Annotated in this window: 53 protein-coding genes, 2 tRNA genes and 1 other RNA gene (2 of these 56 cut by a window edge); 14 read left to right on the top strand and 42 right to left on the bottom strand. The window is 56.4% G+C overall.

Features of this window, described 5'->3' with window-relative positions:
• The 15 genes from pnp to rlmE form a co-directional block, all read right to left on the bottom strand.
• Positions 1–1,061 carry the beginning of a polyribonucleotide nucleotidyltransferase gene (pnp, locus tag R0J87_RS07675; RefSeq protein WP_188639954.1) on the bottom strand. Its footprint begins 1,102 nt before the window's first position, so the window shows 1,061 of its 2,163 coding nt (coding positions 1–1,061); it begins with the start codon at positions 1,059–1,061; its stop codon lies beyond the left edge, outside the window.
• Positions 1,062–1,199: 138 nt separating this feature from the next.
• Complete coding sequence (gene rpsO, locus R0J87_RS07670; protein ID WP_009723734.1) at positions 1,200–1,469, bottom strand: 30S ribosomal protein S15; 270 nt, start codon at positions 1,467–1,469, stop codon at positions 1,200–1,202.
• 106 nt (positions 1,470–1,575) lie between these two features.
• Positions 1,576–2,496: a tRNA pseudouridine(55) synthase TruB gene (gene truB / locus R0J87_RS07665; RefSeq protein ID WP_498885371.1), complete on the bottom strand. Its 921-nt coding sequence runs from the start codon at positions 2,494–2,496 to the stop codon at positions 1,576–1,578.
• Positions 2,496–2,909 carry a 30S ribosome-binding factor RbfA gene (gene rbfA, locus R0J87_RS07660; RefSeq protein ID WP_083023355.1) on the bottom strand — a complete coding sequence of 138 codons (414 nt, stop codon included), beginning with the start codon at positions 2,907–2,909 and terminating at the stop codon, positions 2,496–2,498. Before rbfA ends, truB begins: the two co-directional genes overlap by 1 nt.
• A 17-nt stretch (positions 2,910–2,926) precedes the next feature.
• Positions 2,927–5,512, bottom strand: a complete 2,586-nt coding sequence (gene infB, locus R0J87_RS07655; protein ID WP_498885369.1) for a translation initiation factor IF-2 — start codon at positions 5,510–5,512, stop codon at positions 2,927–2,929.
• Positions 5,513–5,539: 27 nt separating this feature from the next.
• The gene (nusA, locus tag R0J87_RS07650; protein WP_188639957.1) at positions 5,540–7,054 is read right to left on the bottom strand and encodes a transcription termination factor NusA; all 1,515 of its coding nucleotides are present in this window, start codon (positions 7,052–7,054) and stop codon (positions 5,540–5,542) included.
• A 70-nt stretch (positions 7,055–7,124) separates the two neighbouring features.
• The gene (gene rimP / locus R0J87_RS07645; protein WP_404344623.1) at positions 7,125–7,586 is read right to left on the bottom strand and encodes a ribosome maturation factor RimP; all 462 of its coding nucleotides are present in this window, start codon (positions 7,584–7,586) and stop codon (positions 7,125–7,127) included.
• Between the two features lie 347 nt (positions 7,587–7,933).
• Positions 7,934–8,010: transfer RNA gene (locus R0J87_RS07640), tRNA-Met, on the bottom strand.
• Between the two features lie 160 nt (positions 8,011–8,170).
• A tRNA-Leu gene (locus tag R0J87_RS07635) sits at positions 8,171–8,257 on the bottom strand.
• Between the two features lie 33 nt (positions 8,258–8,290).
• Positions 8,291–8,650: a preprotein translocase subunit SecG gene (secG, locus tag R0J87_RS07630; protein ID WP_139527971.1), complete on the bottom strand. Its 360-nt coding sequence runs from the start codon at positions 8,648–8,650 to the stop codon at positions 8,291–8,293.
• 4 nt (positions 8,651–8,654) lie between these two features.
• Positions 8,655–9,404, bottom strand: coding sequence for a triose-phosphate isomerase (tpiA, locus tag R0J87_RS07625; RefSeq protein WP_498885366.1), 750 nt, complete (start codon positions 9,402–9,404; stop codon positions 8,655–8,657).
• Between the two features lie 129 nt (positions 9,405–9,533).
• Complete coding sequence (gene glmM, locus R0J87_RS07620; RefSeq protein WP_404464912.1) at positions 9,534–10,883, bottom strand: phosphoglucosamine mutase; 1,350 nt, start codon at positions 10,881–10,883, stop codon at positions 9,534–9,536.
• A complete protein-coding gene (gene folP / locus R0J87_RS07615; protein WP_498885364.1) occupies positions 10,880–11,797 on the bottom strand; it encodes a dihydropteroate synthase in 918 nt (305 codons plus the stop codon). The genes glmM and folP overlap by 4 nt, the downstream gene beginning before the upstream one ends.
• Positions 11,798–11,901: 104 nt before the next feature.
• Entirely contained in the window at positions 11,902–13,899 is a 1,998-nt protein-coding gene (gene ftsH / locus R0J87_RS07610; RefSeq protein ID WP_404344619.1) for an ATP-dependent zinc metalloprotease FtsH, read from the bottom strand.
• Positions 13,900–14,137: 238 nt separating this feature from the next.
• The gene (gene rlmE / locus R0J87_RS07605; RefSeq protein WP_404344618.1) at positions 14,138–14,785 is read right to left on the bottom strand and encodes a 23S rRNA (uridine(2552)-2'-O)-methyltransferase RlmE; all 648 of its coding nucleotides are present in this window, start codon (positions 14,783–14,785) and stop codon (positions 14,138–14,140) included.
• 114 nt (positions 14,786–14,899) lie between these two features.
• Here rlmE and yhbY point away from each other — a divergent pair, with 114 nt between their 5' ends.
• Complete coding sequence (gene yhbY, locus R0J87_RS07600; protein ID WP_498885361.1) at positions 14,900–15,226, top strand: ribosome assembly RNA-binding protein YhbY; 327 nt, start codon at positions 14,900–14,902, stop codon at positions 15,224–15,226.
• A 102-nt stretch (positions 15,227–15,328) separates the two neighbouring features.
• Here yhbY and greA read toward each other — a convergent pair whose 3' ends face one another.
• From greA to R0J87_RS07570, 6 genes are all read right to left on the bottom strand, one after another.
• Positions 15,329–15,805, bottom strand: coding sequence for a transcription elongation factor GreA (gene greA / locus R0J87_RS07595; protein WP_188639965.1), 477 nt, complete (start codon positions 15,803–15,805; stop codon positions 15,329–15,331).
• A complete protein-coding gene (gene carB / locus R0J87_RS07590; protein ID WP_498885359.1) occupies positions 15,802–19,032 on the bottom strand; it encodes a carbamoyl-phosphate synthase large subunit in 3,231 nt (1,076 codons plus the stop codon). The genes greA and carB overlap by 4 nt, the downstream gene beginning before the upstream one ends.
• Positions 19,033–19,107: 75 nt before the next feature.
• Positions 19,108–20,253: a glutamine-hydrolyzing carbamoyl-phosphate synthase small subunit gene (gene carA, locus R0J87_RS07585; protein WP_498885410.1), complete on the bottom strand. Its 1,146-nt coding sequence runs from the start codon at positions 20,251–20,253 to the stop codon at positions 19,108–19,110.
• Between the two features lie 56 nt (positions 20,254–20,309).
• On the bottom strand, positions 20,310–20,441 hold the full coding sequence (locus R0J87_RS07580) for a hypothetical protein (protein ID WP_498885357.1): 132 nt from the start codon (positions 20,439–20,441) through the stop codon (positions 20,310–20,312).
• A 195-nt stretch (positions 20,442–20,636) separates the two neighbouring features.
• Positions 20,637–21,443, bottom strand: a complete 807-nt coding sequence (dapB, locus tag R0J87_RS07575; RefSeq protein WP_188639967.1) for a 4-hydroxy-tetrahydrodipicolinate reductase — start codon at positions 21,441–21,443, stop codon at positions 20,637–20,639.
• 113 nt (positions 21,444–21,556) lie between these two features.
• On the bottom strand, positions 21,557–21,838 hold the full coding sequence (locus tag R0J87_RS07570) for a DUF2218 domain-containing protein (RefSeq protein ID WP_188639968.1): 282 nt from the start codon (positions 21,836–21,838) through the stop codon (positions 21,557–21,559).
• A 310-nt stretch (positions 21,839–22,148) separates the two neighbouring features.
• Here R0J87_RS07570 and R0J87_RS07565 point away from each other — a divergent pair, with 310 nt between their 5' ends.
• The gene (locus R0J87_RS07565) at positions 22,149–22,955 is read left to right on the top strand and encodes an HNH endonuclease (RefSeq protein ID WP_498885354.1); all 807 of its coding nucleotides are present in this window, start codon (positions 22,149–22,151) and stop codon (positions 22,953–22,955) included.
• A gap of 67 nt (positions 22,956–23,022) precedes the next feature.
• On the opposite strand, the gene dnaJ is transcribed toward R0J87_RS07565, so the two are convergent.
• The 3 genes from dnaJ to grpE form a co-directional block, all read right to left on the bottom strand.
• Entirely contained in the window at positions 23,023–24,177 is a 1,155-nt protein-coding gene (gene dnaJ, locus R0J87_RS07560) for a molecular chaperone DnaJ (RefSeq protein ID WP_498885352.1), read from the bottom strand.
• A gap of 109 nt (positions 24,178–24,286) precedes the next feature.
• Entirely contained in the window at positions 24,287–26,218 is a 1,932-nt protein-coding gene (gene dnaK, locus R0J87_RS07555; RefSeq protein ID WP_188639975.1) for a molecular chaperone DnaK, read from the bottom strand.
• A 152-nt stretch (positions 26,219–26,370) separates the two neighbouring features.
• The gene (gene grpE / locus R0J87_RS07550; protein WP_498885350.1) at positions 26,371–27,000 is read right to left on the bottom strand and encodes a nucleotide exchange factor GrpE; all 630 of its coding nucleotides are present in this window, start codon (positions 26,998–27,000) and stop codon (positions 26,371–26,373) included.
• A 199-nt stretch (positions 27,001–27,199) separates the two neighbouring features.
• Here grpE and recN point away from each other — a divergent pair, with 199 nt between their 5' ends.
• Positions 27,200–28,873, top strand: coding sequence for a DNA repair protein RecN (gene recN / locus R0J87_RS07545; protein WP_498885349.1), 1,674 nt, complete (start codon positions 27,200–27,202; stop codon positions 28,871–28,873).
• A 139-nt stretch (positions 28,874–29,012) separates the two neighbouring features.
• On the opposite strand, the gene fur is transcribed toward recN, so the two are convergent.
• Positions 29,013–29,465 (bottom strand): ferric iron uptake transcriptional regulator, encoded by a 453-nt coding sequence (gene fur / locus R0J87_RS07540; protein WP_188639978.1) that lies wholly within the window; start codon positions 29,463–29,465, stop codon positions 29,013–29,015.
• A gap of 72 nt (positions 29,466–29,537) precedes the next feature.
• Here fur and R0J87_RS07535 point away from each other — a divergent pair, with 72 nt between their 5' ends.
• Positions 29,538–29,996: an outer membrane protein assembly factor BamE gene (locus R0J87_RS07535; RefSeq protein WP_498885348.1), complete on the top strand. Its 459-nt coding sequence runs from the start codon at positions 29,538–29,540 to the stop codon at positions 29,994–29,996.
• 11 nt (positions 29,997–30,007) lie between these two features.
• Here the strand turns inward: R0J87_RS07535 and R0J87_RS07530 are convergent, their stop codons facing one another.
• Positions 30,008–30,319 (bottom strand): RnfH family protein, encoded by a 312-nt coding sequence (locus tag R0J87_RS07530; protein ID WP_498885346.1) that lies wholly within the window; start codon positions 30,317–30,319, stop codon positions 30,008–30,010.
• Positions 30,309–30,743: a type II toxin-antitoxin system RatA family toxin gene (locus tag R0J87_RS07525; protein ID WP_498885344.1), complete on the bottom strand. Its 435-nt coding sequence runs from the start codon at positions 30,741–30,743 to the stop codon at positions 30,309–30,311. The genes R0J87_RS07530 and R0J87_RS07525 overlap by 11 nt, the downstream gene beginning before the upstream one ends.
• 127 nt (positions 30,744–30,870) lie before the next feature.
• Here R0J87_RS07525 and smpB point away from each other — a divergent pair, with 127 nt between their 5' ends.
• The 3 genes from smpB to R0J87_RS07510 all read left to right on the top strand — a co-directional run bounded on the left by smpB (position 30,871) and on the right by R0J87_RS07510 (position 32,979).
• A complete protein-coding gene (smpB, locus tag R0J87_RS07520; protein ID WP_188639982.1) occupies positions 30,871–31,362 on the top strand; it encodes an SsrA-binding protein SmpB in 492 nt (163 codons plus the stop codon).
• 45 nt (positions 31,363–31,407) lie between these two features.
• Positions 31,408–31,787: a transfer-messenger RNA gene (ssrA, locus tag R0J87_RS07515) on the top strand.
• A gap of 235 nt (positions 31,788–32,022) precedes the next feature.
• A complete protein-coding gene (locus R0J87_RS07510) occupies positions 32,023–32,979 on the top strand; it encodes a calcium/sodium antiporter (protein WP_404464895.1) in 957 nt (318 codons plus the stop codon).
• Between the two features lie 4 nt (positions 32,980–32,983).
• Here R0J87_RS07510 and R0J87_RS07505 read toward each other — a convergent pair whose 3' ends face one another.
• On the bottom strand, positions 32,984–33,970 hold the full coding sequence (locus tag R0J87_RS07505) for a TAXI family TRAP transporter solute-binding subunit (protein ID WP_498885342.1): 987 nt from the start codon (positions 33,968–33,970) through the stop codon (positions 32,984–32,986).
• Between the two features lie 389 nt (positions 33,971–34,359).
• Between R0J87_RS07505 and R0J87_RS07500 the strand changes: the two genes are divergently transcribed.
• The 6 genes from R0J87_RS07500 (at position 34,360) to nhaD (ending at position 41,967) form a co-directional block, all read left to right on the top strand.
• Complete coding sequence (locus R0J87_RS07500; RefSeq protein WP_498885340.1) at positions 34,360–35,130, top strand: HAD family hydrolase; 771 nt, start codon at positions 34,360–34,362, stop codon at positions 35,128–35,130.
• Between the two features lie 15 nt (positions 35,131–35,145).
• Positions 35,146–36,774, top strand: coding sequence for an ABC transporter substrate-binding protein (locus R0J87_RS07495; RefSeq protein WP_498885338.1), 1,629 nt, complete (start codon positions 35,146–35,148; stop codon positions 36,772–36,774).
• A 15-nt stretch (positions 36,775–36,789) separates the two neighbouring features.
• Positions 36,790–37,749 carry an ABC transporter permease gene (locus R0J87_RS07490; protein WP_311065803.1) on the top strand — a complete coding sequence of 320 codons (960 nt, stop codon included), beginning with the start codon at positions 36,790–36,792 and terminating at the stop codon, positions 37,747–37,749.
• A 43-nt stretch (positions 37,750–37,792) separates the two neighbouring features.
• Positions 37,793–38,632, top strand: coding sequence for an ABC transporter permease (locus tag R0J87_RS07485; protein ID WP_498885336.1), 840 nt, complete (start codon positions 37,793–37,795; stop codon positions 38,630–38,632).
• A complete protein-coding gene (locus tag R0J87_RS07480) occupies positions 38,625–40,244 on the top strand; it encodes an ABC transporter ATP-binding protein (RefSeq protein ID WP_498885335.1) in 1,620 nt (539 codons plus the stop codon). Before R0J87_RS07485 ends, R0J87_RS07480 begins: the two co-directional genes overlap by 8 nt.
• 244 nt (positions 40,245–40,488) lie before the next feature.
• Positions 40,489–41,967, top strand: a complete 1,479-nt coding sequence (gene nhaD / locus R0J87_RS07475) for a sodium:proton antiporter NhaD (protein WP_498885333.1) — start codon at positions 40,489–40,491, stop codon at positions 41,965–41,967.
• A gap of 78 nt (positions 41,968–42,045) precedes the next feature.
• On the opposite strand, the gene R0J87_RS07470 is transcribed toward nhaD, so the two are convergent.
• The 5 genes from R0J87_RS07470 to R0J87_RS07450 form a co-directional block, all read right to left on the bottom strand.
• Complete coding sequence (locus R0J87_RS07470) at positions 42,046–44,649, bottom strand: EAL domain-containing protein (RefSeq protein WP_498885332.1); 2,604 nt, start codon at positions 44,647–44,649, stop codon at positions 42,046–42,048.
• 8 nt (positions 44,650–44,657) lie between these two features.
• Positions 44,658–45,329, bottom strand: a complete 672-nt coding sequence (locus R0J87_RS07465) for a glutathione S-transferase (protein WP_498885330.1) — start codon at positions 45,327–45,329, stop codon at positions 44,658–44,660.
• A 237-nt stretch (positions 45,330–45,566) separates the two neighbouring features.
• The gene (locus R0J87_RS07460; RefSeq protein WP_498885328.1) at positions 45,567–46,145 is read right to left on the bottom strand and encodes an antibiotic biosynthesis monooxygenase; all 579 of its coding nucleotides are present in this window, start codon (positions 46,143–46,145) and stop codon (positions 45,567–45,569) included.
• Between the two features lie 115 nt (positions 46,146–46,260).
• A complete protein-coding gene (locus R0J87_RS07455; protein ID WP_404464886.1) occupies positions 46,261–46,644 on the bottom strand; it encodes a hypothetical protein in 384 nt (127 codons plus the stop codon).
• A gap of 8 nt (positions 46,645–46,652) precedes the next feature.
• On the bottom strand, positions 46,653–46,880 hold the full coding sequence (locus R0J87_RS07450) for a DUF2835 family protein (protein WP_404464885.1): 228 nt from the start codon (positions 46,878–46,880) through the stop codon (positions 46,653–46,655).
• Between the two features lie 73 nt (positions 46,881–46,953).
• Between R0J87_RS07450 and R0J87_RS07445 the strand changes: the two genes are divergently transcribed.
• On the top strand, positions 46,954–47,589 hold the full coding sequence (locus R0J87_RS07445; protein WP_498885326.1) for a putative metalloprotease CJM1_0395 family protein: 636 nt from the start codon (positions 46,954–46,956) through the stop codon (positions 47,587–47,589).
• Positions 47,590–47,620: 31 nt separating this feature from the next.
• On the opposite strand, the gene R0J87_RS07440 is transcribed toward R0J87_RS07445, so the two are convergent.
• From R0J87_RS07440 to R0J87_RS07400, 9 genes are all read right to left on the bottom strand, one after another.
• Positions 47,621–49,336, bottom strand: a complete 1,716-nt coding sequence (locus R0J87_RS07440; RefSeq protein WP_498885408.1) for a putative bifunctional diguanylate cyclase/phosphodiesterase — start codon at positions 49,334–49,336, stop codon at positions 47,621–47,623.
• A 202-nt stretch (positions 49,337–49,538) separates the two neighbouring features.
• The gene (locus R0J87_RS07435; RefSeq protein WP_404464883.1) at positions 49,539–50,018 is read right to left on the bottom strand and encodes a C40 family peptidase; all 480 of its coding nucleotides are present in this window, start codon (positions 50,016–50,018) and stop codon (positions 49,539–49,541) included.
• 74 nt (positions 50,019–50,092) lie between these two features.
• Complete coding sequence (locus R0J87_RS07430) at positions 50,093–50,722, bottom strand: histidine phosphatase family protein (protein ID WP_159340718.1); 630 nt, start codon at positions 50,720–50,722, stop codon at positions 50,093–50,095.
• Between the two features lie 25 nt (positions 50,723–50,747).
• On the bottom strand, positions 50,748–51,563 hold the full coding sequence (gene phnE / locus R0J87_RS07425) for a phosphonate ABC transporter, permease protein PhnE (protein WP_399843931.1): 816 nt from the start codon (positions 51,561–51,563) through the stop codon (positions 50,748–50,750).
• 62 nt (positions 51,564–51,625) lie between these two features.
• Positions 51,626–52,453: a phosphonate ABC transporter, permease protein PhnE gene (gene phnE / locus R0J87_RS07420; RefSeq protein WP_498885323.1), complete on the bottom strand. Its 828-nt coding sequence runs from the start codon at positions 52,451–52,453 to the stop codon at positions 51,626–51,628.
• Complete coding sequence (gene phnC, locus R0J87_RS07415; protein WP_498885322.1) at positions 52,450–53,325, bottom strand: phosphonate ABC transporter ATP-binding protein; 876 nt, start codon at positions 53,323–53,325, stop codon at positions 52,450–52,452. The genes phnE (R0J87_RS07420) and phnC overlap by 4 nt, the downstream gene beginning before the upstream one ends.
• 123 nt (positions 53,326–53,448) lie before the next feature.
• Entirely contained in the window at positions 53,449–54,414 is a 966-nt protein-coding gene (gene phnD / locus R0J87_RS07410) for a phosphate/phosphite/phosphonate ABC transporter substrate-binding protein (RefSeq protein ID WP_404344586.1), read from the bottom strand.
• 102 nt (positions 54,415–54,516) lie between these two features.
• Positions 54,517–56,271, bottom strand: coding sequence for a bifunctional diguanylate cyclase/phosphodiesterase (locus R0J87_RS07405; RefSeq protein ID WP_498885320.1), 1,755 nt, complete (start codon positions 56,269–56,271; stop codon positions 54,517–54,519).
• Between the two features lie 119 nt (positions 56,272–56,390).
• On the bottom strand, positions 56,391–57,483 hold the 3' portion of the coding sequence (locus tag R0J87_RS07400; RefSeq protein ID WP_498885319.1) for an alkaline phosphatase D family protein. The gene runs 830 nt beyond the window's last position; the window shows 1,093 of its 1,923 coding nt (coding positions 831–1,923); the start codon falls outside the window, past its right edge; it ends in the stop codon at positions 56,391–56,393.

The raw sequence follows: 57,483 nt of genomic DNA, 5'->3' as shown, positions 1-57,483 counted from the left end.
AAGATGGCAGAGCCGTGGGTTTTCGGCAGCACGCCAACTTCAATGGCCAGCGGGCGCACGGTGACGTTATCGCGGCCATCGATACGCGGCTCACCTTTGACGACGCGTGAACGCACGACGCGCTTCTCAAGCGCTGCGAACGCGCCCTTCACGTCATCTTTGCTGAACTTGCCTTCTGCTTCTTCGCCTTCAGCGGCCACTAACTGCTCAACGGCTTCGTCTTTCAGGGCCGCTAGCGCGTCCTGGCGAGCCATTTTGTCGGTGATGCGATACGCTTCACCCACTTTGGCTTCAAAGGCGTCGGCCATGGCGGTTTTCAGCGCCACGTTCTCAGCCGGAGCCTGCCACTCCCAGCGCGGCTTACCGGCTTCAGCGACCAGCTCTTTAATCGCGTTGACCGCGACCTGCATCTCCTGGTGGCCAAACAGTACCGCCCCCAGCATTTCATCTTCGAGCAGCTCTTGCGCTTCTGATTCAACCATCAGTACGGCGTTTTCCGTACCGGCAACCACCATGTCCAGCTCAGACGTGGTCAGCTCTTCAACCGTGGGGTTCAGGAAGTAGCCCTGCTCTTCGTTGAAGCCAACGCGAGCAGCGCCAATCGGGCCGTTAAACGGTACGCCAGAAATGCTCAGCGCCGCCGAGGTGCCCAGCATGGCCGCGATATCCGGGTCATGATTACGGTCAGTCGACAGAACGGTACAGATAACCTGTACTTCGTTCATAAACCCTTTGGGAAACAGCGGACGGATCGGACGATCGATCAAACGCGAGGTCAGGGTCTCTTTCTCAGTCGGGCGGCCTTCACGCTTAAAGAAGCCACCGGGGATTTTGCCGACTGCGTAGGTCTTCTCTTGGTAGTGTACCGAGAGCGGGAAAAAGGGCTGGCCTGGGTTCACATCTTTCTTCGCCACCACCGTACACAGTACGACGGTCTCGTCCATGGTGACCATCACGGCACCTGTGGCTTGGCGAGCGATACGCCCAGTTTCTAGAGTGACGGTGCTACGACCGTATTGAAACGTTTTTTTGACCGGATTCACGGCTACTTCCTTTAACATTAATAGCTACTTGTCTTTTCGCTTGGGTCGTTTTGACTCGCCACCATTCTAGGCGTTGATGCGCCTTACGGCTACCACAAACAAAAAAACGGGCAGCTCGCAAGGAGCTGCCCGTTTCGAATCATTGCCGTTAAAAACTTAGCGGCGCAGACCCAGACGCTGAATCAGAGACTGATAGCGTTCGAAATCTTTACGCTTCAGGTAGTCCAGCAGCTTACGACGCTGGTTTACCATGCGGATCAGACCACGACGAGAGTGGTGATCCTGCTTGTTGGTTTTGAAGTGGTCCTGCAGGCCGTTGATGTTAGCGCTCAGCAGTGCAACCTGAACTTCAGGGGAACCGGTGTCGTTGTCGCCGCGGCCGTATTCGTTGACGATCTCGGCCTTTTTCTCAGCGGTTAATGCCATCTGTCTCTCCAGTAAGCAATATGCCTAAAAATGAATGGGTGAGACCACGCATATTTGCAGTCTCAAGCTACTATTTTCCCGCAAATCGCCGCTTCCTTGCAACGTTTTACGAAATGGCGACTGTACTTAACAGCCGCTTGGGCGCTACTTCCTCAGGCCCTTTTACAACGCCAAGGCCGATAAACGTCTCAGCGTAATAAAGTCGTGTTAGCGCATCCGGTGATAACTCACCCGCGGCTAAATAGGCAGACTGCCCATGGGCAAGACGCCCATAAGAGGCTTCGTCGACACTCAGCGAAGGTAGATGATCAACCAGCACATCCGCAGGCATTAATTCTGCCTCACGGCTGGCTTGGTCTACCAAGGCTTCCAACGCTTCTAGTGTCCACATGGCGTCGCCGTTAAACGGCCCCGTTTTAAGCCTGCGCAGCTGGCTAATGTGGGCACCACAGCCTAGAGCATGACCAATATCTTCAGCCAACGTGCGGATGTAAGTGCCTTTACTGCAGCTTACTTCCAGCTCGAACGCGGTGCCCTCAAAGGCAAGCAGGCGCGAATCATACACGCTAACCCGCCGCGCTGCACGCTCTACGTGCTTGCCCTCACGGGCCAACTCGTAGAGCTTTTTGCCTTGATGTTTGAGGGCCGAATACATCGGCGGCACTTGCTCAATCTCACCGCGAAACTGCGTTAAGACCGACTCCACCGCCTCAGCCGTGAGTGATGGAACCTCACGCTGCTCAATGATCGTGCCTTCTGCGTCGCCGGTATCGGTGATCACACCCAGCTCGACGCGGGTGCGATACATCTTGTCGGCTTCCAGCAGATGTGCGGAGAACTTGGTGGCTTCCCCCAGGCAAATAGGCAGCAAGCCTGTCGCCATAGGGTCGAGCGTGCCGGTGTGCCCGGCTTTTTGCGCCTCAAACAGACGACGCACACGCTGCAGCGCGTGGTTGCTGGAGATGCCTTTCGGCTTATCCAGCAGCAGCACGCCATTCACCGGTAATCCACGACGGCGACGAGCCATTAACGCGTCTCCTCACCTTGCTCTTCACTGCCGCCCTCGTCATCCGCTTGACGGGCACGGTCAGTGGAGACCGCTTCGTCAATCAAAGATGAGAGGTGCTGGCCGCGCACCACGCTTTCATCAAAATGAAAGCGCAGCTCCGGCACGTGGCGCAGCTTAATACGCTTGGCAATTTGGCTTCTTAGAAACCCTGAGGCGCGCTTAAGCACCTGCAGGTTCTCCTTGATACGCTCAGGCTCCTGCTCACCCAGCAGGGTGACATAGATATCGGCGTAGCCAAGATCACGGCTAACGGTCGCACCGCTGACCGTGACCGTGCCCAAGCGCGGGTCTTTCACTTCGCGTTGGATCAGTACCGCCAGCTCCTTATGGAGCTGGTCGGCTACTCGGTCGGTACGCTTAAATTCGCGCATGCTTGCTCCTCGCGGCCTTACAGGCTGCGCTCGACCTTCACTTGGTCAAAGACTTCGATCTTGTCGCCGACCTGGACATCGTTGTAGTTCTTCACGCCGATGCCACACTCCATACCGTTACGTACTTCTTGTACGTCGTCTTTGAAGCGGCGCAGCGATTCGAGTTCGCCTTCGTAGATCACCACGTTGTCGCGCAGAACGCGGATGCGCTTGCTGCGTGACACCGTGCCTTCGACGACCATACAGCCGGCAACGGCACCAATCTTCGGAGCGCGGAATACGTCGCGAACTTCGGCCACACCGACGATCTCTTCTTTCCACTCGGGCGCGAGCATACCGCTCATCGCCTGCTTCACTTCGTCGATCAGCTGGTAGATAACGCTGTAGTAGCGCAGATCCAGGCCTTCACGCTCGATGATCTCACGGGCAGCCGCGTCAGCACGTACGTTGAAACCAACCACAATCGCTTCAGAAGCCAGTGCCAGGTTAGCGTCGGTACCGGTGATACCGCCCACGCCTGAAGACACAACGGCCACTTCCACTTCATCCGTGGACAGCTCTTCCAACGCACCTTTGATCGCTTCCAGCGAGCCTTGAACGTCAGCTTTCAGGACGATATTGACCTTGGCCACTTCGTCTTGGCCCATCTGGCTGAACATGTTCTCCAGCTTGGCTTTCTGCTGACGCGCCAGACGCACTTCACGATATTTGCCCTGACGGAAGTTAGCCACTTCACGGGCTTTCTTCTCATCGGCCACGACCATGAAGTCGTCACCCGCATCCGGCGTGCCGTCTAGGCCTTGGATCTCTACCGGCATGGCGGGGCCAGCGGTATCGACCTGTTGACCCAGCTCGTTGGTCAGCGCACGTACGCGACCGTAGTGCAGGCCTGCCAGTACGATGTCACCCTTCTTCAGCGTACCGTTCTGAACCAGCACGGTAGCGACCGGGCCGCGGCCTTTGTCCAAGCGAGACTCGACAACAACACCTTTACCAGGTGCTGACGGAACGGCTGTCAGCTCAAGTACTTCGGAGGCCAGCTGGATCGCTTCCAGCAGGTCTTCCATACCTTCACCGGTTTTGGCAGACACGTGAACAAACTGCGTGTCACCGCCCCACTCTTCAGAGATAACGCCGTGCTGCGACAGTTCGTTACGAATGCGGTCAAAATCAGCACCCGCTTTATCGATCTTGTTCACCGCAACGACCAGAGGGACTTCAGCGGCTTTCGAGTGCTCAATCGCCTCGACGGTCTGAGGCATCACGCCGTCGTCAGCTGCGACCACCAGGATAACCACGTCGGTGGCTTTTGCACCGCGGGCACGCATGGCGGTGAACGCCGCGTGGCCAGGGGTATCCAGGAAGGTGACGCCGCCGTGGTCATCTTCCACGTGGTAAGCACCGATGTGCTGGGTAATACCGCCCGCTTCGCCAGTGGCGACTTTGGCACGACGGATGTAGTCCAGCAGCGAGGTTTTACCGTGGTCAACGTGACCCATAACGGTCACAACGGGTGAACGGGTAATTTCTTCGCCTTCATAGGAAATGCCTTCCAGCATTTCCGTTTCCAGCGCGTCATCTTTTACCAGTTTGACCTTGTGGCCCATCTCTTCCACGACGATGGCCGCTGTATCCTGGTCAATCGTCTGGTTGATGGTCACCGCCGCACCCATGGTGAACATAGCCTTGATGACTTCGTTCGCCTTGATCGACATTTTGTCGGCCAGCTCAGCAACGCTGATAGACTCAGGAATCGAGACTTCACGCACGATCGGCTGAGTCGGCTTCTGGAAGCCGTGCTTGCCGTTGCCGCTTTGGCTTGCGCCACCGCGACGTCCGCCACGGCGTTCGGCACGCTTCACTTTCTTGCCACCGCCACGCTTACGCTCTTCGCGGTCGCCACGGTCTTCGTCATCGTCACGACCTTTCTTCTTCGCAGCAGCCTTTTTAGGCGGCGCGGTACGACGGTCGGTACGGCCTTCTTTTGGCGGCGCTGGCGGCAGATCGTCGCCTGTCGGCGTATCGTCGATCTCAAGCTCAGGCACCACGACATCAAGTGCCGCCGGCACTTTGGCGGTTCTGGGCTTTGCATCAAGCTCTTTTTTACTACGCGCTGCTTCAGCTTCTTTATTACTGCGCGCAGTCGCTTCCGCTACCTGTGCAGCACGGGCTTTCTGTGCAGCGGCTTTTTCCTCGGCTTCACGCGCATCAGAAACCTTGCGCTCAGCTTCAGCTTCAGCCATGTCGCCCACTAACTGGCGTGGACCAGTGTAGCTAGGCTCTGCGGCTTTCGGTTTTTCGTCTTCAGCGCTTTTAACGTAGGTTTTCTTCTTACGAACCTGTACTTCAATCGTTTTACCGCGCTCGCCAGTTTTGATGCGGCTGCGGGTTTTACGCGTCAACGTAATACGGTTTTTGCTCGGCTCGCTATCACCGCCGCCATGGCTTTTCTTCAAAAAGCTCAGCAACGTCTGCTTGTCATCTTCAGACACAGCGTCGCCTTCAGAAGCATGCTTCAAGCCTGCTTCTTTCATCTGTTCCAATAGGCGGGGCACATCGCGACCCACTTTTACTGCAAAATCTTTAACTGTCATATCTGACATAGTGACCCTCCTAAACCCGTGACCTGTTTACTGTGTGTTTGAATCCGATGCGTCATCGACTTCAAACCAGGGCGCACGGGCAGTCATGATCAGTGCCGCTGCGCGCGCTTCGTCCAACTCCTCGATATCGACCAGATCGTCGACGGACTGCTCGGCGAGATCTTCCATTGTAACGATACCGCGGCTGGCCAGGATGAAGGCCAGGTGGCGCTCCATGCCGTCCATCTCCAGCAGATCTTCTGCCGGCTGGGCACCGTCTAGCGCTTCTTCCGAGGCAATCGCCATCGTCAGCAGCTCGTCTTTCGCACGTGCACGCAGCTCTTCTACCAACGCTTCATCGAACTCTTCGATTTCGAGCATCTCTTCAAGCGGCACGTAAGCAACTTCTTCCAGGGTGGTGAACCCTTCTTCTACCAGCAGGCGGGCAACGTCTTCGTCCACTTCTAGGTGCTGAACGAAAGAGTCCACCAGGCTGTCGATCTCTTGCTCGCGCTTAGACTCGGCTTCGTCTTCGGTCATGACGTTGATACGCCAGCCGGTCAACTCAGAGGCTAAGCGGACGTTCTGACCGCTACGGCCGATGGCCTGCGCCAGATTGTCCTGAGCCACTGCCACGTCCATCGCATGGGCGTCTTCGTCCACAAGGATAGACGCCACATCGGCCGGTGCCATGGCATTGATCACCAGCTGTGCCGGGTTGTCATCCCACAGCACAATATCCACACGCTCGTTTTGCAGCTCAGACGATACCGCCTGAACCCGTGAACCCCGCATACCGACGCACGCACCGACAGGGTCGATACGGCGGTCGTTGGTTTTCACCGCAATCTTGGCTCGTGAGCCAGGGTCGCGCGCAGCGCCTTTGATTTCAATCAGCTGTTCGGCAATTTCCGGCACTTCGATTTTGAACAGCTCAATGATGAACTCAGGGCACGTACGAGACAGCTGCAGCTGCGCGCCGCGAGCATCCGCATCGACCTTCACCAACAGGGCGCGCACGCGCTCGTTCATACGATAGCGTTCGCCGTGGATCATTTCGTTACGGGGCAGGAACGCTTCTGCGTTTTCGCCCAGATCGATGATCAAGCCATCACGAGTGGTCTTTTTGACGATACCCGCGACCAGCTCGCCTTCACGATCAGCGTACTGACGGACGACTTCGGCGCGCTCGGCTTCGCGCACTTTCTGCACGATGACCTGCTTGGCGGTTTGCGCTGCAATCCGGCCAAACATCGCGTTATCAATTTTCTGTTCAACCACATCGCCAAGTTTCAGCGGCGGATCGCGCTGCTCGGCAATGGTTTCTTTAATTTCGTAGTCTGGCGTTTCGAATTCGTCATCTTCGACCACGGTCCAGAGGCGGAACGTATCGTAGTCACCGGTACGGCGATCAATATGAACGCGCACATTGGCTTCTTCATGTTCAAAACGCTTACGCGACGCGCTGGCAAGCGCGGCTTCTACCGCTTCGAAGATGACATCGCGGGGGACGCCTTTTTCATTAGAGATCGCGTCCACGACCATTAAAATTTCTTTACTCATGCGTTTGCCTCGCCAGAAAACCTGTCCTTTTGTGCATCATCCCGGCGCTTGCCGGAAGCCGCGACCCGTGTTACTTGTCGAACTGCGGGACAACGTGCGCAGAATCGATGCTTTCGATAGGAAAGCAGTACTCTTCGCCTTCCAGTTGCAGCAGCACTTCATCCCCCTCGACGCCTGCGAGAAGCCCTTGATATTTGCGTCGCCCATCAAACGCGACGCGCAGCTTCAATGCCACGTGATGGCCTTGATAGCGCGTAAACTGTTCCAGGGAGTAAAGGGGGCGTGCCATGCCGGGTGACGAGACCTCCAGACGATATTCGCCGGGAATCGGGTCTTCCACATCCATAACGGCACTGACCTGACGGCTAATATCAGCGCAGTCTTCCACGCTGACACCGCTTTCGCGCTCGATGTAAATCACCAAACGTGAATGCTTGCCCTGGGAAATATGGTCGATACCCCAAAGTTCGAAGCCCATAGCGGCAACGACAGGTTCGATCAGCGCGTGAAGCGCAGCGTGTTTTGTGGCCACAGACAAAGCTCCTATAGCCGTTGCATCAGGCACCTGGCCAGGAGTCATAAGAAAAGCTAGGTGGCTGATTGGCATTACCTGGGAATGTGTCTCTGGCTACTCGGACAACATCCGCTCGTGAGACACTCTTGGCTCGCAAAAAGCTATCAACAACTATTGATAAAAACCGTTGACAAAATCGTCAACAAACAGCTGTTGATAAAAAGCTACTAACAAAAAGCCCCTTCACAGGAAGGGGCTTTTTGAAAGAAACCTGTAATACCACATTAGCATCAAGTCTCGGCGTTTTCGCCATTCTAAAGCTCAGTATTGATCGCTTTAAAATATAAACTATGCTGCTAATTAAATGGTAGCGGGGACCGGATTTGAACCGATGACCTTCGGGTTATGAGCCCGACGAGCTACCAGACTGCTCCACCCCGCATCAATCTAGGTCGACGATAATAGACACTTGAAGATCTTACGTCAAGAACTCATTTCAAGAACTTGATTCAAAACCATTTCAAGTGCATCTTTCGTCTCAGGTGCCAACCCTGACATCCTAGGGCCAAAACTCTGGGAAGCTGGTAAACCAGCAAAACAGATGGTGCCGAAGGCGGGACTTGAACCCGCACGACCATACGGTCACTACCCCCTCAAGATAGCGTGTCTACCAATTCCACCACTTCGGCATCAGGGGAGGCTAAAGAAATCTAACTCAGCGATTACTCGCTGCTTTCCTCTAGCACTGGCGCGGTATTATCCATACTTGCAGGGGAGTCGTCAAGCGTTGGAATATTTTGCTGCTGCTCGATCATACGCGCATCAGGAATACCCGCTTCCGGCGCTTGGCCCGCCTGGGTCGCAAAGTAGGCCAGTGCCATAGAGGTCACAAAAAAGCCTGCTGCGAGAATACCGGTTGTACGCGACAGGAAGTTACCGCTGCCCCGCGAGCCGAAAACCGTTTGTGACGCACCGCCACCAAAGGCTGCGCCAGCTTCAGCACCTTTACCCTGCTGGAGCAGGATGAGTACCACCAAGGCGACCGCAATCACCACGTGAACCATAAGAATTGCAACTTGCATTGAGTTATCCTGCTGACTGACAAATGGCGTAGAAATCATCGGTTTTAAGTGAGGCACCGCCTACTAAACCGCCGTCGATGTCCGGCTGGGCGAGCAGCTCAGCCGCGTTACTTGCATTCATGCTACCGCCGTAAAGCAGTTTAAGCTGCTCGGCAAGCGACGCATCAAACCCTGCCTGATAAGCCCGAATACCCGCCATCACCTCTTGTGCCTGCTCTGGCGTGGCCGTGCGCCCGGTGCCAATCGCCCAAACGGGTTCATAAGCAATCACCACGTGCAGCCGCTGCTCCGGCGCTAGGCGTGACATGATATAGCCCACTTGGCGCAAGACAACCTCCATGGTGTGGCCTGCATCACGCTCTTCCAGCGTTTCTCCGACGCATAGGATGGGCGTTAATCCCGCGTCAAGCGCTGCCAACAGGCGATCGAATACCTGCTCGTCACTCTCCCGGTAAAGCTGCCGACGTTCGGAATGGCCTACCAACACATAGCTCACCCCAAACTCTTTCAGCATGCTGCCACTGACTTCACCTGTGTGAGCACCTGAGTGATGGGGATTTAGCGTTTGCGCCCCTAACTGCAGCGGCGTGCCGCTGAACGCTTGGCGTGCAGCGTCTAGATAAGGAAACGGCGGAATGACGACTACGTCGATACTGGCAGGCAGCGCGGCAGATGCAAAGGCCTGGCCAAACGCGTCGATCAACGCCGCAGAACCGTTCATTTTCCAGTTGCCGGCAATTAATGGCGTACGCATGGATAATCCTCACTCAAGGTGGAGCGAAATGGTATAGGAGCCGCCTTGTCAAGACAACCGCTGTTGTAAGCCCAATGATAGGGATGAAGCGCTTTAAGAGACAAGAACCGAGCTTCCTTCATCGACCGTTCAGCCAAGCAGGGCCTGTACCTGCCCGGCCAGCTTATTAGCTAAGCGATCCACATCAAGATGCGCACGCCCTTCTACCATCACGCGAATCAACGGCTCAGTGCCAGACGGGCGCAGCAACACACGCCCCTGGTCGCCTAGCTCTGCTTCTAGTGTGGCAACGGCATCTAGCAGCGGCTGAGCGGTCATTACTTCTTTCGCGTTCGACCCTGCAGGCAAACGCACATTCACTAATGACTGAGGCACTTTTTCAAGCCCCTTGAGCAGCGCAGGCAACGGTTTTTGCTCGCGCACCATCAGCGCCAATACCTGCAGAGCCGAGACAATGCCGTCACCTGTGGTTTGCACATGGCCGCATACGATATGCCCTGATGCTTCACCGCCCAACTCCCAGCCGTTAGCCGCCATCATTTCCATTACAAAACGGTCGCCCACCTTGGCACGCTGAAAGGGAATACCGAGCCTGTCTAACGCCATGGCTAGGCCAAAGTTACTCATTAGCGTGCCCACCACGCCACCCTCTAGCAAACCACGCTCATAGCGGTCGCGGGCAATCAGGTAGAGAATATCGTCGCCATCCACTTCACGCCCGTCAGCGTCTACTAACAGCACACGATCACCGTCGCCATCAAAGGCGACGCCCAGGTCTGCGCCTTGCTGAATCACCGCCGCCCGCAGCGCTGCGGGATGAGTAGAGCCAACATGGTGATTGATATTCAAGCCATCCGGCGCGGTGCCAATCACGCTGACCTCAGCCCCAAGCTCACGAAAAACGCTAGGGGCAATATGGTAGGTAGCGCCATGGGCACAGTCCAATACCACTTTCAGCCCATGCAGGCTAAGGCGGTCCGGCAGTGTGGACTTACAAAATTCAATATAACGCCCGGCAGCATCATCAATACGCGTTGCCTTGCCCAACTGCGCGGCATCCGCCGTGGTCAGCGGCGCTTCCAACATGGCCTCAATTTGGTCCTCTACCTCGTCCGGCAATTTTTTGCCTTCGGCGGAAAAAAACTTAATGCCGTTATCGTCAAACGGGTTATGTGAGGCTGAAATCACAATGCCCGCATCGGCCCGGAAGGTGCGCGTGAGGTACGCAATCCCAGGCGTGGGCATTGGCCCCAACAGAGAGACATCCACACCCGCGGCTGAAAGCCCTGCTTCCAGCGCCGACTCAAACATATAGCCAGAAATACGCGTGTCTTTGCCAATCAATACCCGCGTGCGGCCTTTCTCTCGGCGCAGCACCTGCCCTGCCGCCCAGCCAAGCTTGAGCATAAAATCAGCGGTAATGGGTGCCTGACCCACGGTGCCGCGAATACCGTCAGTGCCGAAATAGCGTCGTGTCATAACGAGAGTTCCTTATCAACGGGCGGCTCGCATCCCTCTTGCAGCACCGCCCAAGCCATATTCACGGCATCCACCGTTGGCCCAACATCATGCACCCGTAGGATGCTCGCCCCGCGCTCCACCGCCATAGCGGCTAACGCCAAACCACCTGCTAACCGCTCTTCTACCGGACGACCTAGCACTTTGCCAATCATGCTTTTACGTGACATGCCGACCAAAATAGGCAGCTCAAGCGCAAGCAATGACTCCATATACTTGAGTAGACGCAGGTTATGCTCGACGGTTTTACCGAACCCAAACCCTGGGTCAATCAAGAGCCGGTTACGACGCAACCCAACCGCCTCACAGGCAGCAGCACGCTCAGATAAATAGGCGGCGACCGCCTGTTCAACCGGCTGGTCATAGCGAGGCGCCTGCTGCATATCCTGAGGCTCACCCTGGCGATGCATCAGACATACGGGCAAGCCGCTGCTGGCAGCGGCCATCAACGCTCCCTCACGCTCAAGCGCACGCACATCGTTAATCATCCCTGCGCCTAAGGCGCTGGCTTCGCGCATCACCGTGGCACTGCTGGTATCGACCGATACCAACGCATCCAGCTCGCGCACTAAGGCCTCAACGACGGGCGCCACACGGTCTAACTCTTGCTGCTCAGTCACCGGCGTGGCACCTGGGCGCGTCGACTCACCGCCTACATCAATCATAGCGGCACCTTCGGCGAGCATGCGCTCGGCGTGGCGCAGCGCATCATCAAGGGCAACGTGCCGCCCACCGTCGGAAAACGAGTCAGGCGTCACGTTTAGAATACCCATGACCCTCGGAAACGAGAGATCTAGCGTATGACGCCCGCAACGCAGCTGCAGAGCACTCCCTGCATGGCGTGAAGGCGATGAAGGGTCAACGTTCAGTTTCATACTGCCGCCTAAAAATAAAAAGAAACATAGCTACTATTGGCACACAGCATAACAAAAAGGCGCCCCATAATGGGACGCCTTTGCTAACACCTGCGGCATGGGCCTTAAGGGCCAGCAGGACCGCCTAACGGGTCAGAAGGGCGACGACGAGGCTCATCGCTGTCTTCTTCACTGTCATCACCGGATTCACTCGGTGCTTCGTCCTTCGCCTTCACTTCAGGCTTGTCATCGTTGACGGGCATGCCGCCACCTGATGAGTCGCCGTCGCTCCAGCCTTCAGGCGGACGCGGATCGCGGCCTTCCATGATGTCTTTCAGCTGAGTAGCGTCGATAGTTTCAAACTTCATCAGCGCTTCAGCCATGGCATCAAGCTTGTCACGGTTGTCGTGCAGAATCTGGCGCGCCTGCTCATAACACTGGTCAATAATCTTGCGTACTTCTTTATCAAGACGCGTGGTGGTTTCGCCCGACTTCAGCTTACCGCCGCCCTGACCAGGGCCACCGAGGAACTGATGCGACTCGTCCTCATCGTACATGAGCGGGCCCATTTCATCGGACAGGCCCCATTTGGCCACCATGTTATGGGCAAGCTCTGTCGCGCGCTTGATGTCGTTAGAGGCGCCGGTGGTAACACCGTTTGGCCCAAGCGTCATTTCTTCGGCAATACGACCACCGAACAGCGAGCAGAGCTGGCTGATAATCTGCTGACGCGAAAGGCTGTAGCGGTCCTCTTCCGGCAGGAACATCGTCACACCCAGCGCCCGGCCACGGGGAATAATCGTGACCTTATAGACCGGGTCGTGCTCCGGCATAACCAAACCGATAATCGCGTGACCCGCTTCGTGATACGCGGTGTTCAGCTTCTCTTTATCGGTCATGACCATCGACTTGCGCTCAGCGCCCATCATGATCTTATCTTTGGCCAGCTCAAGCTCTTCCATGCTGACCAAACGCTTGTTACGACGAGCAGCAAATAGCGCGGCTTCGTTTACCAAGTTGGCGAGATCAGCACCAGAGAAACCTGGCGTACCGCGCGCAATCAGCAGCGGCTTCACGTCATCCGACAGCGGCACTTTACGTAAGTGAACGCCAAGAATGTGCTCACGACCACGGATATCCGGCAAACCAACGGTCACCTGGCGGTCGAAACGACCGGGGCGCAGCAGCGCCGGGTCAAGCACGTCCGGGCGGTTGGTGGCGGCGATGACAATGATGCCTTCGTTGGCTTCAAAGCCGTCCATTTCCACCAGCAGCTGGTTCAGCGTTTGCTCACGCTCATCGTTACCGCCGCCCATGCCGGTACCGCGAGAGCGGCCAACAGCATCAATTTCGTCGATAAAGATAATGCAGGGCGCCTGCTTCTTCGCCTGCTCGAACATGTCACGTACGCGAGACGCACCGACACCCACGAACATCTCTACGAAGTCAGAGCCCGAAATCGAGAAGAACGGCACCTTCGCTTCGCCCGCGATGGACTTAGCCAGCAGCGTTTTACCGGTACCGGGCGGGCCCACCATCAGCACACCGCGGGGAATAGTACCGCCCAAGCGCTGGAACTTAGTGGGGTCGCGCAGGAAGTCGACGAGTTCTTCAACCTCTTCCTTCGCTTCATCACAACCAGCCACATCTGCAAAGGTGGTTTTGATCTGGTCTTGGGAGAGCAGCTTCGCCTTGGATTTACCGAAGCTCATCGGGCCGCCTTTGCCACCACCAGCGCCGCCCTGCATTTGGCGCATAAAGAACATAAAGATGGCCAGGATCAGCAGAATCGGGAAGCTTGCAATCAGCAGGCGCGTCCAGATGCTTTGCTGCTCTGGCTCTTTACCCACGACCGTCACGTTATTGCTGAGCAGGTCATCCATCAGCTTCGGGTCTTCCGCTGCCGGACGAATCGTCTGGAACTGTGACCCATCCGTACGCTCACCAGAGATGGTATAGCCATCAATCGTGACGCTACGAACCTGCTGATTTTGCACCTGCTGCACAAACTGGGAGTAGTTGGTGGTTTGTGGTGCGCTTTCCGTACTGAAATTATTGAACACTGTCAGTAGAACGGCCGCGATGACCAACCACAGAATCAGGTTCTTCGCCATATCGTTCAAGGGGCTACCCTCATTACAAGAATCCGTCAGTTAACCGCTAGTACTCTGACCTTACACTAGAGTACAACGTTCAACCATTGCCAAAGCACATTTGGCTTTGGGCCATCTGTGTCACGCTCGTCCAATGTGCATAATGTGACACACCTTACGCTTGCCTGTCTGGCAATCGTGGTGATAAATCTTTGCTATAACACTTGCCCGTACCACCAGGGCACCACCAGGGCCGTACCAGCGCTGGCTAACCGCGATAGCCCTCCGCTAAAAAATAGACTTCTCGGGAGCGAGCCCGCGAGGCATCCGGTTTGCGGGTGACCACACGATCAAAACTGCCCCGCAGCTCTTTCAAGTAGTTATCAAAGCCTTCGCCCTGGAAGACTTTGACCAAAAAGCGCCCTTTGGGGGAAAGCGTCTCACGAGCCAACTCCAGCGCTAGCTCTACCAAGTACATCGCTTGGGGCTGGTCGATAGCTGCCATACCACTCATATTGGGGGCCATGTCCGACATAACAAGGTCTACCGGACGATTTCCCAAGCGCTCCATAATCGCATTCAGCACGCTCTCTTCGGTAAAATCACCCTGCAGAAAGTCCACGCCTGCCAGTGCATCCATCTCCAAAATATCGGAGGCGATGACCACGCCTTCCGGCCCTACCTTCTCTGCGGCAATTTGACTCCAACCACCGGGGGCAGCACCCAAATCAATGACCGTCATGCCTGGGCGGAACAGCTTATCTTTTTCATCCAGCTCCAGCAGTTTGTAGCTCGCCCTTGAGCGATAGCCATCCTGCCAGCTCTGCTTGACGTACTGGTCATCAAAATGTTCTTTTTTCCAGTTATTGCTGGTTTTGCTCACTGAATGTTTACGACTTGGGGGCTTTTGCTGCATGTGGGAATCTGACACTGGAATAAGAGATGGGCGCATTGACGCGATTGCTTTCACTTAGCGGCATTTCACCGTAAGATGGAACGTTAAGCGCTAACCGGGATACCGCAAGATACCATGAGCTTGTCACAGGCACAAAAGAAAGCATTTCGTAGCATTGGCCACCATTTGAACCCCGTGGTCACCGTTTCTGAGAACGGCGTCTCCGAAAATCTGCTCGCAGAACTCAGCCGCGCGCTCAATGATCACGAGCTGATCAAGGTGAAGCTCGCGCTGCCAGAGCGGGACGACCGCGCCGCGGTGATTAACGAGCTGCTTGCTGATAGCAAAGCCGAGCTCGTGCAAACCATTGGCAAAATGGCGCTGCTGTATCGCCACAATCCGAAGGTCAATCCAAAGCTTTCTAACGTTACTCGCTTTGAGGCTCATCACGGGCGACACTAACGCGCACCGTAATATGCTGACACGGCGCCAAGCGCCGCTAAGCCAAAAGGCCCGGCGCAGTTACCTGCATCGGGCCTTTTTTATAGCGCTATCAGCACGCGTTTAGAGGTGTTCAACCGTCTCAACTTCGTACTCAACGTCGCCACCCGGGGTCTTCACTACCACCACGTCGCCCTCTTCTTTACCAATCAGAGCACGAGCGATAGGTGACGTCACTGAAATACGGCCTTCTTTAATATTGGCCTCATCTTCACCCACGATACGGTAGGTAACGCTGGCATCGCTGTCCAAATTCAGCAGCGATACGGTCACACCAAAAATAACCTTGCCGGTTTTCGGCAGCTTGGTGACATCAATCACCTGGGCAACCGAGAGCTTGCTCTCGATTTCCTGAATACGGCCTTCAATAAACCCCTGCTGTTCACGGGCGGCGTGGTACTCGGCGTTCTCCTTAAGGTCGCCGTGTTCACGCGCTTCAGCGATCGCTGCAATCACTTGAGGGCGAGCTTCGCCCTTCAGGTGGTTGAGCTCTTCGCGAAGGCTTTTTTCTCCCGCTACCGTCATCGGGACCTTATTCATTTATTTGCTCCTGCATGCAGATCCTGAAGGCGCCGCACCGTAATCTCCCTACCGTACTCTAGCGCCATGCAAACAGCATTAGCGCCCGCCAAGGTGGTCGCATAGGGCACCTTGCGCGCGAGAGCAGTACGGCGAATGATCGAAGAGTCGTTAATTGCTTGACGACCTTCGGTAGTGTTCACGATGTAGGCGATTTCGTCGTTCTTCAGCAGATCGACGATATGGGGACGGCCTTCGTAGACTTTATTGACGTGCTCCACGGGTAGCCCGGCGGCTTCAATCGCTGCTGCCGTGCCGCGTGTTGCACAAAGTGTGAAGCCCAATGTTAGCAGAGAACGGGCCACTTCGATAATCCCCTGCTTATCAGGCTCACGCACTGACAGGAACGCTTTACGGTCGCCATCCAGCGCCGGGATCGCTTCACCCGCGCCGAGCTGCGCCTTGAAGAAGGCTTCTGCGAAGGTATCGCCCGAGCCCATTACTTCACCGGTGGATTTCATTTCCGGCGAGAGAATCGGGTCAACGCCCTGGAACTTGTTGAACGGGAAGACCGCTTCTTTCACGCTGTAGAAGTGCGGCACGATTTCGCGCTCGAAGCCCTGTTCGGCCAGGGTTTTACCGGCCATACAGCGGGCAGCAATCTGTGCCAGCGAGGTGCCAATGCACTTGGAAACAAACGGCACGGTACGCGATGCGCGGGGGTTGACCTCGATCACGTAGATCTCGCCATCCTGCCAGGCCAGCTGCACGTTCATCAGGCCGTTCACGCCCAGCTCCACGGCCATTTTCTTGACCTGCTCGCGCATCTCATCCTGCACATCGGCAGGCAGCGAGTAAGGCGGCAGCGCACAGGCGGAGTCACCGGAATGAACGCCCGCTTGCTCTACGTGCTGCATGATACCGCCGATCACGACCTGCTGGCCGTCTGAGACTGCGTCGATATCCACTTCTACCGCGGCGCTCAGGAAGTGATCCAGCAGTACCGGCGAGTCGTTAGAGACTTTCACCGCGTTGGTCATGTAGTTTTCAAGCTCGGAGGCGTCGTAGACGATCTCCATCGCCCGGCCGCCCAGAACGTAGCTCGGGCGCACGACCAGGGGGTAACCAATTTTTTCAGCTTTGGCGAAGGCATCTTCAAAGCTGCGCGCGGTAGCGTTAGGCGGCTGCTTCAGGCCAAGCTTGTCGATCATCACCTGGAAGCGCTCGCGGTCTTCAGCGCGGTCGATGGCGTCCGGCGTGGTGCCGATAATCGGTACGCCTGCGGCTTCCAGCTCGCGAGCCAGCTTCAGTGGGGTTTGGCCGCCGAACTGTACAATCACGCCCACCGGCTTCTCTTTATCGGCAATTTCCAGCACGTCTTCCAGCGTGACGGGCTCGAAGTAGAGCCGATCAGAGGTGTCGTAGTCGGTAGAAACGGTTTCCGGGTTACAGTTAACCATGATGGTTTCGTAGCCGTCGTCGCGCATCGCGAAGGCGGCGTGAACGCAGCAGTAGTCAAACTCGATACCCTGGCCAATACGGTTCGGTCCACCGCCCAGCACCATGATTTTCTGGCGATCAGAGACGTCCGCTTCGCACTCTTCCTCGTAGGTGGAGTACATGTAGGCGGTATCCGACGCAAACTCGGCGGCACAGGTGTCCACACGCTTGTACACCGGGCGAATGCCTGCTGCCTGGCGGGTTTTGCGGAACTCTTTTTCCGACACGCTCAGAAGCTTAGCTAAACGGGCATCACCAAAGCCTTTACGCTTGAGCTGGTAAAGCTCGCGAGCAGAGAAATCGGAAAGCGTTCGCTTAGCCACCGCGTTTTCGGTCAGCACCAGATCTTCAATCTGCACCAGGAACCAGCGGTCGATGTTGGTCAGTGCAAAAATCTCATCCACGCTCATGCCGGAGCGCATAGCGTCGGCCACAAAGAAGATACGCTCGGCACCCGCCGCCTGCAGCTCGCCCTTGATCTGGGCCATGGCTTCATCGGTGAATTCGGTCACGATCGGGTCGAGGCCGTCGTTACCGGTTTCCAACCCGCGCAGCGCTTTTTGCAGCGACTCTTGGAACGTGCGGCCAATCGCCATCACCTCACCCACCGACTTCATCTGGGTGGTCAGGCGGTCGTTCGCTTGGGGGAATTTCTCGAACGTAAAGCGCGGAATTTTGGTCACGACATAGTCGATGGACGGCTCAAACGACGCCGGGGTTTGGCCGCCAGTAATGTCGTTCTGCAGCTCATCCAGGGTGTAACCCACCGCCAGCTTCGCGGCGATTTTAGCAATCGGGAAACCGGTGGCCTTCGATGCCAGCGCCGACGAGCGCGACACACGCGGGTTCATCTCGATCACGACCAGACGACCGGTTTTCGGGTCCATACCAAACTGCACGTTGGAGCCGCCGGTTTCCACGCCGATTTCACGCAGTACCGCGAGGCTCGCGTCCCGCATGATTTGGTACTCTTTATCGGTCAGCGTTTGCGCCGGCGCCACGGTGATGGAGTCGCCGGTGTGGACGCCCATCGGGTCGAAGTTTTCAATCGCGCAAACGATAATGCAGTTATCGTTTTTGTCGCGCACCACTTCCATTTCGTACTCTTTCCAACCCAGCAGCGACTCATCGATGAGCAGCTCGTGGTTGTTAGAAAGCTCGAAACCGCGGGTACAGATCTCTTCGAACTCTTCCTTGTTGTACGCTACGCCGCCGCCGGAGCCACCCATGGTGTAAGAAGGGCGAATAATCGTCGGGAAGCCAAGCTCTGCCTGAATCTCCCACGCCTCGTCCATGGTATGCGCTACTTTGGCTTTCGGGCACTCCAAGCCGATGCGCTTCATGGCTTGGTCGAACAGGTCGCGGTCTTCCGCCATATTAATGGCGTCGGCGTTGGCGCCGATCATCTCAACGCTGTACTTGGCCAGCACGCCATGCTTTTCAAGATCCAGCGCGCAGTTCAGCGCGGTTTGGCCGCCCATGGTGGGCAGAATAGCGTCAGGGCGCTCGACTTCGATAATTTTCTCAACCGCCTGCCAAGTAATCGGCTCGATGTACGTGGCATCGGCCATGGCGGGGTCGGTCATGATGGTAGCCGGGTTAGAGTTGACCAAAATAACCCGGTAACCCTCTTCGCGCAGCGCTTTACACGCCTGAGCGCCAGAGTAGTCGAATTCGCAGGCCTGGCCGATGACAATCGGACCAGCGCCAATGATAAGAATGCTATTGATATCGGTACGCTTAGGCATAACGGTTCCCGCAAAAAGTGGTGACGATGAGCATCAAAACGGCGTAACTAGGCAATGAGAGACAGCGCGGCTAACTTAGCGGCGCGCCTGCATCATGGCGATAAAGCGATCAAACAGCGGCGCGACATCGCGCGGGCCAGGGCTGGCTTCCGGGTGGCCCTGAAAACTAAACGCCGGGCGGTCGGTACGCTCAATACCCTGCAGGGTGCCATCAAACAGCGAACGGTGCGTCGCACGCACGTTGCTGGGTAGGGTCGCTTCATCGGCGGCAAAGCCGTGGTTTTGGCTGGTGATCATCACGGTGCCGGTGTCTAAATCCTGTACCGGGTGGTTGGCACCGTGGTGGCCGTGGCTCATCTTGACCGTTTTGGCACCGGAGGCCAGCGCCAGCAGTTGGTGGCCTAGGCAGATACCAAACACCGGGGTATTGGTTTCCAACACTTCTTGGATCGCTTTAATCGCGTAGTCGCAGGGCTCAGGGTCGCCGGGGCCGTTGGCGAGGAACACGCCATCGGGGTTCATCGCCAGTACCTCAGCCGCAGGCGTTTGCGCGGGCACCACCGTCAGGCGGCAGCCGCGTGCCGCCAGCATACGCAGGATGTTGAACTTAACACCGTAATCAAACGCGACCACATGGTAAGGGCGCTCGCCCTGGGTGGTATCCGCGTAACCTTCGCCCAAGGTCCACTCGCCTTCCGACCACTCGTACGCTTCTTTGCACGAGACTTCCTTGGCTAAATCCATGCCCTTCAGGCCCGGGAATGCCTTCGCCGCCGCCAGCGCCCGCTCTACGGCATCCTCACCTTCTGCATCGGCACCCGCCAGAATCGCTCCGTTTTGGGCTCCTTTATCGCGCAAAATACGCGTTAGGCGGCGGGTATCGATATCCGCAATGCCCAGCACGTTTTGGCTTTTCAGGTAATCAGAGAGGGTTTGCTCAGAGCGGAAGCTGCTGGCCAGCAGAGGGAGATCGCGAATTACCAAGCCCGCTGCCGCAATCGAGTCAGACTCTACATCTTCAGAATTGATGCCGGTGTTGCCGATATGGGGATAGGTCAGGGTGACTATTTGGCGGGTGTAAGAGGGGTCAGTGAGGATTTCTTGGTAGCCGGTCATGGCTGTATTGAACACCACCTCACCGCTTGTGACTCCATCCGCGCCAATAGCAGTACCATGAAACACACTGCCATCTTCCAGGGCCAATATCGCGGGTTTGCTCAATGCGGGGTTATTCAAAACAAGTTCTCCCATGCTGGTGGGAGCCTGTGGGCGCAGGCTCAGCGATCCGGTTGTCGGCGTTTGCGTGCAAACGTCGGGTCGTAAAAAAGCGGGACGAAGCCGACAGTAAAAAAATCGGTTTCATCCCGCTTGTTGTTCTCTTCCATGGCATCTGTAACGGCATCGGCCACGGTGCAGCATCTAGCTGACTATTTTTTAACTAAACGGCCAGTGCAACAAGCGCGGTGCTCTCTCTACAGCTCTTCACTATAGATATTTTGCTGCTTTTTGCAGCCACTGGGCCAAAATTTTTGGAATGTTACAGGATTTACCGGCCTTCGGCTAGCCCTTTATTGTAAGCGCTGCACCGAAGGCTACTTTGCTGATTAGTTAAGTGCCAGCACATCCTGCATGTCGTAACGGCCATGGGGTTGGCTGGCGACCCAACGAGCAGCCCGTACCGCACCCTTGGCAAACGTCATCCGGCTAGACGCCTTGTGGGTAATCTCGATGCGCTCGCCTTCGGTAGCAAACATCACGGTGTGTTCACCGACGATATCGCCTGCGCGCACGGTCGCAAAACCGATCTCTTTATCGGTACGCGGGCCGCACTGCCCTACCCGCTCGAATACGCCGTGCTCTTTCAGGGTACGGCCCAAGCTTTCGGCCACCACTTCACCCATTTTGATCGCCGTACCGGAAGGCGCGTCGACTTTATGGCGGTGGTGAGATTCGATCACTTCAATGTCGTAGCCTTCATCACCCAGCGCCTTAGCGGCTGTTTCCAGCAGTTTCAGCGTCAGGTTCACACCCACGCTCATATTGGGAGCGAAGACCATGGCGACCGTATCGCGGTAGCTATCGAGCGTTGCTAGCTCTTCGTCATTCATACCGGTAGTGCCAATCACCATACGCTTACCGTGTTCAGCACAGAACGCCAAGTTGGCCAATGTGACTTGGGGCGCAGTGAAATCAATCAGCACGTCGAAGTCATCCACGATGGCCGCTAGCGAATCTACCGCGACCACGCCACGCTTGCCCACACCGGCCAATTCGCCAATATCTGCGCCCACCAAGGAGCTGCCCGGCTCCACAATGCCGCCCGCCAGCGTCGCATCTGCCGCTTGCTCAATAGCATTGACTAAGGTGCGGCCCATACGGCCAGCTACGCCTACAATGGCAATTCGGGTCATGGAAACTCCTGCGCGTGGGCTGTTGAATATTCACGAGATACAAAAAAGGTGGCCGCGATTATAGCAGACCACCTTAGCGATGAGGCGCTAAAGGCTGCGCCACGCCGACGCAATCAATTCTCCCAGACGATCACCAACGGCTCATCTTTCGCCATGCGCACTAAATGGCTCTCCACCACACCCTCTAGCTGGTCTAGATGCTCTTCCTCTAGGGTTTCTATCGACACCGACAGCCGCTCTGGGTCTGCATGCATCAGGCAAGTACCGCTGGCAAACACGATCTTGGCATCCTGCTCACTGTGCTCCACCTCAAGCTTATGCGCCCAGTGCTTGCACAAGCGGTTGATTAATTTCGCACCAGACGAGGTGGCAATCTCTGCTCGGGATAACGGCATGGTGTTCTCTCCATCTCAATAGCGAGTAAGTACCCACTAGCGTAATCCTCGCAGTGCAAAGAACCAAGCAGCGAATGAGAATCCGATGCAACGGCGTGTTCAGCAACTGGTTACGCCAGACCACCAATCCTTGCTAAGCTCTTTCGCAGCCTAAGCCAGTCTTGAGACCAGCATGATAGACGAAACACTCACCTGCCTGACCGCTCTACGAGTTGGTAGAAGCCGAGGCCAACTGGCGGCTAATAAGCCCTGCTAACTGCTGGCGATAATTTGCGAAGTTCAAAGCGGCCACATTACAACGCCCCAGGTATTGATCGATGATCGCTTGGTAGCACGCTATTTTGATCTCTATGAAGCAGCAACCGGTGATCGCCAGGCTGGCAACCCCCACCTGCCTCTCTGGCACTTAAAAAGTGATCAAGGCATTTCAGGAGCCCTTTGGAAGCCTCACTTAGAGAGCAGCATCGCTAAGATCGCAGATAGCCTTGGGCAACCTAAATCGCTGAAAAAACTACGAGAACTATTTAACGAGGCAACACTTGATCCCGCACTATTTGGTGCCTTTCAAGACCCACTAACAGCTCACTCTGCCTGTGCGCTCATCGTGGCACACTATTTTACGAGCCCTGCCCAACCGAGTGCGCTCAATACCTATTTAGCCACAGCCCTTGAAAGCGGCGAGTATGAGAAACAGCCTGACCGCTTAGTGGGCGAGGTGCAAGAGAGCGCCCAGCAGCAGGCACGCTCTGCGGCATTTCGCACGCTCGTGCTGAAAGCCTACGACTATCGCTGCGCGGCCACCCGCTTACGCTTTATCACGCCAGACTATCGTTATCTGGTAGAAGCCGCCCATTTAATTCCTTTCGCTGAAAGCTACGACGACCGCCCTACAAATGGCTTAGCACTGACGCCCAATTTACACTGGGCGATGGATAACCGGTTGATCGCGCCGGGGCCGGACTATAAATGGCATGTCAGCCCAACCCTTGATGACCTAATGTCAGATAACGCATGGCTTCATCAGTTGCATGGCCAAACCGTCGTACTTCCCAGAGCCAAGCATTGGCAACCTTGTCAGCATGCTTTGGCCTGGCGTCTGGATAACCTGTTACGCTAATCAGACACAAAAAAGCCCCAGCACACTGAAGTGCTGGGGCTTTTTGCGTAGTGGCGCTATACCGCCCTTACGGCTTCATCTCTTCAAAGAACTTCTTCACGCTGTCGAAGAAACCGGTCTTCTTCGGCGAGTGGCTGTGGCTGTTGCTGCCATCGAAGCTCTCTTGCAGTTGGCGAAGCAGGTCGCGCTGCTCGTCGTTGAGATTGACGGGCGTTTCCAACACTACTTTGCACAGCAGGTCGCCGGGGGCGCCACCGCGCACAGGCTTCACGCCTTTGCCACGCAGGCGGAAGAGCTTGCCGGTTTGGGTTTCCGGCGGAATCTTCAGCTTCACGCGACCATCGAGCGTGGGCACTTCCAGCTCGCCACCTAGTGCTGCATCCACAAAGTTGATCGGCACGTCACACTGCAGGTGCTTGCCGTCACGCTTGAAGATGTGGTGCGGCTTGATGGCGACCTGAACGTACAGATCGCCCGCCGGGCCACCGTTCACGCCGCTTTCGCCTTCGCCGTTTAAGCGAATGCGGTCACCGGTATCCACACCCGGTGGAATCTTCACAGAGAGCGTGCGGGTTTCGCGAACGTGGCCTTCACCGTTACATTTGTGGCACGGCACTTTGATGTGCTGGCCACTGCCGTGGCAGGTGGGGCAGGTTTGCTGAACGGCAAAGAAGCCTTGCTGCATACGCACTTGGCCGTGGCCATGGCAGGTAGGGCAGGTTTCTTTGCTGGAACCCGGCTCGGCACCGCCGCCGTCACAGCGGTCACACTCGATATGGCGCGGTACGCGAATATCGACCGTGGTACCGGCAACCGCGCTTTCTAGATCAAGCTCTAGGTTGTAGCGCAGGTCGGAACCACGAGCGGGTGCGTTAGGCCCACGACGGCGGCCACCGCCACCCCCGAAAATATCGCCAAACACATCGCCAAAAATATCGCCAAAATCGCCGGCTCCGCCGCCGCCGAAGCCACCGCCACCAAAGCCGCCGCCCTGGCCATCCACACCGGCATGACCAAACTGGTCGTAGGCCGCGCGCTTCTCGCCATCGCTGAGTATTTCGTAGGCTTCTGACACTTCACGGAATTTTTCCGCTGCGGTGTTATCGTCCGGGTTTCGATCAGGGTGGAATTTTTGCGCCAGACGGCGATAGGCTTTTTTGATCTCTTTCTGATCAGCCCCTTTTTCGACACCCAGGACTTCGTAATAATCGCGCTTGGACATGGGTCCTACGCCTCCTGGTTAGCGACGCTCTATAGGCGTCTCGGCCGCGGAAACAGCAACGCGGGAGTTGCCTCCCGCGTCACCGCTTTCCTTGGCAGAAAGAGGTGGGTTACTGCTTCTTCTTGTCGTCGTTGACTTCTTCGTACTCGGCGTCAACCACGTCGTCGTCCTGCTTGGTGTTGGCTTCTTCAGCGCCTTCACCGCCTGCCTGTGCAGCGTCTGCCTGCTCGGCATACATTTTCTGCGCCAGTTGGCCGGAGACTTCGGTCAGTGCATCCAGTTTCTTCTGGATGTTGTCCTGGTCATCGGTTTTCAGCGCTTCTTCCAGTTCACTGATAGCAGTTTCGATGGCCTGTTTTTCGTCATCGGTCGCTTTATCGCCCGCTTCTTGAACGGTCTTGCGAGTGGCGTGAATCATGCCGTCCGCTTGGTTACGCAGCTGCACCAGCGCTTCGAACTTTTTATCTTCGTCCGCGTGGGCTTCGGCATCGCGTACCATTTGCTCGATCTCTTCATCCGAGAGGCCGCTGGACGCTTTAATGACGATGGACTGCTCTTTACCGGTGGCCTTGTCTTTGGCAGACACGTTCAAGATACCGTTGGCATCAAGATCGAACGCCACTTCAATTTGCGGCACACCGCGCGGGGCCGGCGGAATATCGGAAAGGTCAAAACGACCCAGCGATTTATTCTGCGTGACCTGCTTACGCTCACCCTGAACGACGTGGATGGTCACGGCCGTTTGGTTGTCATCCGCAGTTGAGAAGGTTTGTGTCTTCTTGGTCGGGATGGTGGTGTTCTTGTCGATCAGCGCGGTCATCACGCCACCCATGGTTTCGATACCCAGGGTCAGCGGAGTGACGTCAAGCAGCAGAACGTCTTTCACGTCGCCACCCAGTACGCCGCCCTGAATCGCAGCACCTACAGCCACTGCTTCATCGGGGTTAACGTCTTTACGCGCTTCTTTACCGAAGAAGTCAGCTGCTTTCTTCTGAACCATCGGCATGCGGGTCTGGCCGCCGACCAGGATCACTTCATCGATTTCAGAAGCGGACAAGCCAGCATCTTTCAGCGCCGTTTTGCACGGCTCGAGCGAGCGCTGAACCAGCTCTTCTACCAGCGACTCCAGCTTGGCACGCGTCACCTTCACGTTCAGGTGTTTCGGGCCAGTGTTGTCGGCCGTAATGTACGGCAGGTTCACGTCGGTCTGCTGAGCGCTGGAAAGCTCAATCTTGGCTTTCTCTGCGGCTTCTTTCAGACGCTGCATGGCCAAGTTGTCGCCGGAGAGGTTGATACCGCTATCGGTTTTAAACTGGTCAACCAGATAGTTAATCAACGCCAGGTCGAAATCTTCACCGCCCAGGAAGGTGTCGCCGTTAGTGGCCAACACTTCAAACTGAGTTTCGCCGTCAACGTCGGCCACTTCGATGATGGAGATATCGAAGGTACCGCCACCCAGGTCGTATACCGCGATGGTTTTATCACCACGGGATTTGTCCATGCCGTAGGCAAGTGCTGCGGCTGTCGGCTCGTTGATGATGCGCTTAACATCTAGGCCGGCAATGCGGCCCGCATCTTTAGTGGCCTGACGCTGGCTGTCGTTGAAGTAGGCCGGAACGGTAATAACCGCTTCAGTGACCGGCTCGCCGAGGTAGTCTTCGGCGGTTTTCTTCATTTTCTTCAGCACTTCCGCGCTTACCTGCGGCGGTGCCATTTTTTTGCCTTTCACTTCTACCCACGCATCGCCGTTATCAGCTTCAGCGATTTTGTACGGCACCATTTTGATGTCTTTCTGGACCACGTCGTCTTTGAAGCGACGGCCAATCAGACGCTTGATGGCGTACAGGGTGTTTTCCGGGTTGGTCACGGCTTGGCGCTTGGCGGCCTGACCTACCAGAGTTTCACCGTCGTCGGTGTAGGCAATGATGGAAGGCGTGGTACGACCGCCTTCGGCGTTTTCAATGACTTTAGCGCTGTCACCATCGAGCACGGCCACACAAGAGTTAGTGGTGCCCAGGTCGATACCAATAATGCGTCCCATAGCAAAAACCTCGAATTCGGTTGAAACAAAACTGATGTTTTACGCCGCGATTATTCTGCTGGCGTTTGCGGGTTTTCCCGCGGGTTGACCTTTATTTGGGGGCCGCTTGCAGCATTTCAAGGGCTTTTTTTACTGCAATGCGTCATTGCGGCTTAATTCGCTTTTTGACTGACCACCACCATGGCTGGGCGCACGAGGCGACCGTTGAGCAGATACCCTTTTTGCATCACATCCATCACCGTATTGGGGTCAAGCTCTGGGTTCGGCACCATCGCCATGGCTTCATGTACCTGCGGGTCGAAGGGCTCGCCGTGGGGCTCAATGCTTTCAACGCCAAACTTGTTCAGCACGTCTAGCTGCATTTTCAGCGTCATGGAGACACCTTCGCGGTGCACGTCAGATGCATCTTCTTGCATGCTTTCCAGCGCTTTTTCCAAGCTATCAACGACGGGCAACAGCTCCTTAACAAACTTCTCAAGGGCAAACTTGCGCGCTTTCTCAGCTTCCTGCTCAGCCCGACGGCGAACATTCTGGGCTTCCGCCGCTGCGCGCAGCGCTTGGTCTTTGGCTTCCGCTAAGCTCTGCTCCAACTCTTCTACCTGGGCGGCCAGCACGTCGGCTTCGGGGCTGCCAACGCTGCCTTCCAGTGCGCCATCGTCGTCAATCAAGCCTTCAAGCTCGCCTTCTACCAAGCGCTCTTCAGCGGACTGCTCGGTCACCTCGGCTTCCTGCTCTTGGCGGGCCAGCTCATCTTCCAACGGGGTTTGCGGTTCTTTAGCCATGCCTTACTCCTGAAATAAGTAGCGGTGCCGGTAGCGGCCACCTACGTTAAGTAGCGGGTATTAACCACGTATGCTGCCTATATGGGGGCCATAAAAAGCATCTCAAGAGGGGCATTGAAGTGAGTTATCGACTACTGTATAAAACACCAATTAGTGGATAAGTATCCAGCTTCTGTGCCGCACCGCCTCAGGAGGCCCTATGCTTACGCAGCTAGCCATCCAAGATTACGCCATCGTTGACCGCCTAGAACTCGACCTAACCCGCGGCATGACCGCCATTACCGGGGAAACCGGGGCGGGCAAATCCATTCTGCTAGGTGCTTTGGGCCTCTGCCTGGGCGAGCGCGCCGATGCGGGCAGCGTACGCCACGGCTGCGAGCGCACTGACCTTTCCGCTCGCTTTGATATTCAGCATCTTCCTGGTGCCACTGAGTGGCTCACCGCCCGCGACCTGCCTATTGAAGAGTGCCTACTGCGCCGTGTTGTGACGGCGAATGGCCGCTCCAAGGCGTGGATCAACGGCCACCCTGTCACTATTGCGGATCTAAAATCCCTCGGTGAGCAGTTGATTCAAATTCATGGCCAGCATGCCCACCAAGCCTTAATGCGCGAAGAAACGCATTTAGCGCTACTGGATGACTACGCCGGTTTACGCGAACGCAGCCAACAGCTTGCTGAGACTTTCCGTGAATGGCGCAACGTTCGGCGGCGGCTGAAGAAGCTCAGCGAAGAAGGTAGCGAAGTAGAAGCCAAGCGCCAGCTGCTGCGCTATCAGGTTGAAGAACTCGACCAGTTAGGCTTGGCAGAAGGAGAGCTGCAAACCCTCGAAGAGGAGCAGCACACGCTGGCTCATGCCGAAGAGACGCTACGCGAAACCCAATTTGCCGCAGACTGCTGTGAAAGTGACGAAGGCGGTGCGCTGTCGCTGCTCAACCAGGCGTACGCCCATCTCAGCGCCCTGCCCGGGAGTGATAAAGGAACGCTTGCCAATACGCTTACCATGCTCCACGACGCCCGTATTCAGGTAGAAGAAGCCGCCAGCGAGCTGCAGCGTTTAGCCAGCACCACCGAGCTAGACCCCGAACGCCTCGCCTGGGTGGAGGAGCGCATGGGCGATGTACATCGCGTTGCCCGCAAGCATCACGTTGCCCCCGAAGAGATTTGCGCGCTGCATGCTCAGCTTCAACAGGAAGTAGCCCAGCTAGAAGCCAGCGACGATGACCTTGAATCGCTAAGCACCCAAGTGGCTGAATACCGTGAGCGCTATCGCAGTGAAGCAAAACAACTGAGCGAGGCACGCCAAAAAGCCGCTGTTCGCTTGGGTAAAGAGGTTCAGCAACAGCTCGCTTTCTTAGCCATGGGTAAGGCACGCTTTGAAGTGGACGTGACCCCACGCGAAACGCCGACGCCAGAAGGTTTGGATCACGTTCAGTTCTTAATTAGCGCCAACCCCGGCCAGCCTGCCCGCCCGCTGACCAAAGTAGCTTCGGGCGGTGAGCTTTCACGCATCAGCTTGGCAATCCAGGTGGTGGCAGCATCACACTCGACGATCCCAAGCCTGGTCTTTGATGAGGTAGATGTGGGTATCTCAGGGGCCACGGCTGAAATTGTTGGGCAACTGCTGCGCAAACTAGGAGAAAACGGCCAGGTGATGACCGTGACCCACCTGCCCCAAGTGGCCGCTCAGGCGCACCAGCACCTGCATATTGAGAAACGCGCGAAACGCGACACCACTCTTACCCATATGGCACTACTGGATGAGCGCGGCCGCATTAGCGAGCTGGCCCGCATGCTGGGCGGTGTGACACTCTCCGACCAAACCCTGGCCCACGCACGTGAAATGCTGCTGGCCAGCCAGCGCCCGCCGCACTGAGATACCCGCCGCACTGAGATAGTAGGGTCGAGCCTTACCTTAATCTGGCGTTAAACACAAAAACGCTCCCAGGGCGCAAGTGATGATTCACTGGCACCCTGGGAGCGTTTTCACACGGCTATGCGCTTTTAACGATTCGCTATTTGCGATTCGTCGGACCGCTGTCCTGGCGTGTGACGTCTGACCCGCGAGGGCGTACGTACAACACCAGAGCGTGATCCACTAGCTCGTAGCCGTGCTCTTCGGCAATCTCTTGCTGGCGACGCTCGATAAAATCATCCACAAACTCGATGATTTCACCGCTTTCCAGACACACCATATGGTCGTGGTGGTCTTCTTGGGTCATCTCGAACACCGCATGGCCACCGTCAAAATTGTGACGAATCACCAAGCCTGCTGATTCAAACTGAGTCAGCACGCGGTAGACGGTTGCCAGACCTACATCCTCGCCCGCATCAATCAGTGTTTTATACACTTCTTCTGCGCTAAGGTGGTGTTGGCCCGAAGCATTTTCGAGAATCTGCAGGATCTTGACGCGCGGCAGGGTCACTTTCAGCCCGGCTTTGCGTAGTTCATGGTTCTGATCGGCCATGGTTGCTCTTCGCAGTAACAGGTTAGGTCGGGTATCATCGACCGAAACCACGATAGTGAAGAACAGGCTCAAATGCAAAAATTGACTCGTATCATTACCCTTTCCGTTGCCCTGACTGTTGTTAGCGGCTGTAGCTACGTCGGCGTTTATAAGCGCGACATTCCCCAGGGCAACCTGATCACCCAGGAGATGGTCAGCCAGCTCCAGCCGGGCATGACCCAGGAGCAGGTCACTTATGTGATGGGCCCTCCGTTACTGGAAGCGCCGTTCGACTCCCGCGAGTGGGACTACGTCTACCGCATCGATAAAGCGTATGAAGGCGTTGAACAGCGCCGCGTAACGCTCACGTTTGATAATGCAAGCCGGCTGGTCAACATCGAGCAGGAAGGGGATTTATCCCGCGACCTGCCGATTAGCACAGACCGCGGCATGGGGCCCGCCGTAGAAGGCGCTGACCCGCTGGATGCGATGCCCAACCAGACATCGCCAACACCCACGCCAGAGCCGCAGCCGATTATGACTGGCGAGTAACGGCTAGGGGTTTATTGCTCCTTGGCTTGGCGTTTGGCCCGCTCTAGGCGGGCCGCTTTGGGGTCAATCTGCAGTGGGCGATAGACTTCCACACGGTCGCCCTCGCGCAGGGGCTCTTTGTCCGGGTGGCGAATAGCCTTACCAAAGATGCCTAACGGTGCCTCCAAAAAGGTCTCGCTGGGCAGTTCTTGGAACAGGCTTGGCAAATCTGCTATCTCCACGGCTTGTCGCGCCGTGGTGCCCTTAGGCACCGTAAGCGCCACAATGCGCTGCTTGTGCGGCAGCGCAAAGGCAACCTCTACCTTGAGCACGCTATCGGTCATACAGCTCGTCAGCGCGCTTAGTGAAGGCATCCACTAGCTGCCCTGCAATTTGCTGGAACAGCTTGCCAAACGCCATGCTCAGCAGCCGATTGGCGAATACAAACTCCATTTCCAGGCTTACCTTGCAGGCATTTTCGCCCATAGGCGTAAACAGCCAGCGCCCTTTCAGCTGTTTAAACGGCCCCTTCACCAGCGAAAGATCGATGCGCTCGGGGGCAAATAGGTCGTTACGTGTAGTGATGGTTTGCTCCACCCCGGCGCGCCCTAAGGTCATCTCGCCAATGAGATGGTCGGCGTCATGCTCAAGCAAACGCGCCCGTCGGCACCCCGGTAGGAACTCGGGGTAGCGTTCGAAGTCATTGACCAAATCGAACATTTGTTGGGGGGTGTGCCGCACCAAGGCGGTACGATTAACGGTTGGCATTGACCTCTCCGCTGACTTCACAGTGCCCAAAGCGTATCATGGGAAACATTTTTTCAGACCTTGAATGGTATCACGCCTCCCCACATAACGAAGGGGGATGCTACTGACAGATCAACGAAGAGGTTCCATGGCCACTAAGAAAGGTAACAGCAAGGGCCCCGGCAGCAGCGTAATTGCCCAGAATAAGAAGGCGCGGTTTGAGTACCATATCGACGAAACCTTCGAAGCGGGCTTGGTGCTGGCAGGCTGGGAAGTGAAAAGCCTGCGTGCGGGTAAAGCACAGCTGACCGACACTTATATTTTAATCCGCAACGGCGAAGCGTACCTGTTGGGTAGCCATATTATGCCGCTCAACACAGCCAGCACTCATGAAATCGCTGACCCTACCCGTACCCGCAAGCTACTGCTGCACCGCAAAGAAATTGCCAAAATCTTTTCGGTTACCCAGGACAAGGGCCACACCTGTGTGCCGCTCAAGCTGTACTGGAAACGCAACAAAGTGAAGTGCGAGCTGGCACTGGTGACCGGTAAGAAAATTCACGATAAACGCGCCACCGAGAAAGACCGCGACTGGAGCCGCCAAAAAGGCCGAATTATGCGGGAACATAACAAGGCATAACTGGTCAATTGGAGCTGAGCACGTTAGAATGCCGCTCTGAACTAAGGGGGCGACATGGTTTCGACGCCGGTGACAACCCTTGCGGTGCATGCCGAGAGCGTGATGTATCTCGTAAATCCCACATCACGAAAAATAGTCGCAAATGACGAAAACTACGCTCAAGGCGCGCTGGCAGCTTAAACCCTGCTAGCTTCTTGTCTGGCCCCAAGGTGATGTGCCTATTCATCGCTGAGGGGATATGAGCTAAAGCTGATAGGACCGCGGTAGGTGGTGTCTTCTCGCCTATCGTCAAACTTTAGAAGGCTCGCGAGGCTGAATCCTGATCGTCGGAGTCAGTCGCGTTAAAGCAAATGACGAAATCTAAGCATGTAGAGCCAATAGGCGCGTGCTGGCGGACGCGGGTTCAATTCCCGCCGCCTCCACCAGACACCCCTTCGAATCAAGCACCCTCGGGTGCTTTTTTCGTTTCTGGCCCCTCACCATACCCACCGAATTTGGCGACTCAGCACTCAAAGAGCTCCACCAAACGCCTTATCGCTCCTCATCTGTTTATTCTTTTCAAAAGCCTTTCTAAACCTCTGTGCACACCTAATTAAGCCAGCTAATGTTAGAAGCCTAAGCTTGGCAAATGGCCGAGTGGTGCAAATAAGGAAGTGTCACATGCTGTATGGGTTGAGCTTGCTAGCCGGTATCGTGCTGTTATTTGGCGGTGGGGAAGCGTTAATACGAGGTGCCGTGGCGGGCGCTAAACGGATGGGGGTTTCGCCACTGCTAACCGGCCTTGTGGTAGTGGGCTTTGGTACCTCGGCACCAGAGCTGGTGGTGTCTATTGATGCGGCCATTCGAGAGCAGCCTGATATTGCCGTGGGCAATATCGTGGGCAGCAATATCGGTAATATTTTATTGATTCTTGGCCTCTGCGCCGCTATCTGCCCCATGACCGTTCAACCCCTGGCCCTACGCCGCGATGGCGTTGTGGTGGTGGCAGCCAGCGTGCTGTTTATTGTATTGGCCTGGAGCGGCTCACTTGGCCGCTTAGAAGCGGCCCTGCTGCTTGCATCACTCGCGGCTTATCTGATTTGGGCCTATCGCACTGAGCGCCAGCACCCCGTGCCAGAAGGAGAAATGCACGCGGCAGAAGCCGAGGAAGTCACGGCGATCCCCACCTCAACGGGAATGATTGTGGTCGCCCTGGTGGTCGGTTTGGTCATGCTCATCGGCGGCTCTCAGCTGCTGCTTTACGGCGCGATAGGCCTAGCCCAGGCGATGGGGATTTCAGAGGCGGTGATTGGTCTCACCATTGTGGCGGTAGGTACGTCGCTGCCTGAAATGGCGGTATCCGTGATCGCAGCGCTGCGTCGCCACGCCGATGTGGCAGTAGGCAATATTCTGGGCAGCAATATCTTCAACGTGCTGGGAATATTGGGTATTTCCGCTTTCCTGCAGCCGCTGCCCATTGCAGAGCGGGTCAGCCAGTTTGACCAGTGGGTGATGCTGGGGTCAGCCGGCATACTACTGCTGTTTCTCTACACAGGAATGCGCCTCTCGCGCTGGGAAGGGGCCGCACTGCTGGGCGGGTACGTCGCCTACATTGCGCTTAGCTTTACTATTTTTTAAGCCCTCACCGCATGTGCTCGGGTAGCACGGTGCCTGCCTCATCGTAATAACGCAGAGCGCCAGGGTGTAGCAGCGTATCCATGTGGGCGAGCAGTTCAGGGGATACGCTCTCCCACCAGGCAGATTGCTCAGCGAGGGCAGCTCTCTGCTCCCAGAAGGTTTTCGTGAGTTGATAGGCGGTGTCGGCATCCATTTGCTCAGTGGTATACGCAATAACAGGCAGCGACGTAGTGGTGACAGGGTGAGCAATACCCGGGTAAGTGCCGCCAGGTATCACTTGGCGCACTGCACCTGTTTGAGCAATTTGCTCATCGGTAAAGCTCACCAGGGTAATGGGTACCAAAGAAGCCGTTTCAATGACGTTCGGCGTTGGAAAAGAGCTAGCCGTCACAAAAGCATCAATGAGCCCTTCTCTTAGCGCCTCCGGGCCATTGGTGATAGAAGCGTCTGCTAGCTGCACTTTGCCGTCCAGGCCAAATAGCTGGAAGTAACGGGCGGCCTCTCCCGCGCTAAAGGTGCCACGTCCGATCAGCACGTGTTTTCCCTCTAATGCCTCTATCGCCGCGGTGCCGCTATCGCCCACCATCACAAAGTGCATCGTCAGCGAAGGCACTGGAAACAGCCCTCGAATAGAAGCAAAGCGTTCGTGGCCATTGCCAGCATGCCCCGCAAAAGCCCCTTCTCCGGCCATGGCATCCGCCACTAGCGCGGGTGGCGCAGTAAATACATAGCGCCCTTCCCGGGTCATCACTTCTTGAATATTTTGCACTGACCCCTGGCTCTCTTCAGTGGCCAGCACCACGTCCCCCTCACTGCCCACACGAATAGCCCGAGCAAGCTCACTGCCCATTTGATAATACGCGGTACCCTCAAGCGCCGATTTATAGGTAATACGCGTTTGCGCTTGAAGGGGCAGTGTGGCCACTCCCAGCACAAGCGCCATCATCAGCACACCAACGACACGATAACGAGAGCAAAAACGCGCGCGCATGCAACTTCCTTTGAGGTCAGGGGCCGTCTCGGCCTCATTGAGGGAACGTGTTTATTATGTTGTGAAATAGAGCCATGACCGCTACCCACCAGAAAGCGCTGACACCGATCAATATAGCGGCATAGTACCCCTTAAGTTAGCAACCCGCAGCGCCTTAAACCAACCAGGGGTTTAAACGCCCAGCCAGCGATAGCGTCGCTGTCATCAAACTGACATCAACTTGACATCAACGATGGGATTACTCAGGCTAACTTTGTTTTCAATTGAACGTTCAAGAAAAATATTAGCTATCGCGGAGCGTTGCTGTCAGCGAGCGCATTATTGAAAGCTTACGCTGTGACTGCGTTACCGCCCTTGACGAGAGGGCTTGTAAAAAGCCGCTACTATTCATGCCCCAACTTATTGTGCACGGCGCTAGCTACGATATTGATGCCATTTTATTTGATAAAGACGGCACGCTTCTCAATTTTGGCGACCTGTGGATTGGCTGGTTCGACCAGCTCGTCACCACGGTGAATCGCCGCCTCCCCGCTTCTCAATCGCTTTCCCATTGTGATCTTTATCCCAAAGTGGGTATTGAACCAGCGCAACGTCTTTGGGACCCCAACGGGCCACTGACCATTGGCTCACTTAATGACATTGCGACCATTCTCGCGCTCAGCCTGTTCGAAGCCCGCGTGCCGTGGAATGAAGCCACTGAAATCACCCAGGATGCCCTGCACAGCGTTAGCGAACTGATCGACTGGCAGCGCTGCGTTACACCCGTTAAAGGGCTGCAGGCCTTCATTGCTCGCGCCAGCGCTGCGGGCATCCAATGTGGCGTTGTCACGTCTGATGATGCCCACAATGCCCAGCGGCATCTTTCGATTCTTGCACTGACCGATCACTTCCCCGTGGTGCTTGGTCACGATCAAGTCACCCGGGGTAAGCCCTACCCCGATATGGCGCTCGCTGCCTGCCAGCAGCTGGGCGTACTTCCTGAGCGCACGCTCATTATTGGCGATTCCAACGGGGATATGGCCATGGGCAAAGCCGCGGGCTTGCTGGCGGGCATTGGCATCTGTGCCGCGCCGCACTTAGACGGAGCCCACCTGACACTCGCCAGCCAAGTCATCCGAGATTACGACGCGCTCACCATTGGAACCTCCACCTTTCACTAACCAGGGAACACTCGCATGACAAAAAAACATAACCACTCAGCACCCATGCACCCCACCCTTGAAACACTCACTCAGCAAGCAAAACAGGGAACGCTGTCACGCCGAGACTTTATGCGCCATGCCATCGCACTCGGCATCGCCGCTCCGTTTGCGGGCTCGCTGCTGTCTGGCCAGGCCTTTGCCAACGCCGGTACTCCGCAGCGCGGCGGTATCTTAAAAGCTGGCATGCAGGGCGGTGAATCTACCGACAGCCTCGACCCCGCCAGCTGGACCAGCCAAGTACAGCACTCGTTTGGCCAATCCTGGGGCGAAGCCCTGACCAACGTTTCACCAGAAGGCGAGCTGGTACCCCGCCTTGCGGAAAGCGTTGAGTCTTCATCGGATGCTAAAACCTGGGTGTTTAAACTGCGGCGTGGCGTGCAGTTTCATAACGGCCAAGAAATGACCTCGGCAGATGTCGTCGCCACCTTGGAGCGCCACTCAAACGAAGACTCTCAATCCGGCGCCTTAGGCATTATGCGCGGCATTGAGTCCATCAGCGCCACGGATACCTACGAAGTCACCATCGTAACGCTAGAGCCCAACGCCGACCTGCCCTTCTTGCTCTCCGACTACCACCTGATGATTCAGCCCGGCGGAGGCCTGGACAACCCGGCAGCAGGTATCGGCACCGGCCCGTATAAAGTGGTGGAATTCCAGCCCGGCGTGCGCCAAATCGCCGAGCGCTTCGATGGCTACTGGAACCCAGACGAGTACGGCTTCGCCGACCAGATTGAAATCACCATTATCAATGACCCCACTGCCCGCATTTCGGCATTGCAGAGCGGTCAGGTGCATATGATCAATCGGGTGGAACCCCGCGTGGTGGAGATGGTGCAGCGCCTGCCCAACATTGTGATCAATAACACCTCCGGCCGCGCCCAGTACGTCTTCCCCATGCACTGCGACACGACGCCGTTTGATAACAACGACCTGCGCCTAGCGCTGAAGTACGCCATCAACCGGGAAGACATGGTCGAGCGGATTCTGCGTGGCTACGGCAGCGTCGGTAACGACTTCCCAATTAATGCCGCTTATCCACTATTCCCCGATAGCATTCCACAGCGCGAATTCGACCCCGAACGCGCCAGCTATCACTACAAAAAGTCCGGCCACAGCAGCCCCATCGTACTGCGTACTTCTGACGTTGCCTTCCCTGGCGCGGTCGATGCGGCCCAGCTCTTCCAGCAGAACTGTGCTGAAGCGGGTATCAATATGGAAATTCGCCGCGAGCCCGGCGATGGCTACTGGTCAGAAGTGTGGAATAAGCAGCCGTTCTGCGCCTCCTACTGGAGCGGCCGCCCCACCCAGGACCAAATGTACTCCACCGCCTATATTTCCAGCGCCGACTGGAACGACACCCGCTTCTACCGCGATGACTTCGACGCCCTGGCCCGAGAAGCCCGTGGTGAGCTAGACCAAACCCGCCGCGCCGAGCTTTACCAAGATATGGCGATGATGGTGCGCGATGAAGGCGGCTTGATTCTGCCGATGTTCAATGACTACATCGAAGCAACATTAAGCAACGTCGGGGGCTGGTCAGCACACCCAATGGGCGAGATGATGGCGGGCTTTGCACTATCGAAGTGCTGGTTAGCTTCCTAATCCGGACCTCTGCTTATGAACACCTTTGTTTTAAAACTGATTGCCCAGCGCTTGGCGCTGGGCCTGTTATTGTTATTAGCGGTCTCCGTGCTGATATTCGTCGGCACTCAGCTGCTGCCCGGCGATGTGGCGCAATCTATTCTGGGCCAAAGTGCCACGCCAGAAGCTGTTGAGAACCTACGCCGCGAACTGGGCCTCGACCAACCCGCCTGGATACGCTACTTCGATTGGCTGGGCGGCATTTTGCAAGGTGATTTAGGCACCGCGCTCTCCAATCGCCAAGACATTGGCGAGTCGTTATGGGGCCGTGCAGGCAATACGCTGTTTCTCGCTTTCTGGACCGCTGTTGTCGCCGTGCCGCTGGCCATTCTTTTAGGCTTAGTGGCCGTACGCTACCAGAGCCGCTGGCCTGACCGGGTCATTTCCGGCACCACCCTCACGGCCATATCGCTGCCCGAGTTCTTTATCGGCTATCTGCTGATTTATGTGTTTGCCGTTAAGTTTAGCTGGTTCCCCAGTGTCTCTACCGTTTATAGCAGCATGAGCCTGGGCGAGCGCTTGCACGCCATCGCGCTACCTGCCGCCACCTTAACGCTAGTGATTTTGGCCCACATGATGCGCATGACGCGGGCCGCCATTTTAAACGTGATGCAGTCGCCCTATATCGAAACCGCCGAGTTAAAAGGGCTGGGCACGTTTCGGATTATCGCTCGCCACGCCTTTCCCAACGCCATTGCCCCGGTGGTCAACGTGGTGATGTTGAACCTGGCGTTTTTGATTGTCGGGGTGGTCGTGGTGGAAGTCATTTTTGTCTACCCCGGCATGGGGCAGTACCTGATTGATCACGTTTCAAAACGGGATGTCCCGGTTGTCCAGGCGGTGGGGCTTATCTTTGCCGCAGTGTATATCGGACTCAATATGCTGGCGGACATCATCGCCATCGTCACGAACCCCCGTTTGCGCCACCCGAAGTAATGCGATTTTCATCAGGCCACTGTTCAGACAGGAACGTAATACCATGTCGAAATCTTTGACACTGTTGAAGCGGATGCCCGTGACCGCGCTGGTCGGGCTACTGCTCACCTTCAGCTTTTTATTCATGGCGATCTTTGCCCCTTGGCTGGCGCCTTACAGCATGTCGGAGAGCGTGGGCGATATGTGGATGGGGCCTTCCGCTGAGTTCTGGCTGGGCACCGACAATCTTGGCCGCGACCTGCTCTCTCGGCTGATGTACGGCGCACGCACTACCATCACCATTGCCGCGCTGGCCACTGCGCTGGCCTTCTCGATTGGTTCGGTGCTTGGCATTCTGGCCGCTGTTTACGGCGGCTGGGTCGACCAAGCGATCTCCCGGGGCGTGGATATCGTTATGTCGATCCCAACGCTGATTTTCGCGCTGGTGATTCTGTCGGTCATGCCTAGCACCATGTTCATGCTGATCTTGATTATGGGCATACTGGACTCGACCCGCGTGTTCCGTATTTCCCGTGCTGTGGCGGTCAATATCAACGTGATGGACTTTGTGGAGGCTGCCCGCCTGCGCGGTGAAGGCAAAGGCTGGATCGTGTTTCGTGAAATTCTCCCGAACGCACTCACTCCCTTAATCGCGGAGCTTGGGCTGCGGTTTATTTTCGCCGTGCTGTTTTTATCGTCTCTCTCATTTTTAGGCCTCGGCGTGCAGCCACCGGAAGCCGACTGGGGCAGCATGGTGCGGGAAAATCGCCAAGGTATTGTGTTTGGCGTCCCGGCGGCGCTGATCCCCGCGGCGGCTATCGCGCTGCTAGCTATCTCGGTAAACCTAGTGGCCGACTGGATTTTGCGCCAAACCACCGATCTCAAAGGAGGCCGCAGTGGCTGATACGCTGTTAGATATTCGCAACTTAACCATCGAAGCCACGGCCTATCCTCCCGGCGAAGCGCCTCAGGAAATCACTATTGTGAACGGGGTCAGCCTCACCCTAGAGCGCGGCAAAGTGCTCGGGCTGATTGGTGAATCGGGCGCGGGCAAATCGACCATTGGCCTCTCACCGGCGGGCTACGGGCGCGGCGGTATCCGCCTAAACGGCGAAGTGTGGGTGAATGGGCGCGACATTTTACGAGGCTCGCCCAAAGCACTGCGCCAGCTGCGCGGTAAAGAGGTGTGCTATGTGGCACAGTCGGCGGCGGCCGCCTTCAACCCCGCCAACACGCTGATGGAGCAGGTGATTGAAACCACGCTGCTGCATGGCCTAGCAACGCGCCAAGAGGCAGAAGCACGTGCGGTGGAGCTGTTTACGCAACTGGGTTTACCCGACCCGGAAAACTTTGCCAGCCGCTACCCGCATCAGGTCTCGGGTGGGCAGCTACAGCGCGCCATGACCGCCATGGCGCTCTGCCCAGAACCTGACCTGATTATTTTCGACGAGCCCACCACCGCGCTGGATGTCACCACGCAAATTGATGTGCTTGCTGCCATTAAGCATGCGATTAAAACCACCGGTGTCGGCGCGCTGTATATCACCCATGACCTCGCCGTGGTGGCCCAGGTCGCCGATGATATTCTTGTCCTCAAGCAGGGCGATAAGGTCGAAATGGGCAGCGCCGCGCAGATTATTGAGTCGCCGCGGGAACCTTACACTCAGGCCCTGGTGTCAGTGCGCTCCATTGACCACAAGCCCAAAGCCCCGACCGACACTCCCATTCTAAGTGTGGAGAACGTCAGCGCGGCGTACAGCAATAGCGGCAATAACGTGCTGGACGGCATTAGCATGGGCTTGAGTGCCGGCCAAACGCTGGCCATTGTGGGTGAGTCGGGGTCGGGTAAATCTACTCTGGCACGGGTGATTACCGGCCTGCTTCCACCCAATCAGGGGCAGGTGAGTTTTCAGTCGCAGCCGCTGCCAGGCACGTTGGGCGCGCGGGATAAAGAGACCCTGCGCCAGCTGCAAATGATTTATCAAATGGCCGATGTGGCCATGAACCCGCGCCATACGGTGGAAACCATTATTGGCCGCCCCCTAACGTTCTACTTTGGCTTGAAGGGAAAAGCCCGCCGCGCGCGCGTGATCGAGCTACTCGATGAAATTGAGCTGGGTGAAGGGTTTATTGACCGCTACCCGGCAGAGCTTTCGGGCGGCCAAAAGCAGCGCGTCTGTATTGCCCGCGCGCTGGCCGCGAAGCCAAAACTGATCATTTGTGATGAAGTCACCAGCGCGCTCGACCCTTTAGTAGCGGATGGCATTCTCAAACTGCTGCTGCGGCTTCAAGCGCAAGAGAACGTGGCCTATCTGTTTATCACCCACGATTTAGCCACCGTGAAGGCCATTGCTGACAGTATTGCCGTGATGCACCAAGGCAAAGTGGTGCGTTATGGCCAGCGCGACACCGTGCTCTCTCCGCCCTTTGACGACTACACTCAGAAGCTCCTAGCCTCGGTGCCACAAATGAAACTGGGATGGCTGGAAGAAGCACTCAGGACCCAAACCGGTTAATCCGTTATGTTAAGAGCGGTGAATGATAAGCCGCTCTTATCCAATTTTTTTAACGGGCCTATTTTCCTACACTGTTTAGAAAACTTTACTATTAGCTAAACGGATAATTTCCAAAAAAAAGACGTAATCGCTTACGTATTAACAGCTTTCATTCGGTTTTATTCCGTATTGCAACGCAATATAGATTGATAAACTGGCGGCGCTTATTCCTCCTTCTTTTAACCATTATAAGGATAAACACGCCATGTTGACGTTACATCATGACCCAGGCCAGCCTCGATACGCTCGTTGCTGGCCTTTTTTGTTAGCGGCCTTACTTTTTTTGATCAGCCCTGCGGCTTTTGCTGTTACCGGTGATATCGATTTAACCACCTCTGCTGTGGGTTATTTTGCCGTGGTGATTTTTGTGCTGGCCTACGCGCTGGTAATGGCCGAAGAAAAAATCCATATGCGCAAATCCAAGCCCGTATTGGTCGCCGCCGGTATTATCTGGGGACTCATTGGCTGGGTGTACGTTCAGAATGGCATGTCGGATACGTCCGAGTACGCGTTTCGCGTGACGCTTCTGGAGTTCACCGAGCTAATGCTGTTCCTGCTCGTCGCGATGACCTATATCAACGCCATGGAAGAGCGCCGGGTATTTGATGCGCTGCGCTCCTGGATGCTGCGCAAAGGCTTTAACTACCGCACGCTATTTTGGTTAACCGGTGGCTTGGCTTTTGTACTTTCGCCTATCGCCGATAACTTAACCACAGCACTTTTAATGTGTGCCGTGATCACGAAAGTGGCTGAAGGCGACAAACGCTTTATCAACTTAGCCTGTATCAATATTGTGGTCGCCGCCAACGCGGGCGGTGCCTTTAGTCCGTTTGGCGATATCACCACGCTAATGGTTTGGCAGGCGGGGCTGATTGAGTTCCAGGAATTCTTTATTCTGTTTATTCCCTCGCTGGTGAACTTCCTCATTCCTGCGGTGGTGATGAGCATGTTTATCAAGGATCAGAAACCCAGCAGCGTGTATGAAGATGTGCAGCTTAAACGCGGTGCGCGGCGGATTATCGCGCTCTTTTTGCTGACGATTGTGACGGCGGTTCTTTGCCATACGCTTCTACACCTGCCACCCGTACTGGGCATGATGACCGGCCTGGGTTACCTGCAGTTTTTTGGCTACTACCTGCGTCAAAGCTTACCCCGTTCGCTGGAGCGCAAGCGCGAGCGTTACAGCCGATTGGGCGATAATAAGAAGCTAGAGCAGTTGGGCGGCGTCGTACCGTTTGACGTCTTTAACCGTGTGGCCCGCGCCGAGTGGGACACGCTGCTGTTCTTCTACGGGGTTGTCATGTGTGTGGGTGGCTTAGGCTTTATGGGCTACCTGGGACTGCTCTCGGAAGCACTCTATACCGGCTGGAACGCGACCTGGGCGAATATTGCGCTAGGCATTGTCTCGGCGGTGGTGGATAACATCCCGGTCATGTTTGCCGTGCTGACCATGGAGCCTGATATGTCACACGGCCACTGGCTGTTAATCACGTTAACCGCCGGGGTGGGGGGTAGCCTGCTCTCGATCGGCTCAGCGGCCGGGGTAGCGGTCATGGGCCAAGCCCGCGGCTCCTACACGTTTATAGGCCACCTGCGCTGGTCACCGGTGATTTTACTGGGCTACATTGCCAGCATCGCGGTACATCTATGGCTGAACGCCGAGAGCTTCAACGTGTTTGGCTAGCGAAACACGAAGGCTTAAACAACAGCCCGCCCAGAATTTGGGCGGGCTGTTTTGCATTCACTGTTTGGGAAAGTTGGCTTAATAGGTCTCAAACAGGTACTCAATGGGCGTGGGTCGGCCAAACAAATACCCCTGATAGCGGTAGCAGCCGTGGCCTTTCAGCCAATCCAGCTGCTCTTTTTTCTCCACCCCTTCTGCTACTACCGTTAGGCCTAAACTGACCGCCAGCAAGATGGTGGTATCCACAATCGCAGCATCGGTTTTATCCGTTAGCAGTTCGCGGATAAAGGACTGGTCAATCTTCAGCTCATCCAGCGGCAGGCGTTTTAAATAGCTGAGAGACGAGTAGCCAGTACCAAAGTCATCCAGTGCAAAGCGAATGCCCTGGGCGCGGAGTTTCAGCATCGTGTTACGCACCCGTGTGGGTTCTCGCATCAGCAGACTTTCCGTCACCTCTAGCACTAAGCGTCCTGGCGGTGCCTGGGTCTGAGCCAACAGCCCCTCTACATCGCGAACAAACTCAGGCTGCTGGAACTGCACCGAACTCACGTTGACGGAAATCGTTAGGCCAGCATAAGCCGGCTGATGAGACCACTTCGCCAGCTGTTCGCAGGCACACTGCAATACCCAATAGCCAATCGGCACAATCAGCCCGTTCTCTTCGGCCAGCGGAATAAACGTACCGGGTGACACCCAGCCGCGCTGAGGGTGGTACCAGCGCAGCAGCGTTTCTACCCCCGTGGTGGCCCCTTGGTGATCTACCTGCACCTGGTAATGAAGGGCAAGTTCATCGCGTGCTAACGCTTGATGCAAGTCACCTTCTAGGCTCGCACGCTCCAGTACGCTGGTTTGCATATCTACATTGAAAAAGCGCAGGGTATTCCCCCCTGCGGCTTTGGCTTGCTGCAGCGCCATATCCGCTTGCTGCAACACGCTGTTAACCCCCTGACCGGCACTGTCGAACAGCGTGATACCAATACTGGCACTGATAGGCAGTGCCCGGTCGTTGCGCAGCTGCGAGACCGTCTCTAAAAGCTGCCTAGCAAGGCGCTCAGCATTGGCGGCGGCATCGCTTTGCCGCTCGCCCAAGCCATTCACCTGCACCACAAACTCATCGCTACTAAAACGGGCCACCGTGGCGTCATCGCCAAGCCGCTGCTTTAAATGCTGCGCCACGTTAATCAGTAGTTGATCACCGCTTTCATGGCCCTGTATGTCGTTAACAAGCCGGAAATTATCTAAATCAACAATCAGTACGGCGCTAAACCCGCAGGGCCCTCCCTCCGGGTTAGTCGCTTCTGCCAGCGACTCTAGCAACAGGCGGCGGTTTGGAAGTCCAGTCAGCGCATCGTAGAACGCCAAATGATGGGTGCGCGACTGCATCTCTAGATATTCGGTGAGCTCAGTCGAGATACCGCACAGGCAAGGCGCTTCTCCGGGCGCCATTTCCAACGGCATTTTAATCGACAAAAAGGTGCGTACGCGCTCTTCGCCTTGCAGCACATTATGCTCTTCGACGGTGATTTTCTTACCCGACGCCAGCACTTGAGAGTCGACCTCAGCCATCTCCGCGGCACTCGCAGGATCGAAAAACGCGTCGTCTCGCTTACCCAGTATTTGCTCGGGCGGGCGTTGAAACAGCTCGCTAATCTGGCGGTTTACATAGCGGTACTCAAGCGACGGCGTTTTGATATAGATATAGGCATCGACGCTGTCTAAAATCGTGGTGAGCAGGTTTTCATTCGTCGAGAGCTTGGCGCTGTTAGAGACCACGCGACGCCTCAATAGTGCGTTTGCTCCAATGGCTAGCGCCAGGATGCACACAAGTAGCCCAACGCTCCACCATACCCAGTACGGAATTAGAGTCGTGGTGGTACTGTTAGAGCGCCACGCGCTGAGCGTCTCGTAGTACACCGAGTTGACGTCGTCTTTCCAACCCAACAGTACGGCATCAATGCGCTCAAGCACCTCGGCCGACAGCGTAGGAGAGGCGGCATAAAAAAGGCGAGCCGGCTGAAAAATAATCGGCGTTTCACGCAGGCCATAATCTCGCGCCCGCCAGTCACCAAACAAATGGTTCGAGGCTACTAAATCCGCCTCACCGTTCGCGACAGCTTGAAAGCCTGCTGCAAAACTATCCACCGGCAACCACGTGACCGCAATATCAAAGCGATCAGTCACGGCAGCTAAGTAGCTCTGCTGAATCGAACCATCAACCACCGCTACCCGGCGCTGTTCTAGGTCTAAAATCGCCTCTACGCGGCTGTCAGCGGCTTGATACAGCTGCGACCAGCTGTGCATCACCGGCTCACTGTGGAAGGCAAAGCGCCGAGCACGCTCTTCGCTCCAGGCCACATCTGGCAGCAGATCTATATCGCCTTGTTCCAGCAGCGTTAAACACTGCTGGAAATCGCAGTGGATGCTCTCTAACTGCCACTGCTCCTGCTGCGCGATGGCCTCCAGCAGCTCGCCCAGCACGCCGCGAATTTGGCCTTGCTCGCCAGCAAATAGCTTAGGCGGATTATGGTAAACCCCTACCCGAAGCGTCAGATCCGCCTGCACAACGGCGCTCCATCCGCTTAAGGTAAGCAGAACACAAGGCCAAAGAGCACGGCGTGTAAAACGCTTGGTGGAACGGTTGCTTTGCATCCGGCTCAACGCGAACACTCCCTTGCGCAGCATAATAGGCGTTACTCACCCGGCATGGTTAACGGGCCTGCGCGCTCTACAACGCGCTGCCAAGCAGGGTCGTTTTCAATACGATCCACAAAGGCAGCAATTGATGGATAAGCAGAAAGCGACTGCGTCGCTTTAATCGCCTGAAGCGGGAAACTCATTTGAATATCGGCCCCACTTGGCCAATCGCCTGCAAAATGTCCGCGCGATGCTAGGTGTGTTTCTATCATTCCCAAGTGCTGCTTTAACTGAGGCTGAATAAAACGTTTTCGCACCGTATCGCTAATGCCTTTGGCCAGCGGCTTAATCAGCCAGGGAGACTGTTTAGGGATTTGACTAAAGACGAGTCCCATCACTAACAGGGGCATCAAGGAGCCTTCTGCATAGTGCAACCAGTAGCGATAGTTTACCCACTCATCACCTGCTTCTGGGGACGGCTGCAATTTACCGTTACCATAGCGATTCACTAAATAGTCAATAATGGCGCCAGACTCCGCCACCGTTAACTCACCATCGGTTATCACCGGTGATTTACCCAACGGATGCACTTTTTTTAACGCCTCTGGCGCCTGCTGAGTCTTGCCATCCCGCTGGTAAACTTGAATGTCATATTCAAGGTTTAACGACTCTAAAAGCCATAAAACGCGATGAGAACGGGATTTTTCAAGATGATGAACGCGGATCATAACTACTCCATGAGGCGACTTGGTACACCAGTATAGTACTGATGTCAGTTATCCATTGACTGTAAGCTATCTCAGCTTAGCACTATTGCAGCGTTGAACCCCATGGAGAAAGCAATGACTGACGCACCAACGCACACAGGGGCGCCAAACGGTGGCAACCCCTGTGAACAGAAAAACTTTAAGCACTTGTTTTTGTGAATTTTTAACGATTAAAGCAGGTATTAATGAAGCCTATAATCAGGCTCTATGCTGGTGTTTTAAACGTGCCAAAAGATCCATTGGCGACCATTTACCCTGTAACCAGGGCGCCAATAGGCGAGTGGAAAGCGGAATAAACACAAAGACCATGACGGGGGTCAGTATTAATGTGCTGGCGAGTACGCGGGGAATTAAAGGCCAGTCGGCTAACATCCCACCGAAGAGCCACTGAAACAGCAGTGAAATAGGGAAAAAGGCAAGCCATACGGCTATCGCTTGTTTCCAACGCGGCGGAGCTACACCAGGCGATACATTAAACCAAGCATCTAGCCCGGTCGCCCTGTGCTCATGGGGGGCTGCGTAAAGCCCTTTACCACGGATAAGCCATGCAGAGCGTGAAGCAGAGTGCTCCCAAGCGGCTAGCGAAGCCTGGCTCTCGAAGCGGAAAATAATCTGATACTCATCGTCGTCTTTTGGGGGCGCAAGCACACCCGACCCCAAGTAGCCGGGAAAGTCAGCCGCTAGTTCGCGACCTTCATTTAACCAACGATTAAAATCTTGGTAGCGGCCATCAGCAACGCGGCGAGCCACCATCAGTGTGACAGGTGAGGCAGACATGGGTGATCTCCTAATGTGTAAGCAACCACTGCCGGGTAGGCGAGCTGCAGGCAGCCAGGCGGGTAATCCTGCTGCGCGTTCCACATTATACAGGCAATATTGATGCCATGTATGCCTATCGCCGAGGAATGGGCTGGCGACGCTCTCCCCTCTGAAACGCTCGAACATGCTGATAAATATCGATAGCGCTTTGAATAGCGTCAGCTTCAAGTGTGTCTGGCTGGATGATGGGCCCTTTAACACCGCCTTCTGTGCGCAATATTTCATCCACATCGGCACGATAACGGGCCAACAGATGCTCAATATTCATACGCACGCGATGCACTTCCAAATTAAACGCGTGACGCTGTTCCGTGCGTTTAAAAATATCGAGGGGATTCTCTGTTGACGCAATCAAGCTATCTAAGGTGTTGCACACTAAACGCTCGGCGGCGTTTAAATTGGGAATGACGGAATACATCAGCTCATAAAGCGTCATCTTTGCATCATGCTGGTGCATAAACAGGCTCAACAGCGGTTTAATGGAACAATCGTGTGAAAGCGACCCTGCTCAGTAAAGGTAATCCGAAACACGCCGTGCACACCTTCCTGCCCCACTATCCGGTGTAATGCCTGAGCAGGAAAAATCACCCAGCGGCCATCGACACTGCGCGCCCGCACGTTGTCGTAATGGCCTTCGTAATAGGCCAAGCATTCGGTGACACTTAGATGAAGAATGACATCAATGGTGTGCATAACATTGCGCAATTCGGCTGGCTCACAGATACTCTATGCTAACTGAAATCATCGCAAATATCGGTAAACACTTATGGATCTTGCCTCGATTAACGGGTTTGCTGCATCCTCTACTGGCTGGCCTACTTCCTCACTGCCTGCCGCTCGAGTATCGCGTAGTGATGTCGATAGCCGCGGAGCAGTTTCTGCCCGCGAGCCAAGCGCCAAAGACGCTACCCAAGAGATCCGCGAAGGCGAAGAGACGGACGCCAGCGAAGCGGCTACCGGGCCCACGCGCCCCGATGGTACACCGTTGGCACCCGAAGAGATCCAACAGCTTGAACAGCTAAAACAGACTGATCGCGAAGTACGTCAACATGAGATGGCCCACCAAACGGTAGGCGCACCGTATACCGGCGGGGCTACCTATGAGTATGAAGTGGGCCCAGACGGTAAACGCTACGCGGTGGCCGGTGAAGTCTCGATTGATTACGGCCCCGTCCCCGGCAACCCTCAGGCAACGGTGGAAAAGATGCAAACCGTCATTGCATCTGCGCTCGCACCGGCCGACCCATCGCCTAAAGACCTTCAGGTAGCAGCGCAGGCGCGCCAGTATTTGCTAGAAGCAAAACTGGAAGCCGCTCGCGAGCAGAGCGAGATGAATCAGGCTCGTTCAGCGCAAAAAGGTGACGTATCCGCCAATGACGAACCGCCCGAACAGGCCGCTTAACGACCTACTTTCCCCAGGGTGTGGCGCGCGCTTACTGTAGCGTGGCTAAACCTCGCCAATCCTGGCGTTCGGGCCAGTGGGCTAACCAGTCAGGCATCGCCTCTGGCGGCATCGGGCGTGCAATTCCATACCCCTGAGCCAACCCGCACCCTAATGCCATCAGCGCCTTCGCATGCGCCAGGGTTTCGACCCCTTCTGCCAACATAGGCCGCTGAAATCGGTTGGCCATGTAAATGACGCTTTCTACAATTGCCATGTCGTTTTGATCGCTGAGCATATCGCGCACAAAACTTTGGTCGATCTTAATCAAATTGACGGGCAATTGGCGTAAATGCGTTAGTGACGAGAAGCCAGTGCCAAAATCATCAATCGCAAACCCTACGCCCAACGCCTGACAGCGCGCCATGTTTTTCAGGGCGGCTTTGACATCGTGCATGGCCGCACTTTCCAGCACCTCAAGCTTTAATAGCGATGGCGACACGCCAGGGTAGCGAGCGAGGAGTTCAGCCAACCGCTGGCTAAACGTATTTACTAGTAGGTGTGAGGGGCTGATATTCACGTTCACCGGCAAGGCAATACCTTCGCTTTGCCACAGCGTGAGCTGACGCAGCGCGTGCTCTAATACCCACTCTCCGAGATCAACCTCTAACGGCGTGCCATCAATAATGGGCAAGAACTCACCAGGCGAAAGCATCCCAAGCTCGGGGTGTTGCCAGCGAATCAACGCCTCGACCCCCACCACCTGCCCACTGCGCATGTCGACTTGCGGCTGGTAGAAAAGGCGCAGTTCATCGTGATTAATCGCATCCATAAAGCGCTGGCGCTGCTCATGGCGCACCTGCAGCCTGCGGTCATGGTGAGAGTCAAAGAAGTGGTAGGTATCCCGCCCGCGCTGCTTAGCACGGTACATCGCCTGATTGGCATGACGTAACAGCACATCCCCCTGCGCATGATCATCAGGGAAGCAGGTAATCCCTAAGCTTGCAGTGAGGTAAATGGTTTGGCCTTCAATCAGCAGCGGTTGGCGGATCGAAGCCAACAGCTTCTCGAAGAACGTCTCTTCCACGCCGTGATGAAGCAGCAGCACAAACTCATCGCCACCAATCCGGGCCAGCACGTCATCCCCGAACAGTAGATGGCTAATCCGCTGCGCAAAGGCCGTCAGCAGCGCATCGCCTACCTGAAGGCCCAGCCGGTCATTAATAGTTTGGAAGTGATCGATATCCAGCGCGCATACGGCCAGAGGCAGTTGGCGGTTCTCGGCATGCTGAATCGATTCCTGAATTAGCTGGGTCAGTAACTGGAGGTTAGGCAGCCCCGTCAGTGCATCAAAATAGACCTCGCGATTGAGGTGGCGCGCATGAGAAGGGATGGCCGACAAATCTGCCAGTACAATCACATGATGATCCACTCGCCCCTGTTCGTCGCGTACGCGGTTGATAGACATCATACCGGGATAGAGCTGACCATCATGGCTACGGTAGCTAATCTGGCTTTTACTGCGGTCTCGCAGCTGCAGCTCCTCACGCATCAACCGCGTGGTACGACTATCATCGAGGGGTAAAATACTGAATGCCTCAGGGGATTTTCCCTTTACCTCGTGCAGTGCCAAGCCCGTCAGCTCGCTAAACGCAGGGTTCGCATCGACCACGCAGTTATCTGCGTTGGTAATAATGATAGCCTCATTGGCATAGCGAAAGGCCGACTCGGACGGCGTAAGGGACGTATTGGAATCCATCACCGACATCGCAACAGCGTTAGTGGTACGCGACGCTAATTGAGTGGCTGGTTGAGGCAAAGACTGCTCCTTTGGGTCATTCAAGGGCGGGCACATGCGTCTCTGCTCTCCTCTTATAAGCAGTAGTTATTTAATGACTTTTGGTCATATTAACACCGTCTTGCTGCGCGTGTTTTAGATTCAACAGCGCTGAATCAACGCGGTATTCGAGCTAGGGCGCCACCGATGCCGCTCCTAAAAAACGCTGCTGCCAGTAGTCGATGTCCAGCGGCACGCTGACCACCGCTCGGCCGCTGCCGGGGGCGTGAATCATCTGGCGGTTGCCGCCGTAGATGCCAACGTGTGTGGCTTTATTGCCGTCGCCAAAAAACAGCAAATCACCGGGGCGAGGTGCGTCTACTTGGGGAAGCGCACGGAATTGGCTATCGGCGGTGCGTGGCACGCGGATACCTGCCGCTCGGTAGGTCATTTCAACTAACCCTGAGCAGTCCAGGCCATCCGGTGAATTGCCGCCAAAGCGGTAGGGAGTACCAATCGCCTGCTGCGCATGGGAGAGAATCAACGCGCGCTCCATCGAGATGCCCGATGGCAGGCTGGGCGCGGGGGTCATAGCCACGTCTTTACTGGCGCACCCGGCCAAGAGCAGTAAGGTGAACAGCGCAAAAAGAGGGGAGAATCGGGTAAACGGCATGGCAACGCTCCAAGTCAGCCTGGTGCTCTTATCATGGCCTAAGCGCCGTTCACCCGCTACTCCATCACTCGCCGTTAACGGCCTATCCACTCGATAAACGTGCTCTCGCCTAGCGCATGGCGCTCGTGGCGAAGGCGGCTCATCGCCGCGTAGGGCAAATCCATGACCAAGCCATTACTCAGCGGCTGCTCCAGCACCTGGCGCAGCAGTGCGTTACATACGAACAGATGAGCCACCACCAGCACATGGCGACCAGGAGGATTGACCAACAGCCGCCGCCACACTTCGCTGACGCGGGCATCCAGCTCGGCGAGGGTTTCACCGCTGGGCGGCGCGGCGCGGGCGGGGTCGTACCAGAAGGCGCTCATCTGCTCAGTGCCTTCCTGCTCATATACCTGCGCATAGGTTTTCCCCTCCCACTCGCCCAGGTGCAGCTCGGCTAGGTCGTCGTCTACCTGCACCGGCAGGTCGAACTCCTCCCCTAACCAAAGCGCGAACTCGCGGCAGCGGGCCAGGGGCGAGCTAACGATGGCATCATAGGGTGGCCGTCCATCCACCGTATGGCGCATCACTGCGTCGGTCACCTGCTGCCAGCCCGAATCGCTAAGCGGATGGTCGGTACTGCCCCGTAGCATTCGCCCACCCTGCGGTTCACCGTGGCGCATCAGGTCAATCGTTGTGATCTCGGCATTGGCAAAGCGCATAGCGGTTCTCCCCTTCACGGACAGATTAAATAATGGCGTGACGAACGCGAGCCGAGACCCATTCCGACACCAGTACCGTGGCGAAAATCAACGCGAAGATAACGCTGACCTGATTCCACGCTAGGCTGTTGATGGAGGCGTTCAGCTGCAGGCCTATTCCACCTGCGCCCACCAGCCCCAGCACCGTCGATTCGCGAATATTAATATCCCAGCGGTAAACGCTGATCCCCGCAAAGGCAGGCATGATTTGCGGCAGCACGCCGTAGTTCATCACCTGCAGGCGGCTGGCGCCCGTGGCACTGATGGCTTCCACCGGTGTGGGATGGATCTCCTCAATGGCTTCATAGAGCAGCTTCCCCACAAAGCCAATCGAGCGCAGCGCGATGGCGATGATGCCCGCCAGCACGCCAGGGCCAAGAATGGTCACCAGCAGCATGGCCCAAATCAGCGAGTTGATCGAGCGCGAAGAGACGATGATGGTCAGCGCTAAGCTGCGCACGAGCGGATGCGGCGTGGTGTTACGCGCGGCTAAAAACGCCACCGGAAACGCCATCATAATGCCCAGCGCGGTACCCAAGGTGGCGATATTGAGCGTGTCCCACATGGGTTTCCAAAGCTCGCTGGCGTACTCCCAGCGGGGCGGCATCATACGGCTAATCAGGTCACTACCCTGGCGGCCAGCGTCTTCCACAAACACCCACATGGTGTTGTCAGAGATCACTTTCCAGCAGAGTAAGAACAGGCTAACGCCCGCCAGCCAAGCGAGGTACTGCAGCCACTGGGCGCGGGTGGTGCGCCGCTGCCACTGCGGCACACCGTTTGATGAAGTTGACACCGGCATGGAGAATTCCTTTTGCCTTCAGGCTTTACGTAAAGGGTTGGCAACAAGCGTGCGACGGCGCGCTACTGCGTCCAGCGACGCACATGGCTGGAGGCGTACTCACTCATCAGCACAATGGCGATGATGATTAGCAGAATGGCGGCCGAGGTGCCGTACTCGTAGCGGCTGAGCGAGGTGTTGAGCGTCGCGCCAATCCCCCCCGCCCCGACAATGCCGATCACCGACGACTCGCGGAAATTGATATCCAGCCGGTACATGGAAAGCCCGATCAAACGCGGCATCACCTGCGGCTGCACGGCGTGGTTCATGGTTTGCCACCAGCTCGCCCCGGTGGCGCGCACGGCTTCCACCTGTTTCCAATCGAGGTCTTCGATATCTTCTGCCAGCAACTTGGCCATAAAGCCGATGGTGGCAAAGGCCAACGTGAGCATGCCCGCAAAGGGGCCAAAGCCGAACATCACCACGAACAGAATGGCAATGATCACCTCTTGAAAGGTGCGCGAGACGGCGATGATGGCCCGGCATACCGCGTAGATCGGCAAGGGGGCGATATTGCGCGCAGCCCCTAGCCCAACCGGGATGGCCAGCAGAACGCCGATCACCGTCGAGGTCAGCGTCATGGTCAGGCTTTCCATTAGCCCCGCCAGAATATCGTTTTGACGGCTGACGAAGTCCGGCTGTAAAAACGCGCCGAGAAAGTTCAGCGCACGCCCGGCACCTTCCGCCACCCGCGCCCAGTTCACTTCCACCGATGCCAGCGCCAGCATCAGGTACACTACGCTACCCAGCGCCAGCGCCCAACGCAGGCAGCGGCTCTCAATCAGCGGCAGTCGCCGCCACTGGCCTTGGCGGGCGGCCTGCTGGCGGGCTTGAGCGTCCGTCGTGCTCATTGCGCGCCTCCACTCGCTAAGCGGTTCTGGCGCGGCGCATGTGGTGCTGTGGTTGCCTGCGGCGACGTAGCGTTAGACGTAGCGCCGCTGCTCTCCTCCTCGTCATCATCGGCAGGCTCAGGGGTGGTGTCCCAATCCTCTTCGCCGTAAATGGTGGTCAGCATCTCGCTGGTCAGATCGCTGGGCTTACCGTCGAAAACGATCTCCCCGGCACGCAGCCCGACAATGCGATCGGCAAACTGCTGAGCCAACGCCACATCGTGAATGTTAATGATGGCGGCCAGCTCGCGCTCGGCGCACAGCTCGCGAATCAAGCGCATGATTTGGCGGGAGGTTTTAGGGTCTAGACTCGCGGTAGGTTCATCCACCAGCAGCAGTTTAGGGCTTTGCAGCAGCGCCCGGGCAATGCCTACCCGCTGGCGCTGGCCACCCGAGAGCGCATCGGCGCGCTTATCAATCGCGTGGGGCAGGCCTACACGCTCAAGCAAGCGAAACGCTTCTGCCACGGCTTCCTGCGGGTAGCGGCGTAAAAAACTGCGCCAGAACCCTACATAGCCCAACTGGCCAGAGAGCACGTTCTCCATCACGCTCAGGCGGTCCACCAGGGCGTACTCTTGGAAAATCATTCCCATGGAGCGGCGGGCATGGCGCAGGCGGCTGCCTGAGAGTTTCGTCAGCTCCACGTCTTCCAGTCGAATGCTGCCTTGGGTGGGTTCTACCAAGCGGTTCACGCAGCGAATCAACGTGCTCTTTCCCGCGCCAGACGGGCCAATGAGGGCCATAACCTGCCCTTTCGGCAGCGAGAGCTGGATATCGGTCAGCGCGCGGTCGCCGGTAGGGTAACGCTTGCCAACGCCGGTGAGTGTCAACATGGAGGGTGCCTCAGTGTCTTATGCGTCTGTGCTTGCGTTCACAAGCACTTCTCTAATGGCTACATAGCGGCTCGGCCAGGAGGTCGCCCTCCTGGCCGAGAAAATCATGGAACGACCGATGGATTAGTCGCAGTCGTACGTCACACCGTTAGCATCGGCGATGGTACGGATCACTGACCAGTTCTCTTGGTAGGTGATCGGAATGAACTGGGCTTCACCGGAGTTGGCAAACTCGGCTTCCAGCGCACTGCCTTCCCAGTCGTAGCTGAAGAACGCGTCCTGAATCTGCTCGGCAAGCTCAGGATTCAGATTGTTCGCCAGGCCATAGGCCGTGGTGGGGAAGGTTTCCGAGGTGTAGATGACGTTGTAATCGCCTTCGCTCACCACATCGCGTGACAGCATGCGCTTGGCCACAGAGTTGGCAATGGCGGCCGCGTCGTAATCTTTGTTCACCACGCCCAGGATGGAGTTGTCGTGAGAGCCAGAGAAGGCTGTCTCGAAATCTTCACCCGCTTCCAGGCCGTACTCAGAGCGCAGCAGCGCGGAAGGAGCGCGGAAACCGGAGTTGGACGTTTCAGAGGTAAACGCTAGCTGACGACCGGCTAAGTCTTCCACCGACTCGATGCCGCTATCGGGGTAGGTGATGATTTCCATCTCGTAGCCGAAGCTACCGTCTTCAGCGGCCATCATGGCGAAGGGGCGGAAGCCACCGCAGTTGACCGCCACCGGCACGCCGCCAGTGTTGAAACCCGCCACGTGGAGACGACCGGCGCGCAGCGCTTCCTGCTGGGCAGCGTTAGACTGCACCGGGAAGAACTGGACGTTTTTACCAGTGGCTTCGCTCAGGTGATCCAGGAAACCCGCCCAAACGTCGGCATAAACGGCTGGGTCTTCTACCGGTGTGTAAGCAAACACCAGTGTATCCGGATCAACCCACTGTGACTCATCGCTGGGCACATCAGCGATCATGTCGCCGTCGTTGTCCACATAGCGCGAAGAGAGATCAGCAGAGGCAGTGACCGCTGCCAGTGCAAACGTGCCTGCGACGGCGGCGCTCAACAGCGTACGAGAAAAAGAGAGAGTGTGCATACATCACCTAAGCGAGTTAAGAAGTGTTAACGCTATAGTGGCGAGCCGATGTGACAGCATCGGGACACTCTCATGACGCCTAGATGACGAATCCATGACGACTTAACAGTCGCCGCCCACGCAGCAGCCGCGCCGTTCCACGAAGAGGCTGTTGCCTGCGATTTTCTTGGCCTGATGCTTCAGCTCCGAGAGCTGCGCAGCGATATCCAACGCCTTGCAGGGGGCGGGGTCAGTAATCGGCTTGACCGCAATCGAGACGCTCACGAAGGGGAAGAACATCACGCCGCCCTGGCGGCTTTCGATGGCAACCCCCCCCTGCAGGCGGTCGTTCTCTTCATAAAAGCCAGGGGCCATGACTTCAAAAGAGTGGAGAATCTGCCTGCACACGCCTTCCCAATGCTCCAGAGGCAGCAGCATCATAAAGTCATCGCCACCAATATGGCCGATAAAGCCCCCCGCGCTCTCTACTTGCGCCTGTAGCAATCTCGAGAGCGAGATGATCACGTGGTCGCCGCGGGCGTAACCGTAAGCATCGTTAAACGCTTTAAAGTTATCCAAATCCACGTAGGCCGCCGCAAAACCGCTGCCTTGAGATAAATAAGAAGCCAGGGTTTCGTTGATCAGAATATTGCCGGGCAGCCCGGTGAGCGGATTGGCGTGGCGCGCTTGGCGCACCTGAATCGCGGTAATCTCACGCAGCAGATCGACGATATTGCCCATCCCAAGGTACTGACCGTCGCCATCGACGATGACGAAATCTTCCTGCTCGATATCGCGGCTATCGGTGAGCTGTTGGCTCAGTGCCTCCAAGGAAAGATCTGCGTCCGCCACGATCATTTTAGGATCGGCGATCTCCAGCACGCAGCGTTTGGCATAGAGCGCATGGCTGTACTGATTGGTGAACAGCGTGAGGAACGCGTTGCGGCGCACCACCGCCACAGGAGCGCCCTCTTCAATCACCGCCACGCAGCGCAAACGAGGGTCTTCGCGAAAGCGCTCGGCCAGTGCGGGCACCGAGCAGGTGGCCGACACGCTCTCAATGGGGCGCAAAATGGAGTGCGCGGTACGCCCCGCCGGGCTTTTGAGCTGGGTAGTGGCAGGCAGAAGCGTATTGAGCTGCATGGGAGGCTGAAGGCTTGGCCGAGCGAAGTAGAAACCTTGCAGCAGCGCGAGGCCTCGGTCTAGCTCCCATAGGCAGAGGTGCTCGGCGGCGGTTTCTACGCCCTCAGCAATGAGCTGGCAGTCGAGGCTGCGCGCCACATCCAAAATGGAGCGCAAAAACTCCCGTTTGGCAGGCTCTTTATCGATTCCTGAGATAAAGTGGCGGTCAAGCTTGACGAAATCGGGCCGCAGCTCCGACCAGTGGCGCAGGCTAGAGTGCCCGGCCCCTAAATCATCCAGCGCCACCTGAAAGCCCATATCGCGGTAGTGATCCACCGCTTGGCGCATCAGTTCGTAGTCGTGAATCGGCACGTGCTCGGTCAGTTCAATGACCACGCGCTCGGGGGGCAGGCCGCTCTCTTGAATAAAGCTCATCGTCAGACCCTCGCGGAAATCACGCTCCACGATGGTCAGTGGCATTACGTTGAGAAACAGCAACCCCGGCAGTTCAAGCTCGGCAAAGCGGCGAATGGCGAGCCGCCGACACAGAAGATCCAGCTCGACCAGCAGTCCCGCCTGGGTCGCCACATCAAATAACCGTAAGGGAGAGTGCAGCGGGGATGTTTTTGGCCCGCGAATCAGCGCTTCATAGCCGTAAATGGCCTGCTGATTGGCGTCCACAATCGGCTGGAACAGCACGTGCAGCTCTTCTGCCGCAATAATTTGATTTAGCCATTGTGCTTCTTGTGCGGTCATATGCCTGCTGCCCTATCAAACGTCGACTATCCCTATGATTTGTAACGCTCCATGAGGAAGGTTCTAGGGCAGCAAGCGTGCGTCATTGTGATGACATTTGTATGACAGACAGCGGTTATCTACGGGTCGATAGGCACCTTAGGTGGTGGAAAGACCACGTCACCGCCGTTGGCATCAAGCTGGCGAATATCCGTCGGGTTGCCCTGCTCATCCAGGCTTACCAGCCCAATGCCGCTGGCGTTCCATAGCCGCTCTCCGGCGCTGGCTTGGTCTGGGTCGCGGGGGTAGATGCTGAGCTTGCGCCGCTTGGTAAACCAGTTCAGCGGCGACAGCGGCGCGTAGAGCCAGCGGTTCAAGCGGTCAAAGGTATTCAGCAGCTGCTTGGGAAAAGTGTTTTTCACCCCGCTTGACGTGATTTGCCACAGCTTTGGAGCCCGCTTCTGGCGGCGCACGACGATGTCGTAGGCAAAGGAGTAGTGAACGTCACCCGAGAGGATCACGTAGTTACCAGGGGTTTTGGAGTGCCGCCAAATGTGTAGCAGCACGTTGGCCGCGCCGCGATGCGCCATCCAGTTCTCGGCATCCACCACCAGCGGCTTACCCGCCAGGGTAAAGAGCTTTTGAATACTTTCGATCAGCTTGACGCCAAACATGGGCGCAGGCGAGACGATCACCGCGCTTTTAGTGCCCAGCAGCGCCTGCTGCATCTCCATCAGCGCCTCCCAATCCATCAAGCCTGATGGGCGGTTGGGGCTACGCTCACTGCGCCAACGGCGCGTCCGGGTGTCCAGCACGATGAGTGCGGGCGTGCCCGGCACCTGAAACTCCCAGCCCTGAAAGCGCAGCATCCGCTCAATCAAAGCATCCTGGGCACCAAGGTTCAGCGGGCCGACATCGTCAAACAGGGTGATCGCTTGATGTAGCAACGGATTAAGTTTATCGGGCGCGTTGCCCCACCCTTGGCAAAGCAGGTACGCCACCAGCGCGTTGCCGATAATACGCTTGGAGAACGGGTGGCCGTAGGCGCAGCGCTCCCAGTCGGCGGTCAGGTTCCAGTCATCGGTCACGTCGTGGTCATCAAAAATCATCAGGCTGGGCACATGGGCCATCAGCCGCGCGCACTGAGGCAGTCCCTCTACGAACGCTTCGATGATCGCCTGCTCTTCCCGGTAAGCCTCGGCCTCTTTCTCGCCTAACGCCGGGGCGTCATAG

The sequence above is a fragment of the Halomonas sp. SIMBA_159 genome (assembly GCF_046536035.1).
GTDB lineage: Bacteria > Pseudomonadota > Gammaproteobacteria > Pseudomonadales > Halomonadaceae > Vreelandella > Vreelandella venusta_A.
Note: the sequence above shows the minus strand (reverse complement) of the source record. Positions and strands in the feature narration are given on the sequence as shown.

What these genes read in the sequence shown, in the direction of transcription:
- glmM (WP_404464912.1), bottom strand. Translation starts at nt 10,883, where the DNA reads ATGACACGACGCTATTTCGGCACTGACGGTATTCGCGGCACCGTGGGT.
- R0J87_RS07485 (WP_498885336.1), top strand. Translation starts at nt 37,793, where the DNA reads ATGTCGAAATCTTTGACACTGTTGAAGCGGATGCCCGTGACCGCGCTG.
- R0J87_RS07450 (WP_404464885.1), bottom strand. Translation starts at nt 46,880, where the DNA reads ATGCACACCATTGATGTCATTCTTCATCTAAGTGTCACCGAATGCTTG.
- greA (WP_188639965.1), bottom strand. Translation starts at nt 15,805, where the DNA reads ATGAATAAGGTCCCGATGACGGTAGCGGGAGAAAAAAGCCTTCGCGAA.
- recN (WP_498885349.1), top strand. Translation starts at nt 27,200, where the DNA reads ATGCTTACGCAGCTAGCCATCCAAGATTACGCCATCGTTGACCGCCTA.
- rpsO (WP_009723734.1), bottom strand. Translation starts at nt 1,469, where the DNA reads ATGGCATTAACCGCTGAGAAAAAGGCCGAGATCGTCAACGAATACGGC.
- folP (WP_498885364.1), bottom strand. Translation starts at nt 11,797, where the DNA reads ATGAAACTGAACGTTGACCCTTCATCGCCTTCACGCCATGCAGGGAGT.
- R0J87_RS07495 (WP_498885338.1), top strand. Translation starts at nt 35,146, where the DNA reads ATGACAAAAAAACATAACCACTCAGCACCCATGCACCCCACCCTTGAA.
- phnE (WP_498885323.1), bottom strand. Translation starts at nt 52,453, where the DNA reads ATGAGCACGACGGACGCTCAAGCCCGCCAGCAGGCCGCCCGCCAAGGC.
- truB (WP_498885371.1), bottom strand. Translation starts at nt 2,496, where the DNA reads ATGGCTCGTCGCCGTCGTGGATTACCGGTGAATGGCGTGCTGCTGCTG.
- yhbY (WP_498885361.1), top strand. Translation starts at nt 14,900, where the DNA reads ATGAGCTTGTCACAGGCACAAAAGAAAGCATTTCGTAGCATTGGCCAC.
- dnaK (WP_188639975.1), bottom strand. Translation starts at nt 26,218, where the DNA reads ATGGGACGCATTATTGGTATCGACCTGGGCACCACTAACTCTTGTGTG.
- nusA (WP_188639957.1), bottom strand. Translation starts at nt 7,054, where the DNA reads ATGAGTAAAGAAATTTTAATGGTCGTGGACGCGATCTCTAATGAAAAA.
- nhaD (WP_498885333.1), top strand. Translation starts at nt 40,489, where the DNA reads ATGTTGACGTTACATCATGACCCAGGCCAGCCTCGATACGCTCGTTGC.
- secG (WP_139527971.1), bottom strand. Translation starts at nt 8,650, where the DNA reads ATGCAAGTTGCAATTCTTATGGTTCACGTGGTGATTGCGGTCGCCTTG.
- R0J87_RS07455 (WP_404464886.1), bottom strand. Translation starts at nt 46,644, where the DNA reads ATGCACCAGCATGATGCAAAGATGACGCTTTATGAGCTGATGTATTCC.
- R0J87_RS07440 (WP_498885408.1), bottom strand. Translation starts at nt 49,336, where the DNA reads ATGTCGGTGATGGATTCCAATACGTCCCTTACGCCGTCCGAGTCGGCC.
- infB (WP_498885369.1), bottom strand. Translation starts at nt 5,512, where the DNA reads ATGTCAGATATGACAGTTAAAGATTTTGCAGTAAAAGTGGGTCGCGAT.
- R0J87_RS07510 (WP_404464895.1), top strand. Translation starts at nt 32,023, where the DNA reads ATGCTGTATGGGTTGAGCTTGCTAGCCGGTATCGTGCTGTTATTTGGC.
- R0J87_RS07490 (WP_311065803.1), top strand. Translation starts at nt 36,790, where the DNA reads ATGAACACCTTTGTTTTAAAACTGATTGCCCAGCGCTTGGCGCTGGGC.
- smpB (WP_188639982.1), top strand. Translation starts at nt 30,871, where the DNA reads ATGGCCACTAAGAAAGGTAACAGCAAGGGCCCCGGCAGCAGCGTAATT.
- rlmE (WP_404344618.1), bottom strand. Translation starts at nt 14,785, where the DNA reads ATGCAGCAAAAGCCCCCAAGTCGTAAACATTCAGTGAGCAAAACCAGC.
- dnaJ (WP_498885352.1), bottom strand. Translation starts at nt 24,177, where the DNA reads ATGTCCAAGCGCGATTATTACGAAGTCCTGGGTGTCGAAAAAGGGGCT.
- R0J87_RS07505 (WP_498885342.1), bottom strand. Translation starts at nt 33,970, where the DNA reads ATGCGCGCGCGTTTTTGCTCTCGTTATCGTGTCGTTGGTGTGCTGATG.
- R0J87_RS07470 (WP_498885332.1), bottom strand. Translation starts at nt 44,649, where the DNA reads ATGCTGCGCAAGGGAGTGTTCGCGTTGAGCCGGATGCAAAGCAACCGT.
- R0J87_RS07460 (WP_498885328.1), bottom strand. Translation starts at nt 46,145, where the DNA reads ATGTCTGCCTCACCTGTCACACTGATGGTGGCTCGCCGCGTTGCTGAT.
- R0J87_RS07525 (WP_498885344.1), bottom strand. Translation starts at nt 30,743, where the DNA reads ATGCCAACCGTTAATCGTACCGCCTTGGTGCGGCACACCCCCCAACAA.
- R0J87_RS07435 (WP_404464883.1), bottom strand. Translation starts at nt 50,018, where the DNA reads ATGCCGTTTACCCGATTCTCCCCTCTTTTTGCGCTGTTCACCTTACTG.
- R0J87_RS07430 (WP_159340718.1), bottom strand. Translation starts at nt 50,722, where the DNA reads ATGCGCTTTGCCAATGCCGAGATCACAACGATTGACCTGATGCGCCAC.
- grpE (WP_498885350.1), bottom strand. Translation starts at nt 27,000, where the DNA reads ATGGCTAAAGAACCGCAAACCCCGTTGGAAGATGAGCTGGCCCGCCAA.
- dapB (WP_188639967.1), bottom strand. Translation starts at nt 21,443, where the DNA reads ATGACCCGAATTGCCATTGTAGGCGTAGCTGGCCGTATGGGCCGCACC.
- R0J87_RS07465 (WP_498885330.1), bottom strand. Translation starts at nt 45,329, where the DNA reads ATGATCCGCGTTCATCATCTTGAAAAATCCCGTTCTCATCGCGTTTTA.
- R0J87_RS07570 (WP_188639968.1), bottom strand. Translation starts at nt 21,838, where the DNA reads ATGCCGTTATCCCGAGCAGAGATTGCCACCTCGTCTGGTGCGAAATTA.
- R0J87_RS07500 (WP_498885340.1), top strand. Translation starts at nt 34,360, where the DNA reads ATGCCCCAACTTATTGTGCACGGCGCTAGCTACGATATTGATGCCATT.
- R0J87_RS07530 (WP_498885346.1), bottom strand. Translation starts at nt 30,319, where the DNA reads ATGACCGATAGCGTGCTCAAGGTAGAGGTTGCCTTTGCGCTGCCGCAC.
- phnD (WP_404344586.1), bottom strand. Translation starts at nt 54,414, where the DNA reads ATGCACACTCTCTCTTTTTCTCGTACGCTGTTGAGCGCCGCCGTCGCA.
- R0J87_RS07445 (WP_498885326.1), top strand. Translation starts at nt 46,954, where the DNA reads ATGGATCTTGCCTCGATTAACGGGTTTGCTGCATCCTCTACTGGCTGG.
- R0J87_RS07535 (WP_498885348.1), top strand. Translation starts at nt 29,538, where the DNA reads ATGCAAAAATTGACTCGTATCATTACCCTTTCCGTTGCCCTGACTGTT.
- fur (WP_188639978.1), bottom strand. Translation starts at nt 29,465, where the DNA reads ATGGCCGATCAGAACCATGAACTACGCAAAGCCGGGCTGAAAGTGACC.
- R0J87_RS07405 (WP_498885320.1), bottom strand. Translation starts at nt 56,271, where the DNA reads ATGACCGCACAAGAAGCACAATGGCTAAATCAAATTATTGCGGCAGAA.
- tpiA (WP_498885366.1), bottom strand. Translation starts at nt 9,404, where the DNA reads ATGCGTACGCCATTAATTGCCGGCAACTGGAAAATGAACGGTTCTGCG.
- carB (WP_498885359.1), bottom strand. Translation starts at nt 19,032, where the DNA reads ATGCCTAAGCGTACCGATATCAATAGCATTCTTATCATTGGCGCTGGT.
- phnE (WP_399843931.1), bottom strand. Translation starts at nt 51,563, where the DNA reads ATGCCGGTGTCAACTTCATCAAACGGTGTGCCGCAGTGGCAGCGGCGC.
- phnC (WP_498885322.1), bottom strand. Translation starts at nt 53,325, where the DNA reads ATGTTGACACTCACCGGCGTTGGCAAGCGTTACCCTACCGGCGACCGC.
- rbfA (WP_083023355.1), bottom strand. Translation starts at nt 2,909, where the DNA reads ATGCGCGAATTTAAGCGTACCGACCGAGTAGCCGACCAGCTCCATAAG.